The organism is Nocardia cyriacigeorgica NBRC 100375 (assembly GCF_000308555.1).
In the GTDB taxonomy this organism is placed as follows: Bacteria; Actinomycetota; Actinomycetes; order Mycobacteriales; family Mycobacteriaceae; genus Nocardia; species Nocardia cyriacigeorgica.
The window spans coordinates 1-56,545 of sequence record NZ_BAFY01000203.1 but is presented as its reverse complement, the minus strand read 5'-3'; the positions used below and the strand labels follow the sequence as shown (position 1 = coordinate 56,545).

Genomic DNA, 56,545 nt, shown 5'->3' with positions numbered 1-56,545 from the left:
CAACCAACACCACAGCCCCGATAGCGAGCAGGTACCGCCCCTTCACCAGCTTCATCACCGGCTCCTCCCGACCCTGGTCACGTGAATACGGGACCGGATTCGGATTTCCGCCCCCTCGGCTGGCTGTGACCTTATCGAAACCCGATTTGCCCGGGCAAGGGTCGCGGCGGCGGTGCCGGGAAACACGCGTGACGACTCGCCGTCTACGGCGTCGCGCCGGTCTCGTATCGCCGCTTCGTTCGTCCTTGTTCGGGCGCGCTGGTGATCAGGTCGGTCCAGGTGTCGGCCAGCAGGGCCAGCCGGTACCACGCGGCATGCACGCGGTCGTCGGAGACGCGTTCGGCGGTGTGCAGCAGGTGGCTGGCGTGGACGTGGGCGGCGGCCATGCGGTCGACGGTGGCGCCGAGGGAGGCGGCGCGTAGTTGCCGGGTGGCGTAGCGGCCGGGGATGCGGGTGCGCACCCAGTTGTCGATGCGGGCGACGAGTTCGTGGCGCCGGCAATCGATTCCGGCTGTGGCGAGCGGGTTGCGTTGCCGGGCGCGGTGCAGATCGGCCAGTTCCTGCGCCCAGTCCAGCAGCGGATGTTCCTCGCGGCGGCCCGCGAAGGCCGCGACCAGGTCGCGCTGATCGGGTAGCGGGCGGGCGTCGACCGGGTCGGCGAGCGTTCCACGTTCACGCGCTCGGTAACTCTGGCGATAGTCGGTGACCGTGGCGTGGACGGCGGTCCCGGACGACAGCGAGTTCATTGCGCACCTCCGCATTTCGGTGTCAGCGCACCCGCCGATTCCCCTGCGTCGAACCCGTCTTCGGGTGCGGTTATAGCGTGCGCGATCGCCTGGGCCGATGGGTGACATCCAGATGGCCCTCGAATGACGAGCGGTAACAATGTTCTCCGCGCGCGCTCCGGCGCCGAGTGAGGTGCGGCGCCGGACGCGCCGGCGCCGCCGCGAATTACCGCCTACCGGAACGCTTTGGCTCCGGTGAGCGCATTTCCGAGCACCAGCTGATGAACCTCGGCGGTGCCCTCGTAGGTGAGCACCGATTCGAGATTGTTGGCGTGGCGCAGCACTGGGTAGTCCAGCGTGATTCCGTTGGCGCCCAGAATCGTCCGGCATTCGCGCGCGATCGCGATGGCCTCGCGGGTGCTGTTGAGCTTGCCGGCGCTGATCTGTTCCGGCGCGATCTCGCCGCGATCCTTCAACCGGCCCAGATGCAGTGCCAGCAGCTGTCCTTTACCGAACTCCAGCGCCATATCGGCGATCTTGGCCTGGGTGAGCTGATAGGCGGCCAGCGGTTTGTCGAAAACCTCGCGGGTGCGGGCGTATTCGATGGTGGCGGTGAGGCAGTCGCGGGCCGCGCCGAGCGCGCCGAAGATGATGCCGAACCGGGCCTCGCTCAGGCAGGCCAGCGGCGCGGACAGTCCACGCGCCTCGGGCAGCTGCGCGTCCGCGGGCAGCCGCACCTCGTCGAAATCGAGTTCGGCGGTCACCGAGGCGCGCAGCGAGAGCTTGCGATGCATTTCCCGCGCGGTGAAACCGGGGGTGCCCGCGGGCACCAGGAAGCCGTGCACGACCTGTTTACCGTCGACGTCGACCTGCGCCCACACCACCGCGACATCGGCCACCGAGCCGTTGGTGATCCACATCTTCGAGCCGTTGAGCACCCAGTCGTCGCCGTCGCGACGCGCCCGGGTGCGCATACCGCCGGGGTTGGAGCCGAAGTCGGGTTCGGTCAGCCCGAAACAGCCGAGCGCACGGCCGGCCGCCATCTCCGGCAGCCACTGCTGCTTCTGCTCCTCGGAACCGAACTTGTGGATCGCGGTCATCGCCAGCGAACCCTGCACCGACACCATCGAGCGCACACCGGAGTCGACGGCCTCCAACTCCTGACAGGCCAGTCCGTAGGTGGTGGCCGACATGCCAGCGCAGCCGTAACCCTCCAGGTGCATGCCGAGCAGACCCAGTTTGCCCAGTTCGGGGGCTATATCGCGGGCCGGGAAGGTGCCCGCCTCGAACCAATCGGCGATATGCGGGCGCAGCCGTTCGGCCGCGAACGCCGCGACGGTGTCGCGGATCTCGCGTTCGGTGTCGGTCAGCAGCGCATCGATCGCGAACAGTTCTTCGACGGTCACCATGGGGACAGCGTAAACGGGCGTCGCGGGAGCCGACACGCCCAACGGGAGAACCGGCCGTCGGCGCGGAAAACGCTGCCTTTAGGCTGAGGCACATGAGTGAGCTGGGATTCTCCACCAGGGCCGTGCACGCCGGTTTCGATCCCGATCCCCAGACCGGCGCGGTGAACGTGCCCATCTACGCGAGCTCCACCTTCGCCCAGGACGGCGTCGGCGGCCTGCGGGACGGCTACGAATACGCCCGCACCGGCAACCCCACCCGCACCGCCCTGGAAGCCAACCTCGCCGCGCTGGAAGACGGCCGCTACGGCCGCGCCTTCGCCTCGGGCATGGCCGCCACCGACTGCGCCCTGCGCGCCACCCTGCGTCCCGGTGACCACATCGTCATCCCCGACGACGCCTACGGCGGCACCTTCCGGCTCATCGACAAGGTGTTCAGCCAGTGGGGCATCGAGCATTCGCCCGCGCACGTGTTCAACGTCGACGAGATGCGCGCCGCGATCCGTCCCAACACCAAGCTGGTGTGGATCGAGACCCCCACCAACCCGCTGCTCAGCATCGGTGACATCCCCGCCCTCGCCGACGTCGCGCACGCGGCCGGCGCCAAGCTGGTGGTCGACAACACCTTCGCCACCCCGTACCTGCAGCAGCCGCTGCTGCTGGGCGCCGACATCGTGGTGCACTCGACCACCAAGTACCTGGGCGGTCACTCCGACGTCATCGGTGGCGCGCTGATCACCAACGATGCCGAGCTCGACGCCGCGTTCGCGTTCTTGCAGAACGGCGCGGGCGCTGTCCCCGGCCCGTTCGATGCCTTCCTCACCATGCGCGGCACCAAGACCCTGGCCCTGCGGATGGACCGGCACTGCGACAACGCCGAGACCCTCGCCGAGTTCCTGACCCGGCACCCGAAGATCTCCCACGTCATCTACCCCGGCCTGAACGAGCACCCGGGCCATGCGGTGGCCGACAAGCAGATGCGCCGCTTCGGCGGCATGATCTCGGTGCGGCTGCACGACGGCCCCGACGCGGCCCGCGATTTCTGCTCTCGGACCAAGATCTTCACCCTGGCCGAATCGCTGGGTGGGGTGGAATCGCTGATCGAACATCCGTCGGCCATGACCCACGCCTCCACCGCGGGCTCGATGCTCGAGGTGCCCGCGGATCTGGTGCGGCTGTCGGTGGGTATCGAAGACGTCAGCGACCTGCTCGCCGACCTCGAGCAGGCGCTGAGCTGAGAGCGAGCAGATGACGAAACGGCCGCATCCGGAGAACCGGATGCGGCCGTTCGCGTCTGTGGGCCCGGCCGGGCGACGCCGGCCGCGGGCCGGATCAGCTGTGGTAGGGCTCCGCGCTGATCAACGTCACCTTCATGGTGTTGCCGTTGGGCAGGGTGTATTCGCGGGTCTCGCCGACCTTCGCGTCGATGAGCGCACCGCCCAGCGGCGAATTGGGGGAGTAGGTCTCCAGTTTGGAGTCGCTGAGGCCCTCTTCGCGGGTCGCGATGAGGAAGGTCTCGGTGTCGGATTCGTCGCCGTCGTAGTAGACCTTGACCACAGAACCCGGCAGCGCGACGCCGGACTTGGTGGGCGCGACGCCCACCTTGGCGTTGTTCAGCAGCTCCTGCAGCTGGCGGATGCGAGCTTCCTGCTGACCCTGCTCCTCGCGCGCGGCGTGGTATCCGCCGTTCTCCTTGAGGTCGCCCTCTTCACGGCGTTCGTTGATCTCGGCGGCGATGACCGGACGGTTGGCGATGAGCGCGTCGAGTTCGCTCTTGAGCCTGTCGTGCGACTCCGGGGTCAGCCAGGTCACTTGCGTCTCAGTCATCTCGATCACTCCCTAGTAGTTGTTCCCGGCGAGCCAGGATTCCCTGATACTGCGTGTACCCACCCGCACGCGGGCATGCACAAGCAGACGGCTGGAGCGTTCCTGGGAAGTTCTTCGAACCTTCACAGACCTGATCCCGGATAATCTCGCCGATCCGGAACCGCGCCGGCCGCCAATGCAGCAAACACGGCTCCGTGCCCCGGAACCGTGCGTGAAGCCATTTTAGCATGGTTCATAAATGCGCAGGTCGGAGTTTATTTTCTGAACAGTTCGCGCCGTAACGGCGTTATTTCAGCCCGCGCGCAGGTACTGCGGCACCTTGTCGGTGCATCCGTAGACACTGGCCGAGGACGGCCGCTCGGAGGACCGGACATGGGTGGTGAGTTCGATGGTGCCGTAGTCCTCGGTGGCGTTCGGGTCGGCCCCGACGATCAGCACCTCACGGCGGCCGACCTCGGCGTTGTCCCTCGACATCGCCCGCACGAAGCAGACCACGGGCTCGGTGGGATCGTCGCGGGTGACCTTGATCCGCACCTCGATGGTCGAGTCGTCGATGACGGTGTAGCCGAGCTGTTCGGCCTGGATGTCGTCCGGGCCGTACTTCGACCAGCCGAGATAGGCCACCACGACCCCGGCCACCAGCACCACCAGGCCGAGGCCGAGCGCGATCAGCTTGCGCCTGGTCCGCTGGCCGGACGGGCGGGCGCCGTAGCGGTCGGCATTGCGGGCCGCGACGTCGGCGGCGCGGCTTGGGTCCGGCTCGGTCATGCGGTGCCACCTTTCGCATGCCCGCGAGCCCCTGCGTGGTTACGCAAGCATGCGGTTGCGAGCATCGAGGCGGTCATGCGCGTCCTTCGGGCCCCGCTGCGGGCGTGTGACGGCGCTCGCGGGGGGTAGGTCGGAACAGAATCGGTCGGAATGGAACTATAGAGAACGAAGACCTGACGGGAATCTCCCGACCCACCCGCGATGCGAGAGCGACGGTGAACGTGAAGTGAGTGGCCTTCGCCTCATGGCGGTGCACGCCCACCCCGACGACGAATCGAGCAAGGGCGCCGCGACCACCGCAAGGTATGCCGATGAAGGCAACGATGTCCTCGTCGTCACGCTGACCGGCGGCGAACGCGGCAGCATCCTGAACCCGGCGATGGATACCCCCGGTGTGCTGGACCGGATCGACGAGATCCGCCGCGAGGAGATGGCGGCGGCGGCCGCCGCGCTCGGCGTCAAGCAGACCTGGCTGGGATTCGTCGACTCCGGCCTTCCCGAGGGCGACCCGCTGCCACCGCTGCCCGAGGGCTGTTTCGCGCTGGTCCCGCTGGAAGAGGCCACCGAGGCGCTGGTGCGGGTGGTGCGCGAGTTCAAACCGCACGTCATGACCACCTACGACGAGACCGGCGGCTACCCGCATCCGGACCACATCCGCTGCCACGAGGTGTCGGTGGCCGCGTTCGAGGCGGCGGGCGATCCGGAGAAGTTCCCGGACGCGGGCGAGCCGTGGACACCGCTCAAGCTGTACTACGACCACGGGTTCAGCATCCGCCGGCTGGAGGTGTTCGCCGAGGAGTACGAGCGTATGGGCGAGCCGTTCCCGATGCGGGAGTGGCTGGACCGGATGCGCAAGTACGCCGTCGAGCGCGGCGATGTGATGACCAGGGTCACCACCCAGGTCGAGTGCGCCAAGTACTTCCCGCAGCGTGACGACGCCCTGCGCGCGCATGCCACCCAGATCGACCCCAACGGCGCGTTCTTCGCGGTCCCGCTGGAGATCCAGCAGCGGCTGTGGCCGACCGAGGAGTTCGAACTGGCCCGCACCCGCGTGCGCACCGCCCTGCCCGAGAACGACCTGTTCGCCGGTATCGAGGACGAGCACCGGTGATGCTCGCTCTACTCGCCCAAACCCCGGGCACACCCACCGGCCCCGAATTCGGCAAGGCCTCGCCGTTCGGTCTGATCATCGTGCTGATCCTGTTGGTCGGCACGTTCCTGCTGGTGCGCTCGATGAACAAGCATCTGAAGAATCTGCCCGAGCAGTTCGAGCCCGAGCATCCGGAGCCGGACCAGGCAGCCGATGAGGGGACCGAGCCGGGGATCGCATTGCGCGCGGACGCGGAGGAGGACGCCGGGAAGCGTGCCGATTCCGATGGACGCGCCGACGCCGGCGGACGTGCTGAAACCGGCTGAGTGTTGAAGTTCGCATCGGGCCCGAGACCACACCACGGTCTCGGGCCCGATGTCGTTGAGGGCATCGGATCGCCGCCGTGCCGTATGCGGCGCGACACTCCGGCCCGTGCCGCCGTGCCGCCGTGCCGCCGTGCCGCCGTGCCGCCGTGCCGCCGTGTCGCCGTGTCGCCGAGTCGGATGCGACACTGCTCGACGCGCTTGCACGCTGGGGTGACGACAGAGTGAGACGGGGTCGAGCCTGTCGGCTGGCGAGGCGTGTAGGGCCCGCACGTTGTGCGGCGGCGGTCGTCGCGTCTTGATCGGCAGGTTTCGTACGTAGGTGCGCGAGGTCGGTGCGAGGCACACTCGCTCGTATGGTTTGCCGTAGACCGTGTTTCGCGGCGGGAAGTTTGGACGCCCGGGATGAGTTCGGTGATGGCGCATCGCTTCACCCTGATGAGCCGAGGTGGCTCGGGTGGGGGCGCCGCTGCGCTCGTTCCGGGCGCACTGTGCAGTCTACCGGGCGAGTTTTCCCACCGCACTGGGTTTTTCGGTTGCTACGGGTTTGTTGTGCGGCCGAGATCGAACGGCGATCATGGTTGCGCGGCGGATGAGGTGCCGGGAAACGAAGTGGTAGTGGGCTTTACGCGAAGGCCGGGTGTGTAGGCGTCGGGTGCTGAAAGCTGACGTTCAGCACCCGCTTTCACCAGTCGATGAGACCGAGCTCGTGCAGGTGCCGGAACACCATCATCGAACCGGGCGCCACGTGATCCATGGCCGCGTATTCGCTGACGGTGAAGTAGCGCAGTTCGGCGATTTCGCTGGTGGGTGTCGGGACGCCGGTCAGATCGGCGGTGAAGCAGTTCATCTGCAACGGGGTGCCCGGCGCGTGCCCGTAGGCCTCGGCGTGGAAGACACCCAGCTCGCTGACATCCCGGACCCCCACGCCGAGTTCCTCGCGGATCTCACGATGCAGCGCCTCGACCGGGGTCTCACCCGGGTCGATCTTGCCGCCCGCCATGTAGAAGACCTCTTTCCCCACCGAACGCGTCTGGATGAGGCGGCGGTCACGGATGTGGGCGAGGGCGGCGGTACGGATCACGCACTCCACTGTAGGAAGCCGATCAAATGGGTTTTTGTGGACCCGGTGCCATCGGGGTGAGCCCGAGGTCGCCGATCGCGGCGGCGCCCCGGTCGTCGCCGGCCAGTATTCGGGACCGTGCCGCTTGGTAGCCGCAGCCCGCGGCGTCGAATGTGGCGGCCGTCGCGAGCGTTCGCTGCGGGTCCCCGGCGAACAAGGCTTCGGCACGCTCCACGAGCGCTTCGGCAATAGGGTTGCCCGCCACGATGTTTCGGGCCTCGGCGATGCGGTCGCTCGCCTCGGGGCTCCCGGCGAGGACCGCGGCCTCGGCGCGCAGCGCGACGTACCAGTGCAGCCAGATCCAGGTGACCCAGCGCCACACCTCGTCGGGGGCGGCGGCCATGCGTTGCGATGCCTGGGCCGGCTGTCCGTGGTGGAGCATGGCGAGTGCGTCGAAGACGGCGCCGTAGCCGTGGGTTCGCACGGGCGTGGCGTCTGCTCGGCGGGCGTACTCGGCCCATTCGGCGTGTGCGTCCTGGTCGTCGCGCAGGTCGTGGATCATCGCCACACCGGCCATCGCCGGACCGAGTAGCGAACGGGCGGGGCTGCCCGCGCGCTGCCAGGAGTCGAGGAAGCGGACGCTGTGGATGCGGACCTGCTCGACGTCACCCGCCAGCGCGTCGGTCACCAGCAGCCAGCTCGTGGCGCGGTGCCCGACCTCGGCCAGCAACGGATGATCGGCCAGTTGGCGTGCCCAGCGGCGGGCACCGGGCAGGTCACCCGCGCCGAGGCTCGCCTCGGTGGCCTCGCCGAGTGCCTCGATCAGCTCATGAGTGGCGGCCGGGGTTCGCGGAGCGGTGTCCAGGACCGCCATCCGACGCAGGGTGGTGGCGGCGGCACCGAAGGTGTCACCGGCCCAGCTCTGCACGCCGGCCAGCGTGTCGAGTGCTGCCGAGAAGGCGAGCGGATCGCCGGTGCGCTGGGCGAGGTCGACGGCGTGTTCGGCACGGGCGAGGATTTCCGGCACCACCTCGCCGTGCGGGTGCTGCCCGGTGAGATTCTCGGTGAGCATGCGCCCGGCCTCGGCCAAGGCGATGGCCGCCTGCGCCCGCGGGTCGTCGCCGGCGAGTTCCCGGGCCTCGGCGATGAGGGTCAGCGATTCCGCAGGCGGGAGCACGCGGACGAATTTGCCCGCGAACCGGTAGGAGTCGGCGGCCGCGGTCGCGAGATCGCAGGCCGCGCCCGCGGAGTCGCCGCAACGGCGGGCGGCCTCGGCGGCTTCGCGGTGCAGACGGTCCATGTCCTCGCCGCGCAGCTGGCAACCGGCCGCGCCCGCCGCCTGCCGCAGCATCGACGCGGCCACAGCCGCGTCGTCGGCGAGTGCGGCGGCCTGCTCGTAGCGCATCTGGGATTCGCCGATCAGGTTGCGAGTGAAGCACAGTCGCGCCATCCGCTCGGCGAGTTCGCGGGTATCGGTGCGTTGCTCCGGCCGATCGGCGGCCCAGGCCATGGCGGCCCGGAAATCGTCGGCCACCCGGTCGAATCGGGAGCGCCAATCGGGGCCGATCACGTCGAGTGCCTCGGCTTCGGCCAGGCACCAGCGCAGATGGCGGGACCGCGTGTCGATGAGTTCGCCTGCCTGGGTGAGGCGTTCCATGCCGTACTGCCGAATGGTTTCCAGCGCACGGTATTCGGTCCCGTTCGCGGTGGCCGCCACCACCAGCAGGCTCTGCTCGGCCAGCCGGGCCAACCCGTCGGCGGCGACACCCAGATCCAGCCCACCGACCCGCGCCGCCGCCTGCACGGTGAACGACTTCATGAACACCGAGATCCGCCGCAGCAGCAACCGGTCGTCGGGATCGAGCAGGTCGTGGCTCCAGTCCAGGGCGGCGCGCACCGAGCGGTGCCGGTCTTCGGCGCGGGAGCCGCCCGAGAGCATGCGCAGCTGATCGGAGAGCCCGGCCTCGAGACCGTCCAGGCCGAGGGTGGTCCAGCGGGCGGCGGCCAGTTCGATGGCCAATGCCACACCGTCCAGCCGTTCGCAGAATGCGCACACCTGGTCGCGCAGTGCGTTGTTCGGCGGCCAGCCGCTGGCGGCGGCGCGATCCATGAACAGTTCGACCGCATCCGAAGTACCGGCGCCGGCCAGCGACATCGGCGCCACCGGATATACGCGCTCGAACGGCACCATCAGCCGGGCGCGGCTGGTGGCCAGCACCGTCATCCGGGGACAGGCGGCGAGCAGGCGTTCGATGAACGGCGCCACCCCGTCGAGCACGTGCTCGCAATTGTCGAGGATCAGCAGCGCCTGCCGATCGGCGAGTGCGGCGAGCACCGACTCGTCCATGCCACGGCCGGGCTGCTCGCCCAGACCGAGCGCGAACGCGACCGTCCCGGCGACCACACAGATATCGGGGCTGGTGATCGGCACCAGATCGACGAACCACACACCGTCGGGGAAAGCAGCGGCCGCGTCGGCGGCGACGGCCAGCGCGAGCCGGGTCTTTCCCACGCCGCCGGGGCCGACCGCGCTCACCTGGCGCTGCTCGGTGATCAGCCGGCTCAACTCGGCACGTTCGCGGGCCCGGCCGATGAACGAGGTCAGCGGCTTGGGCAGAGCCGGGGCGGGCTGCGGGTGCGCATCGGCCTGCGGCTGGGCGGCGCGCTGGGCCAGCGCCCGGCGATCCGGCACCTCCAGCTTGCGCAGCAGCGAGGACACATGGCTTTCCACCGTGCGCACCGAGATGAACAAGCGCGCACCGATCTCGGCGTTGCTCAGATGCTGCCCCACCAGCGAGAGCACCTCGGCTTCGCGCGCCGAGATCTCCACCGTCGCCGCCATGACTCCCATCCTGCTCGTGGTCGCGTGATCATACTTCGCGGTCGGATACGGATCGGTACGCAGACGTCCGGTGCCGGCACGGACGCACTGCGTGCGTGTGATCCGTGGTCGATTCCGTGGTCGCCACGGATGTGGCGGGTGGCCCTCCGGCGCGAAGCTGTGAACACAGCCGGATCAGCGCGACAGGCACACCGGCCCCCGACATCAGGAGTGATCATGACCAGCACCGCTTCCATCCAGTCCGTCATCCTCGAGGCCACCGACCCCGCCGCTACCGAAGCCTTCTACGACGCCGCGTTCGGTCTCGGCGAGAAGCTGCGTGTGCGCGGCTCGCAGGCCCCGACCAGCGGGTTCCGTGGCTACGTGTTGTCGCTGGTGGTCTCGCAGCCGAACACGGTGGACAGCCTTATCGGCTCGGCCGTCGACGCCGGCGCGACCATCGTCAAGGCGGCCAAGAAGAGCTTCTGGGGTTACGGCGGCGTCATCGCGGCGCCGGACGGCTCGATCTGGAAGATCGCGACCTCGGCGAAGAAGAACACCGGACCGGTCACCAGGGAGATCGACGAATTCGTTGTCCTGCTCGGCGTGGACAACGTCAAGGCGACCAAACAGTTCTACGTCGAGCACGGGCTGACCGTCGGCAAGAGCTTCGGCAGCAAGTACGTCGAGTTCGAGGCGCCGGCGTCGTCGGTGAAGCTCGCCCTCTACGGCCGCAAGGCCGCCGCCAAGGACGCGGGTGTGCCTGCCGAGGGCAGCGGTTCGCACCGGATCGCGTTCGCCGCCGATATCGCACCGTGCACCGACCCGGACGGGTTCGTCTGGGAGGCGGCCGCCAGCCTCAGCCCCTCCGCCTGACCCGACCAGCGCTTTTCTCGAGGAGAGATCATGACGACCACCCAGGGAATCAAGACCGTCCTGCACCCGGTGACGGACCTGGAAGCCGCCAAGCAGCTGTACACCGCCCTGCTCGGCGTCGCGCCGCAGACCGACTCGCCCTACTACGTCGGCTTCGAGGCCGAGGGGCAGCACATCGGGCTGGTGCCCGACGGCGGGCCGCAGCAGATGACCTCACCGGTGGCGTACTGGCATGTGGGCGATATCGAGGCCAAGCTCGCCGAGCTCGTGGCGGCGGGGGCGTCGGTACAGGAACCGGCGCGCGAGGTGGGGGGCGGGCGGGTGGTCGCCACCGTCACCGATGCCGACGGCAATGTGCTCGGGCTCATCCAGGATCGCTGAACCCCGTGCGCACCGCCGGACGACGAGGGGTTCGTCCGGCGGTGCGGACATTTACCGCGGTCGAGGGTGATGAACGCAACGTTCGGAGGCCATCACATTGTGCCGGTGCGCCTCGTCCATCCTGCGACAACAGCCGCACCCCGCGGGAGGAATGATGTTCATCGCAACGGCCACCACCCTGATCGTCACCGCGCTCGCCACCCTCGTGGCGGCCGCCTCCGACCTCGCGAGAAACCGGTGGACGCTCGACAACATGACCAAGTACGGAGTTCCCCACACGTGGATCATTCCGCTGGGCCTGGTGAAACTCGCCGGAGCGCTCGGGTTGCTCGCGGGTGTGGCTGTTCCGGCTCTGGGCGCTGCCGCAGCGGCCGGCCTGGTGCTGTACTTCATCGGCGCGGTAGCCACGCTCGCCCGCGCCCGCGGCTACTCCGATCTGATGTATCCGGGGTTCTATTTGGTGCTTGCCGCCGCGTCGCTGGTGTTGACGATCGCCGCGACCGGCCGATAGCGCCCATGCGTCTGCGGCCACCAGCAGGTCAGGGCGTGACCTCGGAGTTATCCGGTCGCACCATCGTCACCAGCAGGTCGTGCAACGCCTTGGCCTGCCTGCCCGCGCCGCGGTCGTGCAACACGACGTCGGTGAATGCGTCCACCAGGGCCTGAGCCGGGTTCAGCGGGCTGAATGCGAGATCCGGTCCGCCGCGCAGGGATTCGGTGACCAATAGTCGCTGAGCTTGCTGACGGGCACGGAAGTTACCCGCCGCGTCGAGGGCGCAGCCGTAGGCCCGGACCACCGCCGTGTACACCGCGCGATCGGCAATACGACGCCCGCGCAGCCACTTCCGGGAACGTGGGGCCGCCGGCTGCCGGGGCACCAGCGCGGTGCTGTCGAGGATCAACCACAGCGGCGCGGGGTCCGCTCGAGGCAGCGCGGCCGCGCCGAGCGTGCGCGGCGGCGCGGCACCGGCAGGAGAGCGAATCTCGATGCCCTGCAACGTGATCGGATATCTGGTGAGCATGTCGCCGACCGCTTCGGCGAACTCACGTGCGTTGGAAGCATCGAGTGGTGCATCGTCGAAGCCGACCAACGTCAGCCCGTGCCGCTCCGCCAGCTCGGCCAGCAGAGGGTGCCCATCGGAGCGGGGCGACTGATCGAGCTGTGCGGTGGTGAGTCGTTGGCCGGCCGTTCGGCGAGCGGCCGGCCGTTGTGTGGCAGGGGGTTCGGCGGCGAGTGGTTGGTCGGGAGCAGGCGGTTGGCTGGCAGCGGGCTCGGCGGCTGCTGGTTGGGCGAAAGCCGGTCGAGTGGCGGCTGGGTCCGCGGCAGCCGGTTGCGCACTCGGCGGTTGCGTGGGAGCCTGCCGCGCGGCTGACGGTGCAGCACTCGCCGGGTGATATTCGGCCCCGGGCGAGCCCGGTCCCGCTCCTGGTGCCCGGCCGGCCCCACCCTGCGGACGGCCGACCGTTGGCACGCGAAGGGATCGCAGCGCTTCCGGCAAGCCGTCCAGCGCGGACGGGCCGGACGCTGCACTCTCAGTGCCGGGGGACTCGTTCGGGTTGTTCGGTGTCCGAGTGCCGCCGGAATTCTGGCCCGCCGCGGACAGGCCGGGTCCGAGAGGCGATATCGATGGCGGCGGCGCAGGGCGGCGAGCGCGGTCGGGTGCTGTGTCGCCGGAGCCGGTGGCGGGGTCTGTGGTGTCGGGCCTCGGTCGCTCGAGTGCGGTGGCTGGTGGTGAGGCGACAACGTCAGTGGGTTGGGGCCGGGTCGTGCGGGTGCCGGGATGTCGACTCGCGGTGCTTGGTGATGCGGGGTCGGCGGTGGCAGGGCGCGGTGCGACCGGGCGGGGGCGGTCGGGCGTGGAGAGGCCGGGCTCGGCGGCCTTGCGGAGATCGCCGGGCCGGGAGTGGAGCGGCGCTGCGGCGACAGTGGTCTGCGGAGGGGGTGTGGTCGCGCGGTGGCCGCCGGGACGTATGTCCGCGGCACTCGCGGCTGCGGTATCGCGGGTCGCCGGTTGCGGTTTTGCCGCACGGGCGCCGCTGGTCGTCGTGTTGCGCGCACGGGACGCGGCGGTTGCCGGCACGGTCGGATGAGCGGCGTGTCCCGCTGCTGTCGCGGCGGGTCTTCGCTTGGACCAGGGGGTCGGGCGCGGCGGACGATCGGGTGCGGGGGTGGCGGCGTCCACGAGCGGGTTCGCCGCAGGGGCAGCGGTGACGCTCGCCGGTGAGGCTTCGGCGGCGGCGATGGCCGCTTTCAGTTCGGCGACGGTGTCGGTGGCTTCGGCGATCACGCGTTCCAGGCGGGCCACCATGGCGCGCATTTCGGCGAGGTCGAGGGGTGACGGCCGGCTCATCGCGCTGTCCTGCTCGCCATGACCGCCTATCGGGTGAGGCCGGTGTGCTGACCGGTAACCACATCCGATCGCCGCGGGCGCGGCGACGGACTATGACGTATCCAGTTTCCCATTCGGGGCGCGCGATTTCCCGCAGATGGGGAGTGCGCACTTGCGTACGGCGGGGGCGGATCGCTGGGTATGCCGACGCGCCGGCACAGGTAGCGGTGCGGGGTCTCCTGCGCTGGTGCGATGTGATGGTTCGGGGTTGCTGACCTGTTGACGCAGGTGCATTGCCGACCGGCTGCGTTGACGGGCAATGTGGCTGGGCTGGACGTCGATTGCCGCCGCAGTTCTAACGCGGTGCGATCCAGGTCAAGCCGGCGGCTTCGGCGGCCTCGCCCAGGCGCTTGTCATATGCGACCAGGCCGGTGAGGTCTGTGGCCAGTTCGAGAGCTGTGGCGAGATGTATCGCGTCCAGACTGCGCACGTTTGCCGGTGAAATCGCGGCTGCGTTCGCTCGGACGATGCCATCGATTTCCACCATGTCGAGTCGTGCGAGAACGGCGGGGATGTGAATGAGGTCCGCTGGTTCGGCCATCCGCACGGCACGGACCAGTTCGACCTCGACGAGAGCGGACGCCACCCAGGGCAGGTCGGGTCGTTCCTCGAGCCAGCGCAAGAGTGCGTCGGTCTCGGCTTCCGGGTGGACCAGTTTGACCAGTGCGCTGGTGTCCAGGTAGAGCATCAGTACCGCTCGCCGTCGCGCAGTTGCTGCAATGCCGCGCTGACGCCGGTCGGGTCGTCGGCGGCTGCCGGATCGGCTCGGCGGCGAATATCGGCGAGTAGATCTGCGCGGCCCCTGGATGCGGGGCGCATTCGCCCTTCGGCCGTCAGGCGAGCCCGTGCGTCACGCGTCGGATCGACCGGCACAATTCGGCCGATGATCGTTCCGCGCTCGGTGATGTCGACTGTCTCACCCGCCTTGACCAGTGCCAACGTCCGTGCGGTGTGATGCGACAGTTCGCGAATCGGAATGGCGGTCATGCTCTGATTGTGTCACAAAAATGTATCACACACGCTGCAATCCTGCGCTCCGGTGCGGGGAGTGGACCGTGTTTTGCAGGGTCCAGGTGTGGAAGGCTGGCACTGTGAATCGATTGGCCACCGCGACCTCGCCGTATCTGCGTCAGCACGCCGACAATCCGGTGCACTGGCGGGAATGGGATGCCGATGCGCTGGCGGAGGCGGCGGCTCGGGATGTGCCGATCCTGCTGTCCATCGGGTACGCCTCCTGCCACTGGTGCCATGTGATGGCGCACGAGTCGTTCGCCGACCCGGAGACGGCGGCATTGATGAACGACAACTACGTCTGCGTCAAGGTCGATCGCGAGGAGCGGCCCGACCTGGACGCGGTGTACATGAACGCCACGGTCGCGATGACGGGCCAGGGCGGCTGGCCGATGACCTGCTTCCTCACCCCGGCCGGTGAACCGTTCTACTGCGGCACCTACTACCCGAAGGTGCCGCGCGGCGGGATGCCGTCGTTCCAGCAGTTGCTGACCGCGGTCGCCGACACCTGGCGCAACCGCCGCGATGAGGTGAATCTGGCGTCGTCGCAGGTGGTGGAGGCCCTGCGTGGGCAGGCCAGCGGGCTGCCCGACAGCGAACTGACCATTACGTCCGAACTGCTCGATCACGCGGTCGCGGCGGTGCTGCGCGACGTGGACGACGAGCACGGCGGATTCGGCGGCGCACCGAAATTCCCGCCGTCGGCGCTGATGGAAGGGCTGCTGCGCAGCTGGGAGCGCACCGGCGACGACACGATCCTGGACGTGGTCCGGCGCACCGGCGCGGCGATGGCGCACGGCGGCATCTATGACCAGATTCGCGGCGGATTCGCCCGGTACTCGGTCGACGCGGCCTGGGTCGTACCGCATTTCGAGAAGATGCTCTACGACAACGCCCAGCTGCTGCGCGCCTACGCACACCTGGCGCGACGGGTGCCCGACGACGATCTGCCGCGCCGCGTCACCGGTGAGATCGTGGAATTCCTGTGCGACGACCTGGGCACCGAGCACGGCGGTTTCGCCTCCGCCCTCGACGCCGACACCCACATCGAGCCCGGACAGCCGGGTATCGAGGGCGCGACGTATGTCTGGTCGCCGGCTGAGCTGGTCGCCGCGCTCGGTCCCATCGACGGCGCGTGGGCGGCCGAGGTCTTCGGCGTCACCACCGCGGGCAACTTCGAACAGGGCACCTCGGTGCCGACCCGCTACACCGACCCGGACGACACCGCCCGTTTCGAGCGGATCCGTTCGGCGCTGCGGACCGAGCGCGCCCGCAGGCCGCAACCGGACCGCGACGACAAGGTGGTCACCGCCTGGAACGGCATGGCGATCACGGCACTGGTGGAAGCGGCCACCACACAGCACCGCGACGATTGGCTGCAAGCGGCGGTGCGCTGCGCGAGGTTCCTGCTGGCCGAACACGTTGTCGGCGATCGGGTGCTGCGTGCCTCGCTCGGCGGCAAGGCCGGAACCGCCCCCGGAGTGCTCGAGGACTACGCCTGGCTGGCGACCGGCCTGCTCGCCCTTCACCAGGCCACCGGCGAACTCGAATGGCTGGAGCACGCGCAGCGATTGCTCGACGCCGCCATCGAGCATTTCGCCGATCCCGAAGCGCCCGGCAGCTGGTTCGACACCGCCGACGACGCCGAAACGCTCGTCGCCCGTCCCCGTGACCCGATCGACGGCGCGACCCCAGCAGGCGCATCCTCGCTCGCGGAAGCACTGCTGACCGCCTCGGCCTGTACCACCACCGACCGGGCCGTCCGCTACCGCGAACTAGCCGACCGCACCCTCGAACGCGGGACCGTGGTCCTGGCCAAGGCCCCACGCTCGGCCGGGCAGTGGCTGACCGTCGCCGAGGCGGCGCTGCACGGCCCCCTCGCGATCGCCATCGCGACCGACGACCGAGCATCCGCCGCCGGCCTCCTGACCGAAGCCCGGGCGGAAGCACCGGGCGGCGCGATCATCGTTGCCGCCGAACCGGATTCGATTCCACTGCTCGCCGACCGCCCTCCCGTCGACGACGCGGCCGCGGCCTACGTCTGCCGGGGATCGATCTGCGACCTGCCGGTCACTACGGCCGACGCGCTTCGGGAGTCGTTGCGCCGCCGATGATCCGGCTGCCCATCGACATTGCTTTCGGCGCGCCGGCGCGGCTGCGGAACGGCTGCGTGCCGTTCGCTCCCGGAGCCGAGGCACCGGTCAGTGGACCGCCCTCCGCGGCGGATGCGCACACGCGATGATCCGCCCGCACGGGGCGGATGTCGTCCCCGCAGCGGTTGCCGCCCCTCAGCGCGCCTGCGACTTCCGCGCTTGCTCCCGTGCCCGGTGATCGGCCGTCCACAACGGTTGCAGCATGTGCCAGTCGGCCGGGTGGGCGGCGATGGCGGTGGCGAAGGCGTCGGCCAGGGCTTGGGTGGTGGACTGCACACCGCCGGTGGTGTCGATCGGGGCGCCGACGCTGAATCCCCAGCCGTCAGGGGTGAACCAGCAGTGCACGGGGAGCAGCGGCGCACCGGTGTCGATCGCCAGACGCGCCGGGCCCGCAGGCATGTGGGCCGGTTCGCCGAAGAAGGTGACCGGCACACCCTTGCCGGACAGGTCACGCTCACCGAGCAGGCACACCACGCGCCCCTGCCGGATCCGCTCGGTCAGCTGCGTGAACGGCGGGGTCGTACCGCCGGTGAGCGGGATGATCTCGAAACCTAGCCCCTCGCGGAAGCGCACGAACCGACGGAACAGCGATTCCGGCTTCAGCCGCTCGGCGACCACGGTCGGCGCACCGATCCGCTGCACCACCCATAGTCCCGCCAGATCCCAGTTGCCGCTGTGCGGCAGCGCCAGCACCGCGCCGCTACCGCTGTCGACCGCGGCGCGCACGTGCTCGAGCCCGGTGGCGGAGGATTCGATGATGTCGGCTACCGCGACCGGATCCATCGACGGCAGCCGGAACGCCTCGCACCAATAGCGGGCGTAGGAGCGCATGCTCGCGCGCATCAGCTCGTCGGGCACCTGGTCCGGCGTGGTGCCGAGGACCCGAGCCAGGTTGCGCCGCAACTGATCCGGGCTCCCGTCACGGACCGACCGAGCGGCCGCGCGGTCGAACAGGGCAAACGCCCACCGCTGCGGTAGCGCCCGCACCAGCCCCCAGCCCGCCGCGTACCCGAGGTCCACGGCCGTGGCTTTCAGGTTCATCGATCACCGCCGGCGGGGGCGCCGGCTTCATCGGTCGGCGCGGAGCCGGTGCCCGCGCTGCTGAACACCGGTGCGACGGCGGCGCCGTCCTCGGCCGAGGCGGCGGTAGGGGTGGTTTCATCGAGGTGACTGAACAAACTCGCGGGTGGTGATTGACGATTCATCCCTGAAGTCTCCTCTCACAACATGAACCGTGGGCGTCCGGCTACCGTTTCGTGCGTGCCGGCTCCCGGTTCAGGCAGGTCCGGCGGCCGGGTCGCGAGTGGGGGCGGGCGCCGGGCGCGGAGGTTCGACGATGGTGGTGCCCTCGTCGGCCACCTGATCCGGCGGTGTCGACTCATCCTGCGGCAGATCGGTCCACGACGGTGTCGGGTCGCTCATCCCGCGCAGCGGCAGCTCCCCATAGGGCTCCCATGTGGCGCGTTCGTGCGGTGCGGCGGCCTCGATGACCGATTCGCTCACCAGGATCCGGCGATGCACGGCCTTGGCCGCGGTGGTGAGCCGGGCGGCCTCGTTGACGGCGTCGCCGATGACGGTGAACTCCAGCCGGGTGTCGGTGCCGACGTCACCGGCGAACACCTGCCCGCGCGCGACCCCGATGCCGATGTCGAGCTCACCGGTGGCCAGCACCTCGTCCCGGATCCGGCGGGCGGCCCGCAGGGCGGGGGTGGCGTTGTCGCGCAAGGCGATCGGCGCTCCGAAGATGCACAGCGCGGCATCGCCTTCGAACTTGTTGACCAGCCCGTTGTTGTCCTCGGTCGCGGCGACCACGATCGAGAGCAGCCGATTGAGCTTGGCCACGAACTCCTGCGGCGGCAGGCCGGTGGAGATCTCCACCGAACCGGTCACGTCGACGAACAACGCCGACACCACGCGCACATCGCCGGTCAGGTCAACCCCGCCGGCCAGCGCCCGCTCGGCCACCTCGTCACCGACGTGCCTGCCGAACACATCGCGCATCCTGGTCCGCTCGCGCAGCGCGGCCGCCAGTTGATTGACCGAATGCTCGAGCCGGCCGATTTCGCTGGCGCTGTTCACCGACACCCGCACCTCGAGGTCGCCGTGGGTGATCCGGTCCAGCGCGAAGCGGAGTTTCCGCATCGGGGCGGCCACCGCGCGAGCCAGGGTCGCGGTGGCGAGCGCGCCGACGACGATGCCCAGCGCGGCCACATAGATTCCGGTGCGGATGCGATCGGAGGGCCCCGACACCGGATCGGCCAGCACCACGATCAACATCGACAGCGGCATCGCCCCCGACACCGCCCAGGTGAGCACCACCCGGACGAACACCGTCGAGCTCCAGTGCATGGTCGCACCGAGCACCCCGGCCACGATCGGGATGGTCGGGCGGATCAGCCGGTCCACGATCAGGAAGGTGAGCCCGGCCGACTCCAGGCCGCCGATGACGAACATCGACGCCATCACCGCCAAGTCGTCCTGCTCGGTCACTTCGGCGAGCACGATCGAGGCGATGATCACGCCGGGCAACCACAGCGCCAGTGCGCGGGTGGTGATCGCGATCGGCAGCCGCAGTAACCGCCTGGCCTCGTCGGGCGTGGGTTTGCGGGTCTGGTCGAGCCAGGCGAAATAGACGGTGCGGTCGCGGATGGCCAAGCCGATGCCGACACCGAAACCGATGGCGGGGTAGACCGCGACGACGGCGAGCGCGCGCAGGATGTCGGGGCCGAGCCGGTCGAAGAACCCGCCGAGCCACAGCTGGGTGACGATGACGGCCAGACCGCTGAGATTGCAGGTGATCACGACCGCGGCCAGACCCCAGCGCGCCCGGAGCGCCCAGACCACCAGACGGGTGATCATGGCGTGCGCTCGGGCTGCGCGGTGCTCATTGCGGCAGCGACTGACACGAACGAGCAGCATAGAACGCCGGAGGCGGTCAGCGCAGCAGCACCAGCCAAACCGCAACGTAGTGCGCCAGCGCCGCGAGCACCGTCGCGGCGTGGAAGAACTCGTGGTGACCGAACACTTCCGGCCACGGATTCGGCCATTTGGTGGCGTAGAGGATGGCGCCACCGCTGTAGATGAGGCCACCGACCAGCAGCAGGATGAGCGGAGCCAGGCCCACATTGTCGTAGAGCTCACCCGCCACCGGCACGATCGCCCAGCCGAGCAGCAGATACAGCGGCACGCCGACCCAGCGCGGTGCGGTCGGCCACAGCAGTTTCAACGCGACACCGGCCAGCGCACCTGCCCACACCACGATCAGCAGCGTGCGTCCGGTGGAGCCGGGCAGGCCGAGCAGCGCGAAGGGGGTGTAGCTGCCCGCGATGAACAAGAAGATCATCGAATGGTCCGCGCGTTTCATGCGGATGCGGGCGCGCACCGTCTGCCAGGTGACGCGGTGATAGACGGCGCTGACGCCGAACAGCAGACAGACGGTGAGGCCGTAGACGAGCGTCGACCACACGGCGGTGGTCGACACCGTGGCCGCGGCGACGACCAGCGCGATGACCCCGATCGCCGCGATTCCGACGGCCCAGGTGTGGATCCAGCCGCGCATGCTCGGTTTGACCAGCGCGGCGAGCGCGTCGGCTGGGTTGATCGCTTCGTCGGCCGCGTCCTCGGCCGCGGTGGTGGTGTCGACCGGATCGGTCACCAACTACCTCCTGAGTTAACTCGCGAGTAACCTACGGAACCGTAGGTTGCCGGTCCGATCGTCACTGTACCGGGAAACGCGGCCGATGCCGCGGACAACGTGACGAGGCGTACTGTTGGACGCCGTGGAGTTTCCGAGTCGGGTGCGTGGCTTTCCGTATCGCGTCTACGAGGCCCGGCTGGCCAAGCAGCTGGCAGGCAAGCAGCATCCCCGCCACGTTGCGGTGATGTGCGACGGCAATCGGCGCTGGGCCAGGGAGAACGGCTTCACCGACGTCAGCCATGGGCACCGGGTGGGTGCGCTGAAAATCGCCGAACTGGTGGGCTGGTGCGAGGCCGCCGGCATCGAGATGGTCACCGTCTACCTGCTGTCCACCGAGAACCTGCGCCGCGATCCGGAAGAGCTGGAGACGCTGTTCGAGGTGATCACCGACGTCGTCGAGGAACTGTCGGCGCCGGACCAGAACTGGAGTGTGCGGCTGGTCGGCTCGCTCGACGGATTCCCCGAGCTGATCGCCAAACGGTTGCGCACCGCCGCCGAACGCACCAGTGGACGCAACGGCGTGCACGTCAACGTGGCCGTCGGCTACGGCGGCAGGCAGGAGATCACCGACGCGGTGCGCTCGCTGGTGCGCCAGGAGATCGCGGCCGGGGAGACCGGTGAGGACCTGGTGCAGTCGATCACCGTCAACGCCATCGGCCAGCACCTCTACACCTCCGGCCAGCCCGATCCCGACCTCGTCATCCGCACCTCCGGTGAGCAGCGGCTGTCGGGTTTCCTGCTGTGGCAGAGCGCGTATTCGGAGATCTGGTTCACCGAGGCGTACTGGCCGGAGTTCCGGCGGGTGGATTTCCTGCGCGCCCTGCGCGATTTCGCTGCGCGACACCGGCGATTCGGAGTTTGAGCACCGGCGATTCCGCGGCACGGCAGAGCCGGTTCGGCGCCGCGGCAGAGCCGGTTCGGCGCCGCGGTAGCGCTGGTTCGGTGAGTGCGCACCGCCGGTTCAGCGGCTGAGCAGCGCGGCTCGGTACATGAGCGGATCGCGCCGGCTCACAATTTCCGCAACCGCAGCCGATTGATGGTGTGGTCGGAGTCTTTGCGCAGCACCAGCGTCGCGCGCGGACGGGTGGGCAGGATGTTCTCCACCAGATTCGGGCGGTTGGTCGAGTTCCAGATGTCCTTGGCGGCCGCCGTCGCCTCCTCGTCGGTGAAGCGAGCGTAATGGTGGAAATGCGCCTTCGGATCGGCGAATCCGGTCTTGCGCAGGCTGAGAAACCTTTGCACATACCAGTTCTCGATGTCCTCGATGCGGGCATCGACATAGATGGAGAAGTCGAACAGATCCGACACCATCAACCGCGGACCGGTCTGTAAGACATTGAGGCCCTCGACGATGAGGATGTCGGGCTGTCGCACGCAATGGAACTCGCCGGGCACGATGTCATAGGAGATATGCGAATACACCGGCGCACACACTTCCGGCGCACCGGATTTCACCTCGGTGACGAAACGCAGCAGTTTGCGGCGGTCGTAGCTCTCCGGGAATCCCTTGCGATGCATGATGCCGCGGCGGGTGAGTTCGGCGGTGGGGTAGAGGAACCCGTCGGTTGTGACCAAATCCACTCGCGGATGGTGATCCCAGCGTGCCAGTAGCGCTTGCAGCACGCGCGCAGTGGTGGATTTACCCACCGCGACACTGCCGGCGACACCGATCACGAATGGCACCTGCTGGTCCGGATGCTTTTCCCCGAGGAAGGTCGCGGTGGCCGCGAACAGCCGCTGACGTGCGGCGACCTGCAAATGAATGAGCCGGGCGAGCGGAAGATAGACCTCGGCGACCTCTTCCAGATCGATCTGCTCACCCAGACCGCGCAGGCCGCGCAGTTCTTCCTCGGTGAGCACCAGTGGAGTCGATTTCCGCAGTGTGCGCCACTGTTTCCGATCGAATTCCACATACGGGCTCGGCTCGCTCATCCGTGCCACTTACCCGACGCTCCATTCCGGCAAACACGCACACATATCGCACCGGCGCTGTGAGATTCGGACTAACTGTGGCCGCATGGCTGAATTCTGCGCCTAGCCGCCGCACACCGGGAAAAGGGGGTCGCCTACCGGCCGGTAACTCCCGGCGCCGTGCTGGTGGAACCGCTATCGTCGGCTGCCATGGAAGCGCATCCGCTCGTCACCGATTACCTGCGGCTCGGCCTGGCCTTCGACCGCCTGGAGGAGGGTTTCGTCGACGCGTTCACCGGCGATCCGGCGCTGCGTCGGGAGGTCGAGAACGCCCCCGCACCCCAGCCCCGCGAACTCGCGCGACGGGCGCTGGCCCTGCGCGCCGAACTGCCGGGGGCGGGTCTGGCGCCCGAACGTACCGAGTTCCTCGATGTGCACCTGCGCGCGCTGGAATGCTCGGCCCGCAAGTTCGCCGGGGACGACATCGGTTTCGTCGACGAGGTGCGCGCCTACTTCGACGTCGACATCGCACCCGGCGACGAGGCCGACTACCGCGACGCACACCGCAAGATGGATGAGGTGCTGGCCGGCGACGGTCCGCTGGCCGAACGCATCGCCGCGCACCGGCAGGCCGACGAGATCCCGCCGGAGCGGCTGGCCGCCTGCGTGGAAGCGTTCTCCGGCGCGCTGCGCGAGCTGGTGCGTGAGCGGTATCCGCTGCCCGACCATGAGCACGTCACCTACGAGATCGTCGGCGACAAACCGTGGTCCGGCTTCAACTACTACCTGGGCAACTTCCACTCCAAGGTCGCGATCAACTCCGATCTGCGCCAGCACATGGCCAACCTGCCGCGGCTCATCGCGCACGAGGCCTACCCCGGCCACCACACCGAGCATTGCCGCAAGGAGGCCGGGTTGGTCGCCGCCGGGCAGGCCGAGCAGACGCTGTTCCTGGTCAACACCCCGCAGTGCCTGATGGCCGAGGGCCTGGCCGACCTGGCGCTGGAGGCCATCGTCGGGCCGGGCTGGGGCCGCTGGGCGCAGGAGATCTACGCCGACCTCGGCCTGCGCTTCGACGGCGAACGCGCCGAACGACTGTCGCAGGCCTCGGCGCAGCTGCTCGGGGTACGCCAGGACGCCGCCCTGCTGCTGCACGACCGCGGCCGCGACGCCGACGAGGTCGCCGAGTTCCTGCAACGCTGGAATCTGACGACACCGGAACGGGCCAGGCAATCGCTGCGCTTCCTGTCCTCGCCGCTGTGGCGGGCCTACATCAGCACCTACGTCGAGGGCTACCGGCTGCTCGGCGGCTGGCTGGACCAGGCGCCCAGCGCCGACGAGCGGGCCGACCGGTTCCGGCGGTTGCTGGATGAACCCCTGACGCCCGGCGCGATCCGAGCCGTGCAGGCGGCCTGACCGTCGTTCGGTCCGGGCGGTGCGGGCGGGCCGAACGTCCTCCGATCAGGGCAGTGCAGGTGGCCCGAGCCTCGTCGCCGGGACCCCGAGCGGCGAAAAGGTCGCCGGAAAGGCGTGCGCAGCGGTGCGCGATGTGCTATCCGACCCCGTTCGGCCGGGCGGGGCGGCAGCAAATAGACTATCCGGGTGACGCAGACGACCGCTTCTGTCAATACCCAGTCTCTCGGTGAACTCGATCCCGAGGTCGCTGCCGCGATGGCAGGAGAGCTCGCCCGCGAGCGCGACACCCTCGAGATGATCGCCTCGGAGAACTTCGTGCCGCGCGCGGTCCTGCAGGCGCAGGGCAGCGTGCTCACCAACAAGTACGCCGAGGGCTACCCGGGCCGTCGCTACTACGGCGGCTGCGAGCACGTCGACGTCGTGGAGAACCTGGCCCGCGAGCGGGCCAAGGAACTGTTCGGCGCCGAGTTCGCCAACGTCCAGCCGCATTCGGGCGCCCAGGCCAACGCCGCGGTGCTGATGTCGCTGATGAACCCGGGCGAGAAACTGCTCGGCCTGGACCTGGCCCACGGCGGTCACCTCACCCACGGCATGCGGCTGAACTTCTCCGGCAAGCTGTACGAGGTCCACTCCTACGGCGTCAGCAAGGAAGACCACCGCGTCGACATGGACGAGGTGCGCAAGATCGCCCTGGAGGCGCGGCCGAAGGTGATCGTCGCGGGCTGGTCGGCCTACCCGCGGCATCAGGATTTCGCCGCCTTCCGCGAGATCGCCGACGAGGTCGGCGCCTACCTGTGGGTCGATATGGCGCACTTCGCCGGTCTGGTCGCGGCCGGGCTGCATCCCTCGCCGGTGCCCTACGCCGACGTCGTCTCCTCCACCGTGCACAAGACCCTCGGCGGTCCGCGCTCCGGTCTGATCCTGGCCAAGCAGGAGTTCGCCAAGAAGCTCAACAGCTCGGTGTTCCCCGGCCAGCAGGGCGGGCCGCTGATGCATGCCATCGCCGCCAAGGCCGTCGCGTTCAAGATCGCCGCCACCGCCGAGTTCGCCGAGCGTCAGCAGCGCACCCTGTCCGGCGCCAAGATCCTGGCCGAGCGGCTGACCGCCGCCGACGTCGCGGGCAAGGGGATCAGCGTGCTCACCGGCGGCACCGATGTGCACCTGGTGCTGGTGGATCTGCGCAACTCCCAGCTCGACGGTCAGCAGGGCGAGGATCTGCTGCACGAGATCGGCATCACGGTCAACCGCAACGCCGTTCCGTTCGATCCGCGTCCGCCGATGGTCACCTCGGGCCTGCGTATCGGCACCGCCGCCCTGGCCACCCGTGGCTTCGGCGACACCGAGTTCACCGAGGTCGCCGACATCATCGGCACCGCGCTGGCCGGTGGTTCCGATGTCGAGACGCTGCGCGGACGGGTCCGCAAACTGGCCAATGACCTGCCGCTGTACCAGGGGCTCGAGGACTGGCGCCTGCTGGGCTGAGTTCGGCCGACATTCTCCGGACGACGCGCCTGCGATCGGCACTTGCCGAATTGTGGGCGCGTCGCCGCTTTTCGGGCGGCGTCGTGGCGGCTCGAGCCCACGGCCCCCGGCAACTCGGCGGTATCCGCCCCAGGCACGGATAGGCATCGACCGCCTCGCATGACGCAGGCGCAGTCCCCAGCGCCGACTCATCCGCACTTCGCCGTGGGCCGGCAGGCGACGTGCGCCGCCGCCGCTAGTACGCCGTGGCGTGGCGCAAAGTCCACACGTCGTCTGGACGCCGTGCCGCGAGTTCGCCGCGCCCTCTGCGGGCGCGGAGCCGGATACGCGGGTGGGTGTTCGAAGGCCGGGGGTCGACCTCGCACCGGCAGGTGATGCCGCGGCGGTCGACGACGCGTTACCGCTCGGTCGAACCGGCACCGGCGGCGACAATGCCCGGGTAATCGCGCAGCTCGATGTCGTTGGCGCCCTTGTCGCCGAGCTTCACCATCAGCCCGAACAGCGGTGTGTTCAGGAACCAGTCGCGGGCCCGGATGCCGAAGGCGGTTTTGGGGGCGAGGAAGCGGCCCGGATCGCTGGAACCCGCGATCTTGTTGTAGCGCCGCATGATCGCGTCATACCGCGGGAAGGCCACGGTGTGATCGCCGTCGGCGACGGCGAGTTCGCCGGCGAGCACGTAGGCGCCGACGATGGCGAGTCCGGTGCCGAACCCCGCGAGGGTGTTGCCGTAGCCGGCGTCACCGACCAGTGCGACCCGCCCGTTGACGCACGAGGTCATCTTCACCACGCTCAGCGAATCCAGATAGAAGTTCGCCGCCTCGTCGAGTTCGGCGAGCATGCGCGGCACCTCCCAGCCGACGCCGGCGAAGGCCTGCTTCAGGATTCGGCGCTGGGCCTGCTCGTCGTCGCGGGCGTAGTCGAGTTCGGGGGAGGCGAACATGTACATCTGCTCGGCCTTGGGGCCGCCGCTGACGGCGAGCCTGCCCGGCGCGTTGTGCGCGTACGCGACTTCGCGGCGCGGCCCATCGGTGCGCCGGGACCCGGTCCCGGAATTGGCGAGGGCGTAGTAATAGCCGCGGTGGTGGACGTAGTCGCTTTCCGGTCCGAAGGTGAGGGCGCGCACCCGTGAGTGCACCCCGTCGGCGCCGAAGACCAGGTCGAAGGTGCGGGCCGGGGCGCGTTCGAACTCCACCCGCACCCCGTCGGCGGTCTCGGTGAGGGCGCGAATCGAATCGCCGAAGAGGTAGGCGCAGCTCGCTGCGGTGCGCTCGTACATGAGCTCGGCCAGATCGCCGCGCAGGATCTCGAGGTCACCGCCGGTGAAATCGCCGGAGATGAGCGAGCGGCGCTTGCCCGCGGCGTCCACCAGCACCATGTCGGCACCGCCGGTCCGCCGGTCCCGGACGGCGCCGAGGACGCCCATCCGCTCGAGCACCGTCAGGTGGGTGGCGCCTTTGAAGTCGACGGCCTGGCCGCCCGGACGCGGTGCGGGGGCGCGTTCGACGACGGTCACGTCGAAGCCGTAGCGGTCCAGCCAGTAGGCCAGGGCCGGACCGGCGATGCTCGCGCCCGAGATGAGAACGGCCTTGTTACGCACGATCGCTCCTTCAGTGGTACCAATTGAGTCCGGCAGAAACTGTTTCCAGTGGACTCGGATAAGCGTATGGTAGACACAGTTTCTGGTCAACTCCTTTCCGGAAGGACATCGCGATGCCGGCTCAGACCGTGGTCGAACTGCTCTGGGGCACCGGGCGTCAGGCCAAGCGCGGCCCGAAACCGTCGCTGTCGCCGGCGGCCATCGTCGGCGCGGCCATCGACCTGGCCGATGCCGAAGGGATGGCCGGTGTCTCCATGCAGCGGGTCGCCGAACGGCTCGGGTACACCAAGATGTCGCTGTATCGGTACGTACCGGGTAAGTCCGAGCTGGCCGCGTTGATGCTGGAGCACGCCCTCGGCGCACCGCCGGATATCGCTGCGGCCCAGGCGGTTTCCGATGTGGCCCCATGGCGGGCAGGTCTACGCCGCTGGGCCGAGGAGATCTTCCGTCGGTATCGGGCGCACCCGTGGACGCTGGAATTGTCCACCGGCATCCGGCCGATGGGGCCGAACGAACTCGGCTGGCTCGAGGCCGCTCTGTCGGCCATGGCGGGGATCGGCCTGACCGGGCCGGAGCGTCTGGATACCGTCGTGGTGCTCAACGGTCATGCGCGCAGCCTCGCGGCACAGCACGGCGGCACCCCGGCCGAAGGCATGGAAGAGCAGTTGATGCGGCAGATGGCGGAGGTGATGGAGGCAGCGGGAGACCGGTATCCCGAGGTCGCCGCCGCCATGGGCGAGCAGGCCGGCGGTGCATCGGCCCGCGATGATGCCTTGAACTTCGGCATCGACCGGATACTCGACGGCCTGCAAGCGCTCGTGGACCGCCGCGCGGACCGGGCGCCCGGCCGCAAGGCTTAGTGGATCCATCGCTCGGATCGGGCGAGTGGCCTGTTACGTCCCTGGCAGTTGGATGCCCTTCTCCGCCGCCAGCTTGGTCAGCTTCTCCATCTCATCGATCGCCACCGCGACGTAGGCGTGCGGGCCGTCGTCGTCGCGGCGCAGCAGGTATTCGTAATCGCCGTCGGTGAGCAGCTCGTCGGCGTCGTCGTAGAAATGCCAGCGCACGTGCACGCGGGCGATGCTCGCCGTCAGGTCGACGTGTTCGAGCAGCGTGTGGTCGACTCGCGCCAGCCCGAGCTGCTGGTAGAAGGGGTAGGCCTGGGACAGCGCCTGCGCCAGCTCCGCGCGCGAATGCAACGCGCCGACGAAGCCGTCGCTGACGATGGTGCCCGGCATGCCCCACAGCGAGGCCGAACGTTCGGCGTCATAGGCCGACAGCGCGGCCTGGTACTCATCCAGAAACGACTCGATCTCATCCCGAGTGGTCATAGCCCCAACGTATCGCCGGGAGGCCGATTCCGGCGGCGGAATGGACCGCCTCCGGCGCATCCACCACCTACCCTCGATCCATGAGCGAAATCGAGCTGGAGCAGGACTCGATCACCACGGTGCGCGAATTCTTCGCCGCGCTGGAGATCGGCGCGGTGAGCGAGGCGCTGGAACTGCTGCACCCCGACATCGTCTGGAAGAACACCTCGCTACCGGATGTGCGTGGCGAACGCCGGGTGGCGCAGTTGCTGCGCGGGCTGAACCGGGATCGGTTCGGTTTCGCCGCGATCATGCACCACATCGCCGCCGACGGACCGATCGTGCTCACCGACCGCACCGACATCCTGCGCATCGGTCCGGTGCAGATCTCGTTCTGGGTGGCGGGCACCTTCGAACTGCGCGAAGGGCGAATCATCCTGTGGCACGACCACTTCAGCTGGGAGAACTTCCTGCGCGGGGTGGTCGCCGGCGCCTGGAAGGCGCTGTTCGCGCGCGGTTGAACACGGCGGCGGCGGCGCGTGGCTCCCGCCTACCTCGAACTCGAGGGACGTCTGTGCTCGCGAATCTCCGCCCGCGTCGAGGCGGGCGGGTGGGTGGCCGACCGTCGGCCCGCCCGCGAGGGCGCGTCAGCCGAGGGCGGACCCGGTTCCGGCACCGGCGAGCGCGCGAACACCAGGGCTGGTAGAGGTGCGGACGAACGCGCAGTCGGCCAACCTGTCGACGTCACCGAGGGTCAGGTCGAGCCGCACCGAGGCCTCCAGTCGGTAGGGCCTGCTCTCGATGATCGAGCCGAGCACCCGCCGCAGCCGCGACAGTTCCGCCCGCACGGCGACCGCGTGGTCGGGGTCGCCGTAGAGGGCGTGACTCAGATCGGCGACCGACATCCCGCGACGTCCACGCAGGTGCAGCAGCAGCAGAATCTCCGCATGCCGCACCGACAGTGAACTGCGCCAATCGGATTCACCGCCGACCGCGCTGACGACCGGCGCGCCGGACAGATCGAGGTTCATCCGGATCCCGCTGTGCGCGCCCGCCCCGAGCGGGCGCACCAGCCACCCGCCGCGCAGCGGCTCCGCCGAACAGACACCGAGCCCCGGAACCTGCACCGCGCGTTCGGCATTCGGAATGGCGATGCGCTGGGGTGTGGCGATGCCGGTGGCGTGGGCGACCCAGCCGTGCTCGTCCACCAGCAGGGCCGGACCGGTCAGCGTGGACAGGGTGGGCATGGCGGTGCTGCGCAACCGTTCCAGCCGGTCCTGTTGCAGCCGCGCGAGCTGGCCCTCCGCCAGCCGGGCACCCGCGCCGACCAGGGCGGTGAGCGCCGGATGCAGCGTGAGCGCCGGTCCGCTGACGTCGACCACGCCGAGCAGTTCACCGGTGCGCGGATCATGAATCGGCGCCGCTGTGCAATACCACGGGTGCTGGGACTGCTCGAAATGCTCACCCGAGAACAGTTGCACCGGACTGGCTTCGGCGATCGCCGTGCCGATGGCATTGGTGCCGACCACCGATTCGGTCCAGGTGGCCCCCTCCTGGAAACCCAGAGTGTCGGCGCGGCTGCGGACCCGCGGCGAACCGGCACGCCACAACACCACACCCTCGGCATCGGTGACCACCATGATCAACTGCGATGCGTCCGCGACCCCGGCGATCACCTGCATCAACTCGCCGATCACGCCCGCCAGCGGCGACATGCGGCGGCGTCGCTCCACGTCCTCGAGTCCGAGGACCGTGCGGGTGTTGGCCTGGTCGGGCACCAGACCCGCCGCCAGCACCCGCGACCACGAGCGCGCCACCAGCGTGCGCGGGCGCAACGGGGAGCGTCCGCCGCCGATCACCGCGTCGTGCATGCGTACCAGGTCGCGGGCGTACCGGGGCAGGTCGGTCCCCGGTTCGATCGCGCCGAATTCGCCCACGACATCCATCCTGATCTGCTCGGTGCGCGCGGCCGGGCGAGGCTCGCGCGTCTCGCCGCGTGCGCACACCGATGTTGCAACGCCTTGCAACGATTGTGACACCGCTTCTGCTGACGTGTGCTGTAGCTCACAGATCCGCTGGAGAAGGAGAATCCGATGACCCGGACACTGGAGCCGACGCCCGATACGCAGACACCGCAGCAGCGCGTGGACGCCTGGCTGCGGGATTTCGAGACGGCACTGGCGGACCGTGACGTCGAGGCCGCGGCCGCGATGTTCGCCCTCGACGGTTTCTGGCGCGATCTGGTCGCCTTCACCTGGAACATCAAGACCCTCGAAGGCCGCGAGGACATCGCCGACATGCTGGGCGCGCGGCTGGACGGCACCGATCCCGGCAACTTCCACACCACCGAAGAGCCCACCGAGGACGGCGGCGTGATCACCGCGTGGATCGGCTTCGAGACCGCCGCGGGCCGCGCGGTCGGGCATCTGCGGCTCAAAGATGAGGGCGCGTGGACGCTGCTGACCAGCCTGCGCGAGCTGAAAGGGCATGAGGAGAGCAAAGGTCCGCGCCGGCCGCGTGGTGTGGTGCACGGCGCCGACCCGGACCGGGTGACCTGGTCCGAGCGCCGCGCCGAGGAGGAGCGCGAACTCGGCCGCAGCCGTCAGCCGTATGTGCTGGTGGTCGGCGGCGGCCAGGGCGGGATCGCCCTCGGCGCGCGGTTACGCCAGCTGGGGGTGCCCGCGCTGGTGGTCGACAAGCACGAACGTCCCGGTGACCAGTGGCGCAAGCGGTACAAGTCGCTGTGCCTGCACGATCCGGTCTGGTACGACCACCTGCCGTATCTGCCGTTCCCGGACAACTGGCCGGTGTTCACCCCCAAGGACAAGATCGGCGACTGGCTCGAGATGTACACCCGGGTGATGGAGGTGCCGTATTGGTCGAAGACCACCTGCACCTCGGCCACCTACGACGAGATCGCGGGCGAATGGGAGGTCGACGTCCTGCGTGACGGCGAGGCCATCGAACTGCGGCCCACCCAGCTGGTGCTGGCAACCGGCATGTCGGGCAAGCCGAACATCCCGAATTTCCCCGGGATGGACCGTTTCCGTGGCGAACAGCACCATTCGAGCAAGCATCCAGGCCCGGACGCCTACGCGGGCAAGCGCGCGGTGGTCATCGGCTCCAACAACTCCGCCCACGACATCTGCGCGGCGCTGTGGGAGGTGGGCGCACAGGTGACGATGGTGCAGCGCAGCTCCACCCATATCGTGCGCTCGGATTCGCTGATGGAACTCGGCCTCGGCGATCTGTACTCCGAACGTGCCCTGGCGGCGGGCATGACCACCGACAAGGCCGATCTGACTTTCGCCTCGCTGCCGTACCGGATCATGCCGCAGTTCCAGATCCCGGTGTACGAGGCCATCCGCGCCCGCGACGCCGAGTTCTATGACCGGCTCGAACGCGCCGGCTTCCAACTCGACTGGGGCGACGACGGTTCGGGCCTGTTCATGAAGTACCTGCGCCGAGGCTCCGGCTACTACATCGACGTCGGTGCTTCGGAGCTGATCGCCGACGGCGAGATCGCGCTGGCGCACGGCGAGGTCCGCGAACTCACCGAGGACGCCGTCGTCCTCGACGACGGCACCGAACTGCCCGCCGACCTCGTCGTCTACGCCACCGGCTACGGCTCGATGAACGGCTGGGCCGCCGACCTGATCGGCCAGGACGTTGCCGACAAGGTGGGCAAATGCTGGGGCTACGGTTCCGGCACCACCAAGGATCCGGGGCCGTGGGAAGGCGAGCTGCGCAATATGTGGAAGCCGACCAGGCAGGAGGGCCTGTGGTTCCACGGCGGCAACCTGCACCAATCCCGGCACTACTCGCTATATCTCGCGCTGCAACTCAAGGCCCGCTACGAGGGCATCCCCACGCCGGTCTACGGGATGGGGCCGGTACACCATCTGAGCTGATTTTTCCGTCGACTGCCGCACCGACCAGTCGGCCGGTGCGGCATGATGGACGTAGTCGAAGATGTGACCAGGAAGACATAGATGGCGGCACACAGCACGCTCGCGGAGCAGCGAGCCGCGCTGGAAAAGGAATGGTCCCGGTGGATTCCCGACGGGTCGCATCCCGCGCTGCCCCGAGTCGCCGCCTCCGGGCTGCGCAGCGAGGTCGCCCAATCCTGGATGCGGTCGGTGCGCACCGTCGACCCGGCCACCGCGAGCGCGCCGGCGGTCGATTCCGCCGACATCGGTACGCGCTGGGAGCAGTCCCCGTTGCGTGAACCGGTCACCCAGCTCGCCGACCAACTGCACAACGTCGCCCACGACGCCGGCTATGTCGCCGCGGTCACCGACGAGACCGGCACCATCCTGTGGTCTTTCGGCGGGCCCGTGATGCGCCGCCGCGCCGAACAGGTCAATTTCGCGCCCGGTGGCCGCTGGGACGAACAACATATGGGCACCAACGCGCTGTCGCTGGCCATGCAGACCGGCAAACCGAGCACCGTGTTCTCCGCCGAACATCTGGTCGCGGCCCTGCACGGCTGGGTGTGTTACTGCGCGCCGATCCACGCCCCGGATGGACGCAGGCTCGGCGTGCTCGACCTGTCCTCGACGTGGGATCGCTCGCATCCGCTGGCCATGTCGACGGTGCAGTCGCTGGTCACCGCCGTGGAAGCGCGGCTACACGCCGCGACCGCCGTCCGTCCGGGGGTCCGGCTGACCTGCCTGGGCGGCGCCCGCTTGGTGCGCGACGGGCACCCGGTGCGGTTGCGGCCGCGCCAACTCGAAATCCTCACCCTGCTCGCGCTCGAGCCCGACGGCTTCACCCCGGAACGGCTGCACTACGCCATCTACGGCGACCGGCCCGCTACCTCGAGCACCCTCAAGGCCGATGTCTCGCACCTGCGCCGGGCCACCGGCGGTGAGATCGCCAACCGCGTCTACCAGCTCACCACGCCGCTGTCCTGCGACGCCGTCGATCTGCTCGGCGCGCTCGAGGCCGGCGACACGGGCACGGCGGTGCGGATGTATCGCGGGCCGCTGCTGCCCGGTTCGCAGACGCCGGGAATCGTGGAGTGGCGCGATCATCTCGAGGTCGCGGTGCGCACCGCGGTGCTCTCGGACGAGGACCCCGACAACGCCCTACGCTACGGCGAGCGGGCACCCGACGATATCGAGATCCACGAGCACGCCTTGCGCTTGCTGCCGGCCAACGACGGGCGCCGCGCCGTCGCCGCGGCCAGGCTGCACACCGCCCTCCGCTCCTGACCGTCAAGGCTGACCTGCGGTTTCGGCGTGTCCCATCGGTAGTCAACCTTCTGCCAACCCGAGATCACGATAGTGGTCTGCGTCACGAACGGTTGCTCGTGCTATCCGCCGACTCGATGAGGAGCATGCGACATGACCTACGCGAAACCAGGTGCCGAGGGCAGCATCGTCAGCTACGCCGCCCGCTACGACAATTTCATCGGCGGCGACTGGACGGCACCGGTCGAGGGGCAGTACTTCGAGAATCCGTCACCGGTGGACGGGCAGACCTTCACCGAGGTAGCGCGCTCGACCGCCGCCGACGTCGAATTGGCCCTCGATGCCGCGCACACCGCCGCCGACGGCTGGGGCGCCACCTCCGTCGCCGAACGCGCCAATATCCTCAACAAGATCGCCGACCGCATCGAGGACAACCTCGAGGCCCTCGCCGTCGCCGAGACCTGGGAGAACGGCAAGCCGGTCCGCGAGACCAAGGCCGCCGACCTGCCGCTGGCCATCGACCACTTCCGCTACTTCGCCGGCGCCATCCGCGCCCAGGAGGGCGGGATCAGCGAAATCGACGGCGACACCATCGCCTACCACTTCCACGAGCCGCTCGGCGTGGTCGGCCAGATCATCCCCTGGAACTTCCCGATCCTGATGGCCACCTGGAAGCTGGCGCCCGCGCTGGCGGCCGGTAACGCCGTGGTGCTCAAGCCCGCCGAACAGACCCCGGCCTCGATCCTGAAGGTGGTCGAGCTGATCGCGGATCTGCTGCCGCCGGGAGTTCTCAACGTGGTCAACGGTTTCGGCGTCGAAGCCGGCAAGCCGCTGGCGTCCAGCCCGCGGGTGGCCAAGGTGGCCTTCACCGGTGAGACCACCACCGGGCGGCTGATCATGCAGTACGCCAGCGAGAACATCATCCCGGTGACGCTGGAGCTGGGCGGTAAGAGCCCCAACATCTTCCTGCCCGACATCATGGCCGCCGACGACGAGTTCCTGGACAAGGCCGTCGAGGGTTTCGTGATGTTCGCGCTGAACCAGGGCGAGGTGTGCACCTGTCCCTCACGCGCGCTGATCCACTCCTCGATCTACGACGAGTTCATGGCGCGCTGCGTCGAGCGCACCAAGGCCATCGTCAGCGGCAACCCGCTCGACGACGCCACCATGATCGGCGCCCAGGCCAGCAACGACCAGTACGAGAAGATCCTGTCCTACATCGACATCGGCCGTCAGGAAGGCGCCGAGGTGCTCACCGGCGGCGGCCCGCGCAAGGTCGAGGAATTCCCGGGCGGCTACTACATCGAGCCGACGGTGTTCAAGGGCAGCAACGATATGCGGATCTTCCAGGAGGAGATCTTCGGGCCGGTCGTTTCGGTGACCACCTTCGACTCCACCGACGAGGCGTTGAAGCTGGCCAACGACACCCTCTACGGTCTCGGCGCCGGTGTGTGGACCCGGGATATGAACTCCGCCTACCGGCTGGGCCGCGGCATCAAGGCGGGCCGGGTGTGGACCAACTGCTACCACGCCTACCCCGCACACGCGGCCTTCGGTGGGTACAAGAAGTCCGGCATCGGCCGCGAGAACCACTCGATGATGCTCGATCACTACCAGCAGACCAAGAACCTGCTGGTCAGCTACGCGCCGAATAAGCTCGGATTCTTCTGATGGCCGAGGACGTGGCCCGCGTCGAGATCACCGAACAGGCCGAGCAGCTGCTCGAGGGCCTGATCCGGCGGCACGGCGCGGTCATGTTCCACCAGTCCGGCGGATGCTGCGACGGCAGCTCGCCGATGTGTTATCCGCGCGGTGAATTCCGGGTAGGCGCATCGGATGTGCTGCTCGGGACGGTCGCAGGCGATACGCCGTTCTGGATGAGCGCCGATCAGTACGAGTACTGGAAGCACACCCACCTCACCGTGGACGTGGTTCCCGGCCGTGGCAGCGGGTTCTCGCTGGAAGCTCCCGAAGGCGTGCGCTTCCTCATCCGCTCCCGGCTGCTCACCGATGACGAGTTCACCCGGCTCGAGGCCGCGCCACCGCCCCGCACCGGCGCCGACCTCGAATAAACCTGCGCGGCAGCGGGGTTCGCCCGCCCCGCCCGCGCATCGGAAAGATCTGCCCACCGGCTGTGCCGCGCCGGTGGGCAGATCTGTGTCTCAGTACGGGATCGGCGCGTTGGCCCGCGCCCACGCCTTCTCGGCCTCGCTGCCCGCGGGCGGCGGGAACTGGCCGGCGATCTTCCACAGATCGCGCGGGGACTCGTTGGTGTGGAATTCCCAGTGCAGCCCGCGGTCGCGGGTGTAGGGCAGCATGATCGAGTCCAGCGCGTCGGTGGAGCGTTTGCGCATCTCCGGATCCTCGAGGTGGCGAGCCAGATGGTCGACGACGATGCGCACCGTGTCGGAGGCGGGTTTACCGCCGACGTAGACGTCGGATTCCGCGAGCGCATGGAACAACACGACGACATAGAACGCCGGCAGCCCGACTCTCGTGTACAGCTCGGTGATGTCCAGGGCGAAATCCTGTTTGTCCTGCTCGGAGTAGGTGTCGGCGGGGTGGTAGATCTGCCACAGCGGCATGGTGGTTCCTTCCTGGACGGTTCGGGGAGGGAGCGGCGCCGCTCGAATCGATTTAGATTATGGTCATCATCTATACGGATGCGCAAGACTGTCCTGACCGACCGCGCCCTCCGCCGCGCGTCGACCGATGGAAGGAGCCGATGTGCCGCGAGCATCCCGCGAACAGGCCCAATCGCACCGCAGGAAGGTCCTCGACGCGGCTGCCGCACAGGTCCGTGAACGCGGGGCCGGTGCGATGACCGTCCCCGAGCTGATGGCCGCCGCCGGACTGACCCACGGCGGCTTCTACCGCCACTTCCGGTCCAAGGAAGACCTGGTCACCCAGGCCTGCGCTGCTGCGTACGCGGAGAAGATCGACGAAATGGACCGCATCCGGGCCGCGAGTGCCGACGGCGCGGCGGCCCGGCGCACCTTCATCCAGCGATATCTGTCCACCACCCACCGCGACACCCCCGCCAACGGCTGCGGCATCGCGGCGACCGCGGCCGACGTCGCCCGCGCGCCCGTCGACAGTTCGCTACGCCAGGCCTACCTCGACGGCATCCACAACATGATCGGCAAACTCGCCGAGTTCGACGGCCGTGCCACCACCGATCCGCAGGTCCTGGTCGAACTGTCGACCATGGCCGGAGCACTGATGCTCGCGCGCGCCACCGGCGACGACGAGCTCTCCCGCCGGATCCTCCAGGCCGCCCGTGATCATCTGGCAGGCGATCCGGGGTAGCGGCCGGTGCAGTGCCTTTTCGGTGCGGTCGAAGAATCTCCGAAATTCCTCGCCGGGGATGTCGAGAATGAAGGGCGGGCTCCGTCCCAGGGGTACGAGCAGCCGACAACGGCCCGCTCGACGGCACCGACACGGGAGCGCAGCGATGGAACAGCACCGGATCACCGAAATTCTCGAACGACCGCTCAGCCAGGAGCTGCTGGCGCGGGATCTGACCCGCCTGGCTTACGTCGCCACCGACGGCACCCCGCGAAACATCCCCATCGGATTCACCTGGAACGGCTCTCAGATCGTTCTCTGCACCAGCACGAACGCCCCGAAACTGGCGGCCCTGCGCCACAACCCGCAGGTCGCGCTGACGATCGACACCGAGGTGCATCCACCCAAGCTGCTGCTGATCCGGGGCCGGGCCGAGCTGGATGAGGTCGAGGGCATCCCGGAGGAGTACCTGCGGATGAACGGCAGCTACCAGATGACCCCGGAGCAGCGGGTGGAGTGGGAAGCCGGGGTGCGCTCGCTCTACGACGGCATGGTCCGCATCGTCATCACCCCGACCTGGGTGAAGCTCATCGACTTCGAGACCACGCTGCCGTCACCGGTCGAAGAGCTGATCCGGCAGCGCGCCGAACGTCAGCGCGCCTGACACCACCGACCACCACGCGAGGAGAAGACAATGGCCAAGTATCTGCTGCTCAAGCACTACCGCGGCGCCCCGGCACCCACCAACGACGTGCCGATGGACCAGTGGACCCCGGACGAAGTCAGCGCCCACGTGCAGTACATGGAGGATTTCGCCGCCCGGCTCCGATCCACCGGCGAGTACGTCGACAGTCAGGCGCTCGCACCGCAGGGCACCTTCGTCCGCTCCGACGGCGAGGGCCGCCCGCCGGTCACCGACGGTCCGTTCGCCGAGACCAAGGATCTGATCGCCGGCTGGATGATGATCGACGTCGACAGCTACGAGCGTGCGCTCGAACTGGCGGCCGAGCTGTCGGCGGCGCCCGGTGCGGGCGGCAAGCCGATCCAGGAATGGCTCGAGCTGCGGCCGTTGTTCACCGCGGCGCCCACCGTCACCGAGTGAACGAGTCGCTGCTACGGGAGCTGGTGCCCGCGGTGATCGGCGTCCTCGTCCGGCGCGGAGCGGATTTCGCCTCGGCCGAGGACGCCGTACAGGAGGCGCTGATCCGGGCATTGGAGAGCTGGCCGCAGGACCCTCCGCGGGATCCCAAGGGCTGGCTGGTCGCGGCGGCCTGGCGCAAGTTCCTCGACGCCGCGCGCGCCGAAACCTCGCGGCGGGGACGGGAACTCGCGGTGGAGATCGAGCCGCCGCGCGGGCCGGTGCCCGACATCGACGACTCGCTGTGGCTGTATTTCCTGTGCGCGCACCCGGCGCTGTCGCCGAGTTCGGCCGTCGCGTTGACGTTGCGCGCGGTCGGCGGCCTGACCACCCGGCAGATCGCGAACGCGTACCTGGTGCCCGAAGCGACCATGGCGCAACGGATCAGCCGCGCCAAAAACCGCATCGCCGAGCTGCCGCTGGACCGGCCCGGCGATCCGGCGACGGTGTTGCGGGTGCTGTATCTGGTCTTCAACGAGGGTTACAGCGGCAAGGTGGACCTGGCGGCCGAAGCGATCCGGCTCACCCGTCAGCTGGCGTCCTCGACCGACCACCCCGAGGTCTCGGGCCTACTCGCGCTCATGCTGCTGCACCACGCCCGCCGTGCTTCGCGCACCGGCCCTGGCGGGCGCCTGATCCCGCTGGCCGAGCAGGACCGAACCCGTTGGGACACCGGCCTTATTGCCGAAGGCGTGGCGATCCTGCAGGCCGCGCTGGCCCGCGACCGGCTCGGCGAATACCAGGCGCAAGCCGCGATCGCGGCCCTGCACGCGGATGCCAGGAGCGCCGCCGAGACCGACTGGGTGCAGATCGTGGAGTGGTACGACGAGTTGCTGACCCTCACCGGCAGCCCGGTGGTGCGGCTGAACCGGGCGGTCGCGATCGGCGAGGCCGACGGACCGCAGGCCGGGCTGGCGGAACTGAAGCAGCTGGACCCGGACCTGCCCCGCTACAGCGCGGTTCGCGCCTATCTGCTCGAGCGGGCCGGCGACCTGGAGCAGGCCGCCGAGCTGTACGCGCGGGCCGCGCGCCTGGCCACCAGCGTGCCGGAGCGCGACCATCTCACCCGCGAGGCGGCGCGGGTGCGGCAGTCGCTGCGTTCATAGCTGCCGGGCTGCCGCCCGGAATCATCTTCTCGACCCACTCCGTGCCGACTTCGTTGGCGGCCGGTCCCCGGCGTCGTTGGCGGGGCGGGGAAGTTCGGTGGTCTTCCACACGGTCGGGTCGGGGTTCAGTTATCGATGGCCCATCGTGTGGACGTCGGCATCGAGTATCGACCGGGATGGTTGGCAACAGGTTGAGTGCGTCCCGGTCAGTGGTATGCGAACGTCGCGGGTATGCGAACGTCGCGCAGCTCAGGAATGCTTGGCGAGGTAGTCGAGGTAGAACGGGCGCAGCGCCTCGGCCAGGTCGCCGTCACCGGCGTGCACGTAGTCGTCGATCAGGGGCAGCACCCATTTGATGTCGGCTTCGCTCTCGCCGGCTTTGCCCGCGGTCGCCTCCGCGGCGGGGATGCGGGTGAGCAGGTTCCACAAGAATTTGATGTCGCCGCGGCGCACGGCCAGCTTGACCGCGCGGTCGTGCAGTTCCTTGGACGACAGCTGCTGAAGATCGTCGGTACCGGCCATAACGCGACTCTAATCCGCCGGCGCTGGAGTGGGGACCCGCGTGTCGAAACCGGCGGCCGAGCAACCCGCCCGCAGCCGGCCCGCGATATCGCCCCGTGGGCGGCGCAACCCCTGGAAAGGTTGTCTGACCAGGTCTGATAGCCGACGTCGGCGGCGCGTTAACGACGAATTCACCGACACGCCTGCCGTTCCCCGAGCGCGCACCCACCGACAGCCGGTAGCGTCGTGGATGCGGGTCGCGTCGTTGTGGCTCGCGCGGGAGGTCCTGACCGTGACTGAGCCATTCAGTACGAGGGGGCCGGCACCCGGCCCTCGTGGCATCTGACGCCAGCGTCGGATCCCTCAGGACGGACCGGTCCAGCGAGATTGTCTGATGCGGGTGCCGCGCAGACACAAAGGAGCCCACCGTGACTACAACACGCTCCGTTTCCGCCCCATCGGCGAACTCTCGCACCGTGAAGAAAGGCACCAAAACCTTTGTCGTCGACACCTCGGTTCTGCTATCGGATCCCTGGTCGGTCACCCGCTTCGGCGAGCACCACGTGGTGCTGCCACTGGTGGTGATCAGCGAACTCGAAGGCAAACGGCATCACCACGAGCTCGGCTGGTTCGCCCGCGAGGCGCTGCGCATGCTCGACGACCTGCGCGTGCAGCACGGCCGGCTCGACGAGCCGCTGCCGATCGGTACCGAGGGCGGAACTCTGCAGGTGGAGCTGAACCACACCGATCCGACGGTGTTGCCGGTCGGGTTCCGTACCGACACCAACGATTCCCGCATCCTGGCCTGCGCGCTCAATCTCGCCGCCGACGGCCGCACCGTGGTGCTGGTATCGAAGGACATTCCGTTGCGGGTCAAGGCGAGTTCGGTGGGTTTGCGGGCCGACGAGTACCACGCGCAGGACGTGGTCACCTCGGGTTGGACGGGCATGGTGGAACTCGATGTCACCACCGACCGGGTGGACGAGCTCTACAGCGAAGGCTCCATCGATCTCGACGAGGCGCGGGAGTTGCCCTGCCACACCGGGATCCGGCTGCTCGGCAGCAGCTCCAGCGCACTCGGCCGGGTCACCCCGGACAAACGGGTGCAGCTGGTGCGCGAACGTGAAGCGTTCGGGCTGCACGGGCGCTCGGCCGAACAGCGCATCGCCCTCGACCTGCTGCTGGACGAAAGCGTCGGCATCGTCTCGCTCGGCGGACGGGCGGGCACCGGCAAGTCGGCGCTGGCGCTGACCGCCGGACTGGAAGCGGTGCTGGAGCGGCGCACCCAGCGCAAAGTGGTGGTGTTCCGTCCGCTGTACGCGGTCGGCGGCCAGGAACTGGGCTATCTGCCCGGCACCGAGAGCGAGAAGATGGGGCCGTGGGCTCAGGCCGTCTTCGACACCCTCGACGGGCTGGCCAGCCGTGAGGTCATGGAGGAGGTGCTCAGCCGCGACATGCTGGAAGTGTTGCCGCTGACCCACATTCGCGGCCGCTCGCTGCACGATTCGTTCGTCATCGTCGACGAGGCGCAGTCGCTGGAACGCAATGTGTTGCTGACGGTGCTGAGCCGGCTCGGCACCGGGTCGCGGGTGGTGCTCACCCACGACGTCGCCCAGCGCGACAATCTGCGGGTCGGTCGTCACGACGGTGTCGCGGCGGTGATCGAGAAGTTGAAGGGCCATCCGCTGTTCGCGCACGTCACGCTCACCCGTAGCGAGCGTTCGCCGATCGCGGCCCTGGTGACGGAGATGCTGGAGGAGTACGGGCCCAACGCCTGAAGGAGTTAGCGCAGACCCCCGGGCCCCGCGCGGTCCGGGGGTCTGTCGTTTCCGGTCGGTCCTATTCCCGTCCGCGAGGCGCCGGGCCCTGTGAGATAAGCGTCAGGCGTGGCGTCCCCACGTGCGGCGGGTGCGGCATATGGTCGGACTATGAGTGAGCGAAGCGACCAGACCGAGTACCGCATCGAACACGACACCATGGGTGAGGTCCGCGTTCCGGTGGACGCCCTGTGGCGCGCGCAGACCCAGCGGGCCGTGCAGAACTTCCCGATCAGCGGCCGCGGCCTGGAGCGCGCGCAGATCCGTGCGCTGGGGCTGCTCAAGGCCGCGTGCGCGAAGGTGAACCGGGACCTCGGCCTGCTCGAGGCCACCAAGGCCGACGCCATCATCGCCGCCGCCACCGAGATCGCCGAGGGCCGCTACGACGATCAGTTCCCGATCGACGTCTTCCAGACCGGCTCGGGCACCAGCTCCAATATGAACGCCAACGAGGTCATCGCCTCCATTGCCAAGGCGCGCGGGGTCGAGGTGCACCCCAACGACGATGTGAACATGTCGCAGTCGTCCAACGACACCTTCCCGACCGCGACCCACCTGGCCGCGACCGAGGCCGTCATCGCCGATCTGGTGCCGGCGCTGGATCACCTGCGGCTGGCGCTGCTCGACAAGTCCACCGCCTGGAAAACGGTGGTCAAATCGGGTCGCACGCACCTGATGGACGCCGTGCCGGTGACCCTCGGCCAGGAGTTCGGCGGCTACACCCGTCAGGTCGCGGCCGGCATCGACCGGATCATGGCGACGCTGCCCCGCCTGGGTGAGCTGCCCATCGGCGGCACCGCCGTCGGCACCGGCCTCAACGCGCCGGACGGATTCGGCGGGCTGGTCGTCGCGGAACTGGTGCGCAGCACCGGCATCGACGCGCTGCGCGAAGCCGAGGACCATTTCGAGGCCCAGGCCGCGCGTGACGGTCTGGTGGAGGCGTCGGGCGCGCTGCGCACCATCGCCGTCAGCTTGACCAAGATCGCCAACGACATCCGCTGGATGGGCTCGGGTCCGCTCACCGGCCTGGCCGAGCTCCAGCTGCCGGACCTGCAACCGGGCAGCTCGATCATGCCGGGCAAGGTGAATCCGGTGCTGCCGGAGGCGGTGACCCAGGTGGCCGCGCAGGTCATCGGCAACGATGCCGCCGTCGCGTTCGGCGGAGCGAACGGGCACTTCGAGCTGAACGTCTACATCCCGGTGATGGCACGCAACCTGCTCGAGTCGATTCGGTTGCTGGCCAACGTGTCCCGGCTGTTCGCCGACCGCTGTGTGAGTGGGCTGGTGGCCAACGAGGAGCATCTGCGCACGCTGGCCGAGTCCTCGCCGTCGATCGTCACGCCGCTGAATTCGGCGATCGGCTACGAGGAGGCGGCGGCGGTGGCGAAGGAAGCGCTGAAGGAGAAGAAGACGATCCGGCAGACCGTGATCGATCGCGGGCTCATCGGCGACAAGCTCACCGTGGAGGAGCTGGATCGCCGCCTCGATGTGCTGGCGATGGCGAAGGTCGACGAGAAGAAGTAGCGGGAGGCAGATCCGACAACGGCCCGTTCGACGGTCGATGACCGTCGAACGGGCCGTTGTCGTCATTCGGCAGAGATGGTGATGACGTCGCTGACGAAGCTGAGGAGTGCTGCTACCAGATCGAGGATCATGACTCTCACCTTCTTCCCGTTGTGCGAATGTGCATCGAACCGGTCAACGATATCGGCAATTACCGCTGATCAGGGGATGAAACGCAATCAGCTGCGCAGGTGGGCGAGTTCGGCGCGGGCCGCCTCGCCTGCCTCACCCAGATCGGTCCGGGTGAAGACGTTCCAGCGTCGCAGCAGGGGAGCGAAGACCAATTCGCCCTCCTTCGCCGGGTCGTAGATGCCGGCCTCGGCCAGCACCTCGTCGCTGCTGCGGCCGTCGGGCAGGGTGACGGCCGGCACGTGGAAGGCGGCGACGCGGTCGGCGACGGCGCGCATGGTCTGATCGGGCACCTGATCGAAGGCGGCATCGATCAGGTTGGCGAAGAACACCGACTGCAGTTCGTCGTCGACGGCGATGCGCTCGCTGATGGCGGTGACGATCGGGTTCTCGTTCAACGCGGCGGTATTGCGGTGCCGGACCGCCGACGCGGCCTCTTCGAACGCACCGTTGGCCAGCACATCCAGCAGATGCAGCGGCTCACGGCGGAAGCCCTTGGTCATGTGATCCATGCGCAGCCGCTCCAGCTCCACCGGATCGACGGCACGGGTGACCATGAGGTAGTTGCGGATCATGATCTCGTGCCGGTTCTCCTCGGCCGTCCACCGGCCGACCCACCGCCACCACGCGCCGGTGCGCAGGTACTTGCCGATCTCCTGGTGGTAGGAGGGCAGGTTGTCGGCGATGAGCACGCTGACGGTGAGCGCCAGCTTGGCCACCTCGCTGAGCTCGGACTGGTCCGGCTCCCAGTCGGTGCCGCCGAGGAAGCCGAAGTTGCGCCCGTCGTCCCACGGGACGTAATCGTGCGGCTGCCAGCCGTCGGCCGCCTCGATGTGGCGGCGAAGGTTCAGTTCCACCTCCACCGCGAGCGACTCGAGCAGTTCGCGATCGGTCAAGAGAGTTTGCACCGCACCAACCTAGCCGTTGTGTGGATCACGCGGGGGACTGTGGGGGTATCGCAGTGCGGCCGGTCGGCGCACCCGTGGGAAAAGCCTCGGCCGGGCGCACCAGAACCGGCGGCGCGCCCGGCCGAGGCCGATGACTACTTCTCGGTGACGGTGGTCTCGCCGTTCATCCAGGTGATGGTGCCGCCGGTGAACTCGCTCTTGCGGCTGCCGTCGGGCAGGGTTTCCTCGTCGGTGACGGGGTAGCCGAGTTTGCCGTTGGCGCCGCCGTTCTCCTCCCAGGTCTCGCGGATGTCGCCCCACACGATGTGGGCGCCGGAGTCCTGGCTCCAGTAGATGGTGCCGCCCTCGAAGTCCTGGTAGCGGCCGCCGTTAGGGCCGGTCTCCTCGGGGTCTTCCGGCATGCCGAGCGGGCTGTTCTGGCCGCCGGCCTCGAGGTACTTGGAGTAGATGACGCCGGAGACGGTGACTTCGCCGTCCGGGGTACTGAACTTCGTCTCACCCGCCGCTCCAGGGGTCTCGGTGCCGGTGGCGGTGCCACCGGGGGTTTCGCCCGCTGTGCCGCCGGGGGTTCCGGTGGCATCGTGTTCGCCGGGCGCATGGGTGGCGGTCGCAGTGCCCTCACCCATCTGGGCGGTGACACTGCCGATCTTGCTGCCGATCTGGTCGCTGGTATCGGAGTCGTCGCCGCAGCCGGCCACGAGCAGGCCCGATGCGGCGATCGCCATGGTGAATCCGGCGGTACGTCGAGCGAAGTGGTGCATGTCCATCCTCTCGAGAGTGGCCACGCGCGGCACCGCAAGCTGCGGTGGAGCCACACGCGAACCGGAGCCGACGCTCAGCAATGCCTTGGCGAACAAGCGAACTGATCGCTTGACCATTACTGAGCTGGTATCCACGCGGATATTACCCGCGAGAGTATGGAGTAAAACACACGCTGAGGGTTAACCGGGTCGGATGCCGCGCATGCATCACCGGCCCGAGACCACGGTCGGTGCACCTGAATTTTCGAGCGAAGCGAGATCGAGCCCCACAGTTCGCGGCCCGTCTCGTGTTTGCGCTGCCACCGCGCAAGCCGAAGGCAAGCGGTGGCAGCGGAAACCCGAGACTCCCAGGGGCCGTGAACCCCGCGACGCCGCAGGCGGCGCAAGAAATTACGGCAGCGGCGGGTTGGCGTCGTCGTCGCCGTGGAAGTCGACCGAGGAGTACTCGCGCAGCTTCGTCAGCCGGTGGTAGGCGTCGATCATGCGGACCGTGCCGGATTTGGAGCGCATGACGATCGACTGGGTGGAGGCGCCGCCGCCGTAGTAGCGCACGCCGCGCAGCAGGTCGCCGTCGGTGACGCCGGTGGCGCAGAAGAAGACGTTGTCGCCGGAGACCAGGTCTTCGGTGCTGAGCACGCGGTCCAGGTCGTGGCCGGCGTCGACGGCCTTCTGGCGTTCTTCGTCGTCCTTGGGGGCGAGCATGCCCTGCAGTTCGCCGCCCATACAGCGCATCGCGGCCGCGGCGATGATGCCTTCGGGGGTGCCGCCGATGCCGACGAGGATGTCGGTGCCGGAATCCGGGCGGGCGGCGGCGATGGCGCCGGCCACGTCACCGTCGGAGATGAGGCGGATGCGGGCGCCGGCGTCGCGCACCTGCTGGATGAGCTCGGCGTGACGCGGGCGGTCCAGGATGCAGACGGTGAGGTCGGAGACCGAGGAGTTCTTGGCCTTGGCGACCTTGCGGATGTTGTCGGCGATGGGGGCCGCGATATCGATCACACCGGCCGCGTCCGGGCCGACGGCGATCTTGTGCATGTAGAACACCGCCGACGGATCGAACATCGCGCCGCGCTCGGCCACCGCGAGCACCGAGATCGCCCCGGGCGAGCCTTTCGACATCAGCGTGGTGCCGTCGATGGGGTCGACGGCGAAATCCACCTCGGGGCCGTCGCCGTTGCCCACCAGCTCACCGTTGTAGAGCATGGGCGCTTCGTCCTTCTCGCCCTCGCCGATGACCACGATGCCGCGCATCGATACCGAGCTGACCAGCTGGCGCATGGCATCGACGGCCGCGCCGTCGCCGCCTTCCTTGTCGCCGCGGCCGACCCAGCGACCGGCGGCCATGGCACCTGCCTCGGTGACCCGGACCAGTTCCAGTGCGAGGTTGCGGTCGGGCGCCTCGCGGCGGCTCGGGGCGGGCGAAGATGCCGTCATAGCGGTGTGCCTCCTTGGCTCGTACTTACGCGGGCAATTGTCTCATTCGGCAGGCAGGGGTCCGTGCACACCTGGGCAGGGTCGGGGCCGTACCGGTGTGATCGGCGTCGCGAGTGGATACTGGGTACGTGCCGAACCAAAAGCCACGCATCATGAACGACTACCGGGATCTGGTCTGGTCGCTGATCCCGTTGGCGCTGATCGCCGTGGTTTTCGCCGGACTGACCAGTCAGTGCAGCTTCGCCGGCGACGGACCGACACAGGGCCAGATCCCCAGCTTCGACGCCAAGGCGGCCCTGCAGTCCGACGCCACCAACCTCACCTTCCCGATCCGCGAACCGGCCCTGCCGCAGGGCTGGACGCCGAACTCCGGCAGCCGCGACACCATCACCGAAGAAGGCGGCGGCACCGTCAGCACCATCGGCTACATCACGCCCGAGGGCACCTACATGGAGCTGAACCAGAGCAACGCCACCGAGGTCGCGCTCGCCCGGCACACCCTCGGCTCCCGCTATGCCAGCGGCACTCGCGACATCGGCGCCCAGAAATGGGTCGTCTACGACGAGCCCGGCGAGGAACCGGCCTGGATCGCCGACTTCGGCCAGGCCAGGGTGCTGATCCGCGGCGCGGGCAACGATGCCGCGTTCACCACATTGGCCGAGGCGGTCACCACGGCGCAGCCGCTGCCGAAGCAGAAGTAGCCGGGCGGCCGAGCCGCTCAACCCGGCTGCGCCGGCTACGCGGATTCGTCGCCATGGGTGACGACGTTGACCACGGTCCCGCTGGGATCGCGCACGAAGAACCGGCGCACGCCCCACGGTTCGTCGCGCAGCGCGTAGACGATGTCCGCGCCCGCGGCGACCAGCCGGGCGTGCACGGCGTCCACATCGTCGACCTCGACACTCATATCCGGTTGCGGCCCTTCGGCTTCCGGGCCGACGAGCACGACCTGGGTGGTGGGGGTCGACGGCGAGGCCATGATCACCGCCCAGCCGAGATCCATCGCCTCGGTGAAGCCGAGTCCCCGGTAGAACGCCCGGCTCGCGGCCATGTCCGTGGTGCGGATATCGGGGGTGGCGCGACGGATGGTCACTGCTGCTCGTCCTCGACCTCGGCGCGCGACAGGGCGTCCTCCACACGTTTGCGCGCGCCGGCCAGATGCTGTTCGCAGCGGTTGGCCAGCGCCTCGCCGCGCTCCCACAGGGCCAGGGACTCGTCGAGGTCGAGGCCGCCCTGTTCGAGCATCTTCACGACATTGACCAGCTCGTCGCGGGCGCGTTCGTAGCCGAAGGTGGCGATCTCGGCCAGATCGTCGGTCGGCTGATCGTCGGCGGAGTCGGGCAAGGTCGGTCCTCTCGGTGGGGCGGGGCGGGCGGATCGGTCGTTCGGGGTCGGGCGGGCCGGTCAGCGGCTGGGCTCGGTGTCCGCGGTGCGGTCGGGCTCGGGCGGCACGACCCGGGTGCCGAGCGCGGTGGTACCGAGGGCGGCGGCGGAGATGGCGCCGTCGGCGACCCGGATGCGCAGCTGGGTGCCCGCCGGCGCGTCATCGATGCTGTGCACGACATGCCGTTCACGACCGGTGACGCGCTGGACGACGGCGTAACCGCGGGCCATGGTCGCCGCCGGGCCCACCGCTGTCAGCTTCTCGCGCAGATGCCTGGTGGCGGTGGCTTCGGCGTTGATCAGGTGTTCGGCGCAGCGCCGGGCGGAGATGCGCAGCCGCTCCACCTCATCGACCCGATGGCGCAGTTCGCGCAGCGGATCGGCCAGCACCGGCCGGGAACGCAGTTGATCGAGGGCGCGCGTCTCGCGGTCGACCCAGCCACGCAGGGCGGCGGCCGAGCGGGCGCGCAACTCACGCACACCGGCCAGCTCGGCGGCCGCGTCGGGCACGATCCGTTTGGCGGCGTCGGTGGGGGTCGCGGCGCGCACGTCGGCGACGAGATCGCTGAGCGGGTTGTCCGGTTCGTGCCCGATCGCGCTGACGATCGGTGTGGTCGCGGCGACGATGGCCCGGCATAGCGCCTCATCGGAGAACGGCAGCAGATCCTCCACGCTGCCGCCGCCGCGGGCGAGCACGATCACATCGACGGCCGGATCGCGGTCGAGTTCGCTGAGCGCGGCCATGATCTGCGGCACCGCCGTCGGCCCCTGCACCGCGGTATTGCGGATCTCGAACCGGACGGCGGGCCAGCGGGTGCGCGCGACGGTCAGCACGTCGTGTTCGGCGGCACTGGCCCGGCCGGTGATGAGCCCGATGGTGCTCGGCAGGAACGGGATCGGCCGTTTCAGCCGCGGATCGAACAGGCCCTCGGCGGCCAGCAGCCCCTTCAACCGTTCGATCCTGGCCAGCAGTTCACCCACCCCGACAGCGCGGATCTCGGTCACGCGCAACGACAGCGTGCCGCGGCCGGTGAAGAAGGACAGCTTGCCGTACACCACCACCCGGCTGCCCTCGTGCAGCGGCAGCGGCGAATTACGGATCAGGGCGGGATCGCAGGTCACCGACAACGACATGTCGGCCGACGGATCGCGCAGCACCAGGAAGGCGGTCCTGGTACCCGGCCGCAGCGAGATCTGGGTGATCTGGCCCTCCACCCAGACGCTGCCGAGCCGATCGATCCACTGCGCGACCTTGATCGAAACCGAACGCACCGGCCACGGATTGTCGGCGGAATTGGCGGGCGCGGCGCGTTCGGGCCGGCCGGTGGTGTCCCGGCCGGCCGTCGTCGGCGAGGAGGATTCGGTCACTGGGCCCGCACGGTGGCGATCCGGTTCGTCAGCATGGTGATGAACGGCGCCCGGGCGCGGGTGCGCTGCTCGTAATCGAGCAGGGCGGTCAGATCGTCGATGGTCAGCATGCGCAGCCGGGCCCGCAGCTGGGCCAGCGTCATGTTGTCGTAGTCGTAGCGGGTGGCGACCTCGGGCGCCACGGCCTCGCCCTGCTCGGCCTCCGCTTCCGCGACCTCGGTGCTCTCCGCGACTGCCGAGCTCTCGCCGGTGGTCTCGGCCGCGCCGGCGGGTGCTTCGGCCTCGCGCTGCGCTTCCCGCTGCTCCTCGGCTTCGCGCTGCGTTTCGGTGGCCGGCTCGCGCAGCGGGCTGACCGTCGCCGCATGACCGTTACGTCCGGCCTTCGCGCCGGCCAGCGTCTCGGTGATCAGGAACCCTGCCAGCTCGGCATCGCTGCCGAAGCTGTCGAAACTGCTGGTCCTGGCCCGGCCGAAGGCGGTGTCGGCGGGCTGGGCGGGCTCGTCCTCGTCGAAGGTGGCCCAGGCGGGCTGCTCGACGGCACGGTTGGACAGGCGATCGAAGACGGCGTCGCCCTTGAGCGCCAGGCTGGTGACGAACTGCTGGACGTGCATGGTGGTCTGCAGCAGCTGACTGATCGCGGTGATCGGGAAATTCACCGCCGCCGTGGGTAGCCGTCGAGTCTCCTCGATGGCGTAGACGGCGGCACCAGCGGCTACGCGGGCCAGAAACGGTGGTCGGAACATGGTCCTAGCCTGCCCGAAATGGCGGGATGTGCAAAAGGGGGCCGGGTGTTCGCGTGTTATCTCGCTCGCATCCGAGCGGGTGATCGCCATAGTGCGCACGTATCCTGTGGGCATGTCCTCGGCAATACCGTTGAATGTCGGAATCGCCCGCTCTGTCCGCTCCGACGGCGCGGGAGGTGCCGACGGCGACAAGCGCGTGCTGCTGGCCGAACCCCGTGGCTACTGCGCCGGTGTCGATCGCGCGGTGGAAACCGTGGAAAAGGCGCTCGACAAACACGGCGCCCCCATTTACGTCCGCAAGGAAATCGTGCACAACCGGCACGTGGTGGAGACCCTGCGCGAACGCGGGGTCATCTTCGTCGACGAGACCGACGAGGTGCCCGAAGGCGCGCTGCTGGTGTTCTCCGCGCACGGCGTCTCCCCGGCGGTGCACTCCTCCGCGGCCGCCCGCAATCTGCGCACCATCGACGCCACGTGCCCACTGGTCACCAAGGTCCATCAGGAAGCCAAGCGCTTCGCCCGCGACGACTACGACATCCTGTTGATCGGCCACGAAGGCCACGAAGAGGTCGAGGGCACCGCCGGTGAGGCGCCCGACCACGTGCAGCTGGTCGACGGGCCCGACGCGGTGGACAAGGTCAGCGTGCGCGACGAGTCCAAGGTGATCTGGCTGTCGCAGACCACGTTGAGCGTCGACGAGACCATGGAGACGGTGTCGCGGCTGCGCGAGCGTTTCCCCGGTTTGCAGGATCCGCCCAGCGACGACATCTGCTACGCCACCCAGAACCGTCAGGTGGCGGTGAAGGCGATGGCCCCCGAATGCGATCTGGTGATCGTGGTCGGTTCCCGCAATTCGTCGAACTCGGTGCGGCTGGTCGAGGTCGCGCTCGGTGCCGGCGCGAAGGCCGCATACCTGGTCGACTACGCCCGCGAGGTGGACCCGGCCTGGCTGGAGGGCGTGCGCACGATCGGCATCACCTCCGGCGCCTCGGTGCCCGAGATCCTGGTGCGCGGGGTGCTCGACATGCTGGAAGAACACGGCTTCGCCGATGTGCAGCCGGTGACAACGGCCAACGAGACGCTGGTGTTCGCGTTGCCGCGGGAGCTGCGCGAGTCGCGTCGCTGAGGGTCCCTGAGTGGAGGCGCACGCGGCTGTTTACGCCGGTCTCAGCGCGCTTCGGGGCCGCGGCGTTCGATGCGGCCGGAATCCCGATCCCGGTAGCGCACCGTCGGCTGCGGCAGCGGCGGCTGCTCGGTGCGGCGCCGGGCGGGTCCGCGCACGGGTTCCGCCTCCGGGCGTGCCGCGGCGGTAGGACGGGCCCCGCCACGCGGACGCCCTTCTCGTGAGCGGGCGGCGGCGGCCAGCCGGGGCGGGTTCTCGGCCACGGGCGGTGGACGCCGCTTGCCCTGGCGCCGCGGCCGGGCCGCGGGTTCGGCGATGTCGTCGTAGTCGTCGGCCACCGGTGGACGCCGAGAGCGCTTGCGGGCCGCGCCCGACAGCGACTGCGAGCCCGGCTCGGCTTTCTTCGGCCGCTGCTGCACCGCGCTACGTCCCCAGCTGGTGCCGCGGCGGGCCTGTGACTTGCCTTCGGCAGCGCGTTCGGCGCGATCCAGCGCGATCCGCGCACCACCGATGCACAGCACGATCACCGTGGTCAGCACCATCGTGGGGAACCGGTGCACCAGCGGGATCGCCAGGTTGAGCAGGATGTCCTTGATCGAGGTCGAGGCCCGGCCGAGTAGCTGCTGATAGGCCAGGGGTACCGCGACGAACAACAACAGCGGTGGCAACACCAGCGTGGTGAACAGGCCGCGGAACCGCACAGCGAGCACGGCCGCGACGCAACCGATGACATAGAACGCGGTGAACGAGCCGGTCAGCTCGGTGCCGTCACCGAGGGCATCGATCAGGAAGCCCAGAAACGTGCAGGCAACCGCGATCAGGACCGCCGCACCGGCCGGGACACCCGGCACCGACGGCAGGATCGAACGTTGCGGCGCGGGCACCCGGGTACGCACTCGTTGGGAAGCAGCCACGTAGAGAACACTATCTGCCGACGCGCCGGTCGGTGTCATGGCAGGGCCGGTCGGGTGATGCCGGTTGCACCCGTGGGCGCCCGTCCGGACCGCCGCCTTCGTGTCGGCCGTCACATTCGCACCGGCTCGCCCGGCGGGTATCCGACACTCGCCGCCCTCTGATTGAAGTGTGTCGGTGGGTTGCCATACGGTTCGCGGCATGCGAATCCTGCACACGTCGGACTGGCATATCGGCCGCACCTTTCACGGGGTCGATCTGCTCGGCGATCAGGAGTACGCGCTGAGCGCCGTCGCGGAGTTGGTGGCGGAGGAATCGGTCGACGTGGTCGTGGTGCCGGGCGACGTCTATGACCGCTCCATTCCCAGCGCGGACGCGATCGCGGTGTGCAATCGCGGATTCGAAGCCATCCGCGCCGCGGGCGCCCGCATCGTCGCCACCTCGGGCAATCACGATTCCCCTGCCAGGCTCGGTGCCGGTGCCAGTTTCGCGGCGGCGGGCGGGCTGTACCTGCGCACCACCGTCGCCGACGCGCACCGGCCGGTGCTGCTGTCCGATGAGCACGGCGAGGTGGCCTTCTACGGCATCCCGTATCTGGAGCCGGAGATCACCCGTGCCGAACTGGGCGTGCCGCAGGCGCGTTCGCATGCCGAGATCCTGGCTGCCGCGATGGCGCGGATCCGCGATGACATCGCGGCCAGGCCGGGGACGCGCACGGTGGTGCTCGCGCACGCGTTCGTCGTCGGCGGCGAGGCCACCGGGTCGGAGCGGTCGATCTCGGTGGGCGGCGTGGAGACGGTGCCGCTGGGCGAGTTCGACGGTATCGACTATGTCGCGCTCGGCCACCTGCATTCGCCGCAGACGCTGTCGGAGTCGGTGCGCTATTCCGGGTCGCCGCTGCCGTACTCGTTCGGGGAGAGTTCGCATCGTAAAGCGGTCTGGATCGTCGACCTGGACGCGGCCGGGCTCGGTGCGGTACGCAGGCGGGAGGTGCCGGTGGTGCGCGGGCTGAGCCGGCTGGTCGGCACCCTCGACGAGTTGCTCGACGGCGCGGAATTCGGCCGGGCCTGCGAGGACTACGTCTCGGCCACCCTCACCGACCACGCCCGCCCCATCGACGCCATGCGCAAGCTGCGCGAACGATTCCCGTACGCGGTCCACGTGGAATGGCAACGCCCACAGGGTAACCCGGACCTGCGATACCGCGAACGCGTGCACGGCCGCCGCGATACCGAGGTGGCGCGCAGCTTCCTCACCGATGTCCGTGGCGAGCCCACCGACTCGGAGATGCGGTGGCTGGAACGCGCGATCGCGGCGGCGACCAGGGAACCGGTAGCGGAGACGGCCGTTCGGGTCGACGCCACGGAACTCACCGCATGAGGCTGCACCGGCTGGAGATCACCGCGTTCGGCCCGTTCGCCGACACCACCGTCGTCGACTTCGACACCCTCGGCGCCGACGGCCTGTTCCTGCTGCACGGACACACCGGTGCCGGCAAGACCACCGTCCTGGACGCCATCGCCTTCGCGCTCTACGGCCGAGTGCCCGGCGCACGCAACGACAGCAAACGCCTGCATTCCGATCACGCCTCACCGCAGACCCCGCCGAAGGTGCTGCTGGAAGCCACGCTGGGCGGGCGGCGGGTGCGGCTGATCCGCAGTCCCGAATTCGAGCGCCCGAAACGGCGTGGCACCGGAACCTCGATCGAGAAGCCGAAGGCCACGCTCGAATGGCTGGACGGCCACGGCGCCAACCTGTCTCGCATCCCCGATATCGGCGAGGAGGTCAAACGGCTGCTCGGGATGAGCGCCGAACAGTTCTTCCAGGTGGTGCTGCTACCGCAAGGCGATTTCGCCCGGTTTCTGCGTGCGGAGAACGAAGAACGGGAGAAGCTGCTCGAGAAGCTCTTCGACACCGAACGATTCGGCACCGCCGAACAGTGGCTGGCCGAACGCCGCCGCACCTCCGAGGCCGAACTGGCCGCCCGCACCCGCGGTGTGGACAACCTCATCGTGCAGGTCGGGGTCACCGCCGGGATCGGCGCCACCGAAACCGTCGGCCCGCTCGAGGCCGTCGACTGGGCCGAGGATCTGCTCGATAAGGCCCGCGCCGAACATGCCACCGCCACCATCGAACTGGAACGCCGCCGCGAGGAGTCCGCGCGCGCCGACGCGGCCGCCGAACAGCAGCGCAAACTCGCCGACACCCACCGTCGCCTGCTGACCGCCCGTCGCCAACTCGACGACTACGCCGCCACCGCCGCCGAGCGCGCCGCCCGCCGCGCGGAGCTGGAAGCCGCTCGCCGCGCCGAACCGCTCGCCGCGGCACTGGATGAGGCCCGCGCGGCCGTGACGCGGGCGCGGCGGCAGGACAGCGAAACCGAGCGGGCGGCACGGCGATTGACGCAGCTGCTCGCTGAGCCGGGCAGTGCGGATCTGCCGGGTGGGGAGCTGCTCGGCGACAGCGATGCGAAGCCTGACGACGGTGCGGAGGTCGTTGTCACGAATCCCGGTGGTGTCCGCGGCGACGCCGGCCCTGACCGGGGCCGTGGACCGGACGGGCGGCCGGACCGCGAGGACCGTCGGCCCCGAGCGGCATCATCGCGACACTCGGCGAACCTCGAGCCCGGCGCAACGGGACACGCAGCGTCCAGTGAGGTTGCGCTCCTGCGGCCCGACGCCGACGTCGACGGCGCGATCCGGCAGTGGAGTGCGCGCATCGGTGTGCTGGACGAGGTCACCTCCGCCGCCGAGGCGGCCGAACAGCTGACGAGTGACATCGCCCGGCTGCGAACCGAGGAGTCCGAACTGGCGCGGCGGCTGACGCGGATCGCTCAGCGGCGGGAAGCGATTCCGGCCGCGATCGTGGCGGCGGAGGCACGGGTGCGGGAATCCGCCGACGCGGCCGCCATGCTGCCCGCGCTGGCCGCCGACTGCGAGCGGTTGCAGGGCGCGGCCTCGGCCGCGGTGGCGCTGGCCGAGCGGCGACGGGATCTCGATCGCGCGCGGGTCGATGCCGAGACCGCCCGCGCGAAGCACAACGATGCCAGGGAACGCGTGCTGGATCTGCGGGAGCGGCGCCTCGCCGGGATGGCGGCGGAACTGGCCGGGCAGCTCACCGAGGGAAACCCCCTGTGCCGTCTGTGGCTCGCCGGAGCATCCCGACCCGGCGCAGCCGACCGAGAGCGCGGTCTCCAAGGATGCCGAAGACGCCGCGAGCGCCGAGGAACGCGCGGCCGAGGCAGCCCGCGACAAGGTGCTGGCCCGGATCGCCGAGCTGGAACGCGAGATCGAGGGCCTGACCGCCCGCGGCGGCGACGCCGACCCCGTCGAACTCGCGGCCGCCCTACGCGCCGCCACCCTCCGCTATGAAGACGCCGGCGAACTCGCCGATCAGAGCGCCGCCGCCACCGCGGAACTCGACCGGCTGCGCGCCGAGGAAACCGACCTGCACGACCAACTCCGTGCGGCCGAAACCCGCCGCGGCACCATCACTTCGACCATCGCCGCCGCCGAATCCCGGCTCACCGAACTCAGCGCACGCCTGCGCGAGGCAGCGGGCGCCGACGCCACCATCGATCACCGCCGTGCCCGGCTCGACTCCCTGATCGCCGCGGCAACCGCCTACCGTGCCGCCGAATCAGCGGCAGCGGGTGCGTGGCAACAGGTCAGTGTGATCACGGAGCGGGTGCAGAACCTCGCCCGTTCAGCAGGTTTCGCGCTCGAAACAGGCGAGGCCGGTCCGCAGGGGGCAGGCGACGCCGCGGCAGGGGCAGCGCCCGATCCCGAGCCGGCCTTGTTCGACATCCCCGCCGATAGCGCTGTCGATTCGGCCGCCGACGACGCCGAACCGGCCTTGTTCGATCTGCCTCCGGTGGCTCTGGAGGCCGGTGGCGCGGCCGATCCGAGCGGCAGTGTCGAACCGCGCTCCGACGGTGCTCCGCGTGGCGATGGCGATCCAGCCGCCGCCAGACCGGAACCCGCGCCCGAGTCGATGACCCCCGCACAGCTCGTCGCGCTGCTCACCGCGTATGCGCGCCGCATCGAGGACGTGATCCGCGATGCGCGCGCGCAGCAGGCGATCGAGCAGCAGCTCGAAGCGGCCGAGCGGGCCAAGGCGGCGGCCGAGGCGGTGCTGGCCGAGCCGGAGGTGCGCGCTGCGGCGGACGCCGAACCGGGCGATCTCGCGGCCCTCGACGCTGCCGTGCGCGAGGCGCGCCAGGCGCTCGATATCGCTGTCGCCGCGCATTCGGCAGCCGCCACGCGCGTGGCCGAACTCGAGCAGCTCAGCGGCCAGCTCTGGGCGGCGGTCGATCACATCGCGCCCGCCCAGCGCGCCCATGAGGAACTGTCCGCGCTGGCCGACGTGGTCGCCGGACGCGGCGCCAACAACCGGCGAATGTCGTTGCGCTCCTACGTGCTCGCCGCTCGGCTGGAGGAAGTCGCAGTGGCGGGTACGGCCCGGCTGCGCCGGATGTCTGGCGGCCGATACGAATTCGTGCACACCGACCGCGCGGGCACCCACGGCCGCCGCGGCGGACTCGGCCTGGATATCCGCGACGACTACACCGGCGCCATCCGCCCCGCCAAAACCCTCTCCGGCGGCGAGACCTTCATGGCCTCGCTCGCCCTCGCCCTCGGCCTGGCCGACACCGTCGCGGCGGAAACCGGCGGCATCGTCCTGGACACCCTGTTCATCGACGAGGGGTTCGGCAGCCTGGACGCCGATACCCTCGACGCGGTGATGGGCGTCCTCGACGACCTGCGCGCGGGCGGGCGGGTTGTCGGCCTGGTCAGCCACGTCGACGAAATGCGCCAGCGCATCCCGAGCCGCCTGCACGTCATCCGCGGCCGCACCGGCTCGCGTTTGCAGGCCACCGTGGCGTGAGCGGGGGATGACGTAGCAACCAGCGCTCAGGTGTTCGCCTCG

The 56,545-nt window shown here is 69.2% G+C and carries 54 protein-coding genes and 1 pseudogene (1 of these 55 cut by a window edge); 27 read left to right on the top strand and 28 right to left on the bottom strand.

Features of this window, described 5'->3' with window-relative positions; translation table 11 throughout:
- The 3 genes from RJ05_RS20970 to RJ05_RS20960 all read right to left on the bottom strand — a co-directional run.
- A protein-coding gene (locus RJ05_RS20970) for a DUF3558 domain-containing protein (RefSeq protein ID WP_036539782.1) crosses the window boundary here: on the bottom strand, nt 1-55 show its 5' portion. 545 nt of this gene lie to the left of the window's left edge; the window shows 55 of its 600 coding nt (coding positions 1-55); its start codon is at nt 53-55; its stop codon lies off the left edge, out of view.
- Nucleotides 56-203: 148 nt separating this feature from the next.
- Nucleotides 204-746: a DUF4254 domain-containing protein gene (locus RJ05_RS20965; RefSeq protein WP_036539693.1), complete on the bottom strand. Its 543-nt coding sequence runs from the start codon at nt 744-746 to the stop codon at nt 204-206.
- A gap of 212 nt (nt 747-958) precedes the next feature.
- Nucleotides 959-2,134 (bottom strand): acyl-CoA dehydrogenase family protein, encoded by a 1,176-nt coding sequence (locus tag RJ05_RS20960; RefSeq protein WP_036539691.1) that lies wholly within the window; start codon nt 2,132-2,134, stop codon nt 959-961.
- Nucleotides 2,135-2,226: 92 nt separating this feature from the next.
- Between RJ05_RS20960 and RJ05_RS20955 the strand changes: the two genes are divergently transcribed.
- Complete coding sequence (locus RJ05_RS20955; protein WP_036539689.1) at nt 2,227-3,369, top strand: cystathionine gamma-synthase; 1,143 nt, start codon at nt 2,227-2,229, stop codon at nt 3,367-3,369.
- A gap of 94 nt (nt 3,370-3,463) precedes the next feature.
- On the opposite strand, the gene greA is transcribed toward RJ05_RS20955, so the two are convergent.
- Both greA and RJ05_RS20945 read right to left on the bottom strand, forming a co-directional pair.
- The gene (gene greA, locus RJ05_RS20950) at nt 3,464-3,958 is read right to left on the bottom strand and encodes a transcription elongation factor GreA (RefSeq protein ID WP_036539687.1); all 495 of its coding nucleotides are present in this window, start codon (nt 3,956-3,958) and stop codon (nt 3,464-3,466) included.
- Between the two features lie 291 nt (nt 3,959-4,249).
- Nucleotides 4,250-4,726, bottom strand: coding sequence for a DUF4307 domain-containing protein (locus RJ05_RS20945; RefSeq protein ID WP_036539685.1), 477 nt, complete (start codon nt 4,724-4,726; stop codon nt 4,250-4,252).
- A 226-nt stretch (nt 4,727-4,952) separates the two neighbouring features.
- On the opposite strand from RJ05_RS20945, the gene mca reads away from it, so the two are divergent.
- Nucleotides 4,953-5,837 carry a mycothiol conjugate amidase Mca gene (gene mca / locus RJ05_RS20940; protein ID WP_232052199.1) on the top strand — a complete coding sequence of 295 codons (885 nt, stop codon included), beginning with the start codon at nt 4,953-4,955 and terminating at the stop codon, nt 5,835-5,837.
- Nucleotides 5,837-6,142, top strand: coding sequence for a hypothetical protein (locus RJ05_RS20935; RefSeq protein ID WP_051016778.1), 306 nt, complete (start codon nt 5,837-5,839; stop codon nt 6,140-6,142). The genes mca and RJ05_RS20935 overlap by 1 nt, the downstream gene beginning before the upstream one ends.
- Nucleotides 6,143-6,824: 682 nt before the next feature.
- Here RJ05_RS20935 and RJ05_RS20930 read toward each other — a convergent pair.
- Together RJ05_RS20930 and RJ05_RS20925 are read right to left on the bottom strand one after the other, a co-directional pair.
- Nucleotides 6,825-7,223: an NUDIX hydrolase gene (locus tag RJ05_RS20930; RefSeq protein ID WP_194987865.1), complete on the bottom strand. Its 399-nt coding sequence runs from the start codon at nt 7,221-7,223 to the stop codon at nt 6,825-6,827.
- A gap of 22 nt (nt 7,224-7,245) precedes the next feature.
- On the bottom strand, nt 7,246-10,044 hold the full coding sequence (locus RJ05_RS20925) for an ATP-binding protein (RefSeq protein ID WP_036539780.1): 2,799 nt from the start codon (nt 10,042-10,044) through the stop codon (nt 7,246-7,248).
- Between the two features lie 216 nt (nt 10,045-10,260).
- On the opposite strand from RJ05_RS20925, the gene RJ05_RS20920 reads away from it, so the two are divergent.
- From RJ05_RS20920 to RJ05_RS20910, 3 genes are all read left to right on the top strand, one after another.
- On the top strand, nt 10,261-10,899 hold the full coding sequence (locus RJ05_RS20920) for a VOC family protein (RefSeq protein WP_036539779.1): 639 nt from the start codon (nt 10,261-10,263) through the stop codon (nt 10,897-10,899).
- Nucleotides 10,900-10,929: 30 nt separating this feature from the next.
- Nucleotides 10,930-11,280: a VOC family protein gene (locus RJ05_RS20915; RefSeq protein WP_036539677.1), complete on the top strand. Its 351-nt coding sequence runs from the start codon at nt 10,930-10,932 to the stop codon at nt 11,278-11,280.
- A gap of 154 nt (nt 11,281-11,434) precedes the next feature.
- Nucleotides 11,435-11,791, top strand: a complete 357-nt coding sequence (locus RJ05_RS20910) for a DoxX family protein (RefSeq protein ID WP_036539777.1) — start codon at nt 11,435-11,437, stop codon at nt 11,789-11,791.
- 28 nt (nt 11,792-11,819) lie between these two features.
- On the opposite strand, the gene RJ05_RS20905 is transcribed toward RJ05_RS20910, so the two are convergent.
- From RJ05_RS20905 to RJ05_RS20880, 3 genes are all read right to left on the bottom strand, one after another.
- Nucleotides 11,820-12,371: a hypothetical protein gene (locus RJ05_RS20905; protein ID WP_051016777.1), complete on the bottom strand. Its 552-nt coding sequence runs from the start codon at nt 12,369-12,371 to the stop codon at nt 11,820-11,822.
- A gap of 1,594 nt (nt 12,372-13,965) precedes the next feature.
- Nucleotides 13,966-14,358 carry a type II toxin-antitoxin system VapC family toxin gene (locus tag RJ05_RS20885; protein WP_036539667.1) on the bottom strand — a complete coding sequence of 131 codons (393 nt, stop codon included), beginning with the start codon at nt 14,356-14,358 and terminating at the stop codon, nt 13,966-13,968.
- A complete protein-coding gene (locus RJ05_RS20880) occupies nt 14,358-14,657 on the bottom strand; it encodes a type II toxin-antitoxin system Phd/YefM family antitoxin (protein ID WP_036539664.1) in 300 nt (99 codons plus the stop codon). Before RJ05_RS20880 ends, RJ05_RS20885 begins: the two co-directional genes overlap by 1 nt.
- A 104-nt stretch (nt 14,658-14,761) precedes the next feature.
- Between RJ05_RS20880 and RJ05_RS20875 the strand changes: the two genes are divergently transcribed.
- Entirely contained in the window at nt 14,762-16,795 is a 2,034-nt protein-coding gene (locus RJ05_RS20875) for a thioredoxin domain-containing protein (RefSeq protein WP_081597453.1), read from the top strand.
- Between the two features lie 174 nt (nt 16,796-16,969).
- On the opposite strand, the gene RJ05_RS20870 is transcribed toward RJ05_RS20875, so the two are convergent.
- The 4 genes from RJ05_RS20870 to trhA form a co-directional block, all read right to left on the bottom strand.
- Nucleotides 16,970-17,875, bottom strand: a complete 906-nt coding sequence (locus RJ05_RS20870; RefSeq protein ID WP_036539659.1) for a phosphatidylinositol mannoside acyltransferase — start codon at nt 17,873-17,875, stop codon at nt 16,970-16,972.
- The gene (locus tag RJ05_RS31030) at nt 17,872-18,039 is read right to left on the bottom strand and encodes a hypothetical protein (RefSeq protein ID WP_156090836.1); all 168 of its coding nucleotides are present in this window, start codon (nt 18,037-18,039) and stop codon (nt 17,872-17,874) included. Before RJ05_RS31030 ends, RJ05_RS20870 begins: the two co-directional genes overlap by 4 nt.
- A 70-nt stretch (nt 18,040-18,109) precedes the next feature.
- The gene (locus tag RJ05_RS20865) at nt 18,110-19,693 is read right to left on the bottom strand and encodes an adenylate/guanylate cyclase domain-containing protein (protein ID WP_036539657.1); all 1,584 of its coding nucleotides are present in this window, start codon (nt 19,691-19,693) and stop codon (nt 18,110-18,112) included.
- Between the two features lie 76 nt (nt 19,694-19,769).
- Nucleotides 19,770-20,435, bottom strand: coding sequence for a PAQR family membrane homeostasis protein TrhA (gene trhA, locus RJ05_RS20860; protein WP_036539773.1), 666 nt, complete (start codon nt 20,433-20,435; stop codon nt 19,770-19,772).
- Nucleotides 20,436-20,604: 169 nt separating this feature from the next.
- Here trhA and RJ05_RS20855 point away from each other — a divergent pair, with 169 nt between their 5' ends.
- Nucleotides 20,605-21,393 (top strand): isoprenyl transferase, encoded by a 789-nt coding sequence (locus RJ05_RS20855; protein WP_081597448.1) that lies wholly within the window; start codon nt 20,605-20,607, stop codon nt 21,391-21,393.
- A gap of 146 nt (nt 21,394-21,539) precedes the next feature.
- On the opposite strand, the gene coaA is transcribed toward RJ05_RS20855, so the two are convergent.
- Nucleotides 21,540-22,472 (bottom strand): type I pantothenate kinase, encoded by a 933-nt coding sequence (gene coaA, locus RJ05_RS20850; RefSeq protein WP_036539655.1) that lies wholly within the window; start codon nt 22,470-22,472, stop codon nt 21,540-21,542.
- A gap of 180 nt (nt 22,473-22,652) precedes the next feature.
- On the opposite strand from coaA, the gene RJ05_RS20845 reads away from it, so the two are divergent.
- Both RJ05_RS20845 and glyA read left to right on the top strand, forming a co-directional pair.
- A complete protein-coding gene (locus RJ05_RS20845) occupies nt 22,653-23,858 on the top strand; it encodes a hypothetical protein (protein ID WP_036539768.1) in 1,206 nt (401 codons plus the stop codon).
- Nucleotides 23,859-24,044: 186 nt separating this feature from the next.
- Nucleotides 24,045-25,340 (top strand): serine hydroxymethyltransferase, encoded by a 1,296-nt coding sequence (gene glyA, locus RJ05_RS20840; RefSeq protein WP_036539653.1) that lies wholly within the window; start codon nt 24,045-24,047, stop codon nt 25,338-25,340.
- Nucleotides 25,341-25,737: 397 nt separating this feature from the next.
- Here glyA and RJ05_RS20835 read toward each other — a convergent pair whose 3' ends face one another.
- Complete coding sequence (locus RJ05_RS20835) at nt 25,738-26,937, bottom strand: FAD-dependent monooxygenase (protein ID WP_036539651.1); 1,200 nt, start codon at nt 26,935-26,937, stop codon at nt 25,738-25,740.
- Between the two features lie 113 nt (nt 26,938-27,050).
- On the opposite strand from RJ05_RS20835, the gene RJ05_RS20830 reads away from it, so the two are divergent.
- Nucleotides 27,051-27,797 carry a TetR/AcrR family transcriptional regulator gene (locus tag RJ05_RS20830; protein WP_036539649.1) on the top strand — a complete coding sequence of 249 codons (747 nt, stop codon included), beginning with the start codon at nt 27,051-27,053 and terminating at the stop codon, nt 27,795-27,797.
- Nucleotides 27,798-27,830: 33 nt separating this feature from the next.
- Here RJ05_RS20830 and RJ05_RS20825 read toward each other — a convergent pair whose 3' ends face one another.
- On the bottom strand, nt 27,831-28,268 hold the full coding sequence (locus tag RJ05_RS20825; protein ID WP_036539646.1) for a DUF6841 family protein: 438 nt from the start codon (nt 28,266-28,268) through the stop codon (nt 27,831-27,833).
- Nucleotides 28,269-28,348: 80 nt separating this feature from the next.
- Between RJ05_RS20825 and RJ05_RS20820 the strand changes: the two genes are divergently transcribed.
- Nucleotides 28,349-28,768 (top strand): limonene-1,2-epoxide hydrolase family protein, encoded by a 420-nt coding sequence (locus RJ05_RS20820; RefSeq protein WP_036539643.1) that lies wholly within the window; start codon nt 28,349-28,351, stop codon nt 28,766-28,768.
- 126 nt (nt 28,769-28,894) lie between these two features.
- On the opposite strand, the gene RJ05_RS20815 is transcribed toward RJ05_RS20820, so the two are convergent.
- On the bottom strand, nt 28,895-30,184 hold the full coding sequence (locus RJ05_RS20815) for a GAF domain-containing protein (RefSeq protein ID WP_081597452.1): 1,290 nt from the start codon (nt 30,182-30,184) through the stop codon (nt 28,895-28,897).
- A 156-nt stretch (nt 30,185-30,340) separates the two neighbouring features.
- Here RJ05_RS20815 and RJ05_RS20810 point away from each other — a divergent pair, with 156 nt between their 5' ends.
- The 4 genes from RJ05_RS20810 to RJ05_RS20795 all read left to right on the top strand — a co-directional run bounded on the left by RJ05_RS20810 (nt 30,341) and on the right by RJ05_RS20795 (nt 35,514).
- On the top strand, nt 30,341-32,158 hold the full coding sequence (locus tag RJ05_RS20810; RefSeq protein WP_036539640.1) for an NAD(P)/FAD-dependent oxidoreductase: 1,818 nt from the start codon (nt 30,341-30,343) through the stop codon (nt 32,156-32,158).
- Between the two features lie 81 nt (nt 32,159-32,239).
- Nucleotides 32,240-33,463: a helix-turn-helix domain-containing protein gene (locus RJ05_RS20805; protein WP_036539638.1), complete on the top strand. Its 1,224-nt coding sequence runs from the start codon at nt 32,240-32,242 to the stop codon at nt 33,461-33,463.
- 132 nt (nt 33,464-33,595) lie between these two features.
- Nucleotides 33,596-35,113: an aldehyde dehydrogenase gene (gene adh / locus RJ05_RS20800; RefSeq protein ID WP_036539635.1), complete on the top strand. Its 1,518-nt coding sequence runs from the start codon at nt 33,596-33,598 to the stop codon at nt 35,111-35,113.
- The gene (locus tag RJ05_RS20795) at nt 35,113-35,514 is read left to right on the top strand and encodes a DUF779 domain-containing protein (RefSeq protein ID WP_036539632.1); all 402 of its coding nucleotides are present in this window, start codon (nt 35,113-35,115) and stop codon (nt 35,512-35,514) included. The genes adh and RJ05_RS20795 overlap by 1 nt, the downstream gene beginning before the upstream one ends.
- A 90-nt stretch (nt 35,515-35,604) precedes the next feature.
- Here RJ05_RS20795 and RJ05_RS20790 read toward each other — a convergent pair whose 3' ends face one another.
- On the bottom strand, nt 35,605-36,027 hold the full coding sequence (locus RJ05_RS20790) for a tautomerase family protein (protein WP_036539630.1): 423 nt from the start codon (nt 36,025-36,027) through the stop codon (nt 35,605-35,607).
- Nucleotides 36,028-36,169: 142 nt separating this feature from the next.
- On the opposite strand from RJ05_RS20790, the gene RJ05_RS20785 reads away from it, so the two are divergent.
- The 4 genes from RJ05_RS20785 to RJ05_RS20770 all read left to right on the top strand — a co-directional run bounded on the left by RJ05_RS20785 (nt 36,170) and on the right by RJ05_RS20770 (nt 38,974).
- On the top strand, nt 36,170-36,751 hold the full coding sequence (locus RJ05_RS20785) for a TetR/AcrR family transcriptional regulator (RefSeq protein WP_036539763.1): 582 nt from the start codon (nt 36,170-36,172) through the stop codon (nt 36,749-36,751).
- 145 nt (nt 36,752-36,896) lie between these two features.
- Complete coding sequence (locus RJ05_RS20780; protein ID WP_036539627.1) at nt 36,897-37,394, top strand: pyridoxamine 5'-phosphate oxidase family protein; 498 nt, start codon at nt 36,897-36,899, stop codon at nt 37,392-37,394.
- Nucleotides 37,395-37,424: 30 nt separating this feature from the next.
- Nucleotides 37,425-37,832: a YciI family protein gene (locus tag RJ05_RS20775; protein WP_036539625.1), complete on the top strand. Its 408-nt coding sequence runs from the start codon at nt 37,425-37,427 to the stop codon at nt 37,830-37,832.
- Nucleotides 37,829-38,974, top strand: coding sequence for an RNA polymerase sigma factor (locus tag RJ05_RS20770; RefSeq protein ID WP_036539623.1), 1,146 nt, complete (start codon nt 37,829-37,831; stop codon nt 38,972-38,974). Before RJ05_RS20775 ends, RJ05_RS20770 begins: the two co-directional genes overlap by 4 nt.
- Nucleotides 38,975-39,223: 249 nt before the next feature.
- On the opposite strand, the gene RJ05_RS20765 is transcribed toward RJ05_RS20770, so the two are convergent.
- Nucleotides 39,224-39,496, bottom strand: coding sequence for a hypothetical protein (locus tag RJ05_RS20765; protein WP_036539620.1), 273 nt, complete (start codon nt 39,494-39,496; stop codon nt 39,224-39,226).
- A gap of 407 nt (nt 39,497-39,903) precedes the next feature.
- Here RJ05_RS20765 and phoH2 point away from each other — a divergent pair, with 407 nt between their 5' ends.
- Complete coding sequence (gene phoH2, locus RJ05_RS20760) at nt 39,904-41,253, top strand: RNA 5'-3' helicase PhoH2 (protein WP_036539618.1); 1,350 nt, start codon at nt 39,904-39,906, stop codon at nt 41,251-41,253.
- Nucleotides 41,254-41,403: 150 nt separating this feature from the next.
- Nucleotides 41,404-42,816: a class II fumarate hydratase gene (locus RJ05_RS20755; protein ID WP_036539616.1), complete on the top strand. Its 1,413-nt coding sequence runs from the start codon at nt 41,404-41,406 to the stop codon at nt 42,814-42,816.
- A gap of 218 nt (nt 42,817-43,034) precedes the next feature.
- Here the strand turns inward: RJ05_RS20755 and RJ05_RS20750 are convergent, their stop codons facing one another.
- The 3 genes from RJ05_RS20750 to glpX form a co-directional block, all read right to left on the bottom strand.
- Nucleotides 43,035-43,892, bottom strand: a complete 858-nt coding sequence (locus RJ05_RS20750; RefSeq protein WP_036539615.1) for an acyl-ACP desaturase — start codon at nt 43,890-43,892, stop codon at nt 43,035-43,037.
- Between the two features lie 134 nt (nt 43,893-44,026).
- Complete coding sequence (locus RJ05_RS20745) at nt 44,027-44,677, bottom strand: LGFP repeat-containing protein (RefSeq protein WP_249040531.1); 651 nt, start codon at nt 44,675-44,677, stop codon at nt 44,027-44,029.
- A gap of 366 nt (nt 44,678-45,043) precedes the next feature.
- Complete coding sequence (gene glpX, locus RJ05_RS20740) at nt 45,044-46,087, bottom strand: class II fructose-bisphosphatase (protein ID WP_036539613.1); 1,044 nt, start codon at nt 46,085-46,087, stop codon at nt 45,044-45,046.
- A 128-nt stretch (nt 46,088-46,215) separates the two neighbouring features.
- Between glpX and RJ05_RS20735 the strand changes: the two genes are divergently transcribed.
- Entirely contained in the window at nt 46,216-46,788 is a 573-nt protein-coding gene (locus tag RJ05_RS20735) for a DUF4245 domain-containing protein (protein ID WP_036539611.1), read from the top strand.
- 35 nt (nt 46,789-46,823) lie between these two features.
- Here the strand turns inward: RJ05_RS20735 and RJ05_RS20730 are convergent, their stop codons facing one another.
- The 4 genes from RJ05_RS20730 to RJ05_RS20715 are packed head-to-tail and all read right to left on the bottom strand — an operon-like array spanning nt 46,824 to nt 49,581.
- A complete protein-coding gene (locus RJ05_RS20730; RefSeq protein WP_036539607.1) occupies nt 46,824-47,180 on the bottom strand; it encodes a VOC family protein in 357 nt (118 codons plus the stop codon).
- A complete protein-coding gene (locus RJ05_RS20725; RefSeq protein WP_036539604.1) occupies nt 47,177-47,431 on the bottom strand; it encodes an exodeoxyribonuclease VII small subunit in 255 nt (84 codons plus the stop codon). The genes RJ05_RS20730 and RJ05_RS20725 overlap by 4 nt, the downstream gene beginning before the upstream one ends.
- 60 nt (nt 47,432-47,491) lie before the next feature.
- Complete coding sequence (gene xseA / locus RJ05_RS20720) at nt 47,492-48,838, bottom strand: exodeoxyribonuclease VII large subunit (protein WP_081597446.1); 1,347 nt, start codon at nt 48,836-48,838, stop codon at nt 47,492-47,494.
- A complete protein-coding gene (locus tag RJ05_RS20715; protein WP_036539601.1) occupies nt 48,835-49,581 on the bottom strand; it encodes a lipid droplet-associated protein in 747 nt (248 codons plus the stop codon). The genes xseA and RJ05_RS20715 overlap by 4 nt, the downstream gene beginning before the upstream one ends.
- Before the next feature lie 112 nt (nt 49,582-49,693).
- On the opposite strand from RJ05_RS20715, the gene RJ05_RS20710 reads away from it, so the two are divergent.
- Entirely contained in the window at nt 49,694-50,707 is a 1,014-nt protein-coding gene (locus RJ05_RS20710) for a 4-hydroxy-3-methylbut-2-enyl diphosphate reductase (RefSeq protein ID WP_036539598.1), read from the top strand.
- A 41-nt stretch (nt 50,708-50,748) separates the two neighbouring features.
- Here RJ05_RS20710 and RJ05_RS20705 read toward each other — a convergent pair whose 3' ends face one another.
- Nucleotides 50,749-51,618 (bottom strand): DUF6542 domain-containing protein, encoded by an 870-nt coding sequence (locus RJ05_RS20705; RefSeq protein WP_181062414.1) that lies wholly within the window; start codon nt 51,616-51,618, stop codon nt 50,749-50,751.
- 199 nt (nt 51,619-51,817) lie between these two features.
- Here RJ05_RS20705 and RJ05_RS20700 point away from each other — a divergent pair, with 199 nt between their 5' ends.
- The 3 genes and pseudogenes from RJ05_RS20700 to RJ05_RS33085 all read left to right on the top strand — a co-directional run.
- Nucleotides 51,818-52,996, top strand: a complete 1,179-nt coding sequence (locus RJ05_RS20700) for an exonuclease SbcCD subunit D (RefSeq protein ID WP_036539593.1) — start codon at nt 51,818-51,820, stop codon at nt 52,994-52,996.
- Nucleotides 52,993-54,987: an AAA family ATPase gene (locus RJ05_RS33090; protein ID WP_169332970.1), complete on the top strand. Its 1,995-nt coding sequence runs from the start codon at nt 52,993-52,995 to the stop codon at nt 54,985-54,987. Before RJ05_RS20700 ends, RJ05_RS33090 begins: the two co-directional genes overlap by 4 nt.
- A gap of 682 nt (nt 54,988-55,669) precedes the next feature.
- Nucleotides 55,670-56,503, top strand: a pseudogene (locus tag RJ05_RS33085) (SbcC/MukB-like Walker B domain-containing protein); the annotation flags it as partial.
- Nucleotides 56,504-56,545: the final 42 nt, after the last annotated feature.

Excerpts from the sequence above, each read along its gene's own strand:
- RJ05_RS20965 (WP_036539693.1), bottom strand. The coding sequence starts at position 746 with ATGAACTCGCTGTCGTCCGGGACCGCCGTCCACGCCACGGTCACCGAC.
- RJ05_RS20960 (WP_036539691.1), bottom strand. The coding sequence starts at position 2,134 with ATGGTGACCGTCGAAGAACTGTTCGCGATCGATGCGCTGCTGACCGAC.
- RJ05_RS20955 (WP_036539689.1), top strand. The coding sequence starts at position 2,227 with ATGAGTGAGCTGGGATTCTCCACCAGGGCCGTGCACGCCGGTTTCGAT.
- greA (WP_036539687.1), bottom strand. The coding sequence starts at position 3,958 with ATGACTGAGACGCAAGTGACCTGGCTGACCCCGGAGTCGCACGACAGG.
- RJ05_RS20945 (WP_036539685.1), bottom strand. The coding sequence starts at position 4,726 with ATGACCGAGCCGGACCCAAGCCGCGCCGCCGACGTCGCGGCCCGCAAT.
- RJ05_RS20935 (WP_051016778.1), top strand. The coding sequence starts at position 5,837 with ATGCTCGCTCTACTCGCCCAAACCCCGGGCACACCCACCGGCCCCGAA.
- RJ05_RS20925 (WP_036539780.1), bottom strand. The coding sequence starts at position 10,044 with ATGGCGGCGACGGTGGAGATCTCGGCGCGCGAAGCCGAGGTGCTCTCG.
- RJ05_RS20920 (WP_036539779.1), top strand. The coding sequence starts at position 10,261 with ATGACCAGCACCGCTTCCATCCAGTCCGTCATCCTCGAGGCCACCGAC.
- RJ05_RS20915 (WP_036539677.1), top strand. The coding sequence starts at position 10,930 with ATGACGACCACCCAGGGAATCAAGACCGTCCTGCACCCGGTGACGGAC.
- RJ05_RS20910 (WP_036539777.1), top strand. The coding sequence starts at position 11,435 with ATGTTCATCGCAACGGCCACCACCCTGATCGTCACCGCGCTCGCCACC.
- RJ05_RS20885 (WP_036539667.1), bottom strand. The coding sequence starts at position 14,358 with ATGCTCTACCTGGACACCAGCGCACTGGTCAAACTGGTCCACCCGGAA.
- RJ05_RS20880 (WP_036539664.1), bottom strand. The coding sequence starts at position 14,657 with ATGACCGCCATTCCGATTCGCGAACTGTCGCATCACACCGCACGGACG.
- RJ05_RS20870 (WP_036539659.1), bottom strand. The coding sequence starts at position 17,875 with ATGAACCTGAAAGCCACGGCCGTGGACCTCGGGTACGCGGCGGGCTGG.
- RJ05_RS31030 (WP_156090836.1), bottom strand. The coding sequence starts at position 18,039 with ATGAATCGTCAATCACCACCCGCGAGTTTGTTCAGTCACCTCGATGAA.
- RJ05_RS20865 (WP_036539657.1), bottom strand. The coding sequence starts at position 19,693 with ATGATCACCCGTCTGGTGGTCTGGGCGCTCCGGGCGCGCTGGGGTCTG.
- RJ05_RS20845 (WP_036539768.1), top strand. The coding sequence starts at position 22,653 with ATGGAAGCGCATCCGCTCGTCACCGATTACCTGCGGCTCGGCCTGGCC.
- RJ05_RS20830 (WP_036539649.1), top strand. The coding sequence starts at position 27,051 with ATGCCGGCTCAGACCGTGGTCGAACTGCTCTGGGGCACCGGGCGTCAG.
- RJ05_RS20825 (WP_036539646.1), bottom strand. The coding sequence starts at position 28,268 with ATGACCACTCGGGATGAGATCGAGTCGTTTCTGGATGAGTACCAGGCC.
- RJ05_RS20820 (WP_036539643.1), top strand. The coding sequence starts at position 28,349 with ATGAGCGAAATCGAGCTGGAGCAGGACTCGATCACCACGGTGCGCGAA.
- RJ05_RS20810 (WP_036539640.1), top strand. The coding sequence starts at position 30,341 with ATGACCCGGACACTGGAGCCGACGCCCGATACGCAGACACCGCAGCAG.
- RJ05_RS20805 (WP_036539638.1), top strand. The coding sequence starts at position 32,240 with ATGGCGGCACACAGCACGCTCGCGGAGCAGCGAGCCGCGCTGGAAAAG.
- adh (WP_036539635.1), top strand. The coding sequence starts at position 33,596 with ATGACCTACGCGAAACCAGGTGCCGAGGGCAGCATCGTCAGCTACGCC.
- RJ05_RS20795 (WP_036539632.1), top strand. The coding sequence starts at position 35,113 with ATGGCCGAGGACGTGGCCCGCGTCGAGATCACCGAACAGGCCGAGCAG.
- RJ05_RS20790 (WP_036539630.1), bottom strand. The coding sequence starts at position 36,027 with ATGCCGCTGTGGCAGATCTACCACCCCGCCGACACCTACTCCGAGCAG.
- RJ05_RS20780 (WP_036539627.1), top strand. The coding sequence starts at position 36,897 with ATGGAACAGCACCGGATCACCGAAATTCTCGAACGACCGCTCAGCCAG.
- RJ05_RS20775 (WP_036539625.1), top strand. The coding sequence starts at position 37,425 with ATGGCCAAGTATCTGCTGCTCAAGCACTACCGCGGCGCCCCGGCACCC.
- RJ05_RS20765 (WP_036539620.1), bottom strand. The coding sequence starts at position 39,496 with ATGGCCGGTACCGACGATCTTCAGCAGCTGTCGTCCAAGGAACTGCAC.
- RJ05_RS20755 (WP_036539616.1), top strand. The coding sequence starts at position 41,404 with ATGAGTGAGCGAAGCGACCAGACCGAGTACCGCATCGAACACGACACC.
- glpX (WP_036539613.1), bottom strand. The coding sequence starts at position 46,087 with ATGACGGCATCTTCGCCCGCCCCGAGCCGCCGCGAGGCGCCCGACCGC.
- RJ05_RS20715 (WP_036539601.1), bottom strand. The coding sequence starts at position 49,581 with ATGTTCCGACCACCGTTTCTGGCCCGCGTAGCCGCTGGTGCCGCCGTC.
- RJ05_RS20710 (WP_036539598.1), top strand. The coding sequence starts at position 49,694 with ATGTCCTCGGCAATACCGTTGAATGTCGGAATCGCCCGCTCTGTCCGC.
- RJ05_RS20700 (WP_036539593.1), top strand. The coding sequence starts at position 51,818 with ATGCGAATCCTGCACACGTCGGACTGGCATATCGGCCGCACCTTTCAC.
- RJ05_RS33090 (WP_169332970.1), top strand. The coding sequence starts at position 52,993 with ATGAGGCTGCACCGGCTGGAGATCACCGCGTTCGGCCCGTTCGCCGAC.